This window comes from Mucilaginibacter pankratovii, assembly GCF_014773265.1.
Classification (GTDB): domain Bacteria; phylum Bacteroidota; class Bacteroidia; order Sphingobacteriales; family Sphingobacteriaceae; genus Mucilaginibacter; species Mucilaginibacter pankratovii.
Genome location: NZ_JACWMY010000007.1, coordinates 288,357 through 331,955 on the forward strand (window position 1 = coordinate 288,357; position 43,599 = coordinate 331,955).

41 protein-coding genes (1 of these 41 cut by a window edge) are annotated in these 43,599 nt (G+C 45.8%); 23 read left to right on the top strand and 18 right to left on the bottom strand.

Going from position 1 to position 43,599, the window contains the following annotated elements; translation table 11 throughout:
- The 10 genes from IDJ77_RS15465 to IDJ77_RS15510 all read left to right on the top strand — a co-directional run.
- Nucleotides 1–67, top strand: partial view of a complex I subunit 1/NuoH family protein gene (locus IDJ77_RS15465; RefSeq protein WP_191189869.1) — the final stretch only. Its footprint begins 1,004 nt before the window's first position; 67 of the gene's 1,071 nt are visible here — the last part of the coding sequence; the start codon falls outside the window, past its left edge; it ends in the stop codon at nt 65–67.
- A gap of 126 nt (nt 68–193) precedes the next feature.
- The gene (locus IDJ77_RS15470; protein ID WP_191189870.1) at nt 194–784 is read left to right on the top strand and encodes a 4Fe-4S dicluster domain-containing protein; all 591 of its coding nucleotides are present in this window, start codon (nt 194–196) and stop codon (nt 782–784) included.
- The gene (locus tag IDJ77_RS15475) at nt 781–1,332 is read left to right on the top strand and encodes an NADH-quinone oxidoreductase subunit J family protein (protein ID WP_191189871.1); all 552 of its coding nucleotides are present in this window, start codon (nt 781–783) and stop codon (nt 1,330–1,332) included. The genes IDJ77_RS15470 and IDJ77_RS15475 overlap by 4 nt, the downstream gene beginning before the upstream one ends.
- The gene (nuoK, locus tag IDJ77_RS15480; protein ID WP_191189872.1) at nt 1,329–1,634 is read left to right on the top strand and encodes an NADH-quinone oxidoreductase subunit NuoK; all 306 of its coding nucleotides are present in this window, start codon (nt 1,329–1,331) and stop codon (nt 1,632–1,634) included. The genes IDJ77_RS15475 and nuoK overlap by 4 nt, the downstream gene beginning before the upstream one ends.
- Before the next feature lie 3 nt (nt 1,635–1,637).
- Nucleotides 1,638–2,360 carry a TonB-dependent receptor plug domain-containing protein gene (locus IDJ77_RS15485; protein WP_191189873.1) on the top strand — a complete coding sequence of 241 codons (723 nt, stop codon included), beginning with the start codon at nt 1,638–1,640 and terminating at the stop codon, nt 2,358–2,360.
- On the top strand, nt 2,357–4,420 hold the full coding sequence (gene nuoL / locus IDJ77_RS15490) for an NADH-quinone oxidoreductase subunit L (protein WP_224751115.1): 2,064 nt from the start codon (nt 2,357–2,359) through the stop codon (nt 4,418–4,420). Before IDJ77_RS15485 ends, nuoL begins: the two co-directional genes overlap by 4 nt.
- A complete protein-coding gene (locus IDJ77_RS15495; protein ID WP_191189874.1) occupies nt 4,420–6,024 on the top strand; it encodes a complex I subunit 4 family protein in 1,605 nt (534 codons plus the stop codon). The genes nuoL and IDJ77_RS15495 overlap by 1 nt, the downstream gene beginning before the upstream one ends.
- A gap of 61 nt (nt 6,025–6,085) precedes the next feature.
- Nucleotides 6,086–7,684 carry a DUF4139 domain-containing protein gene (locus IDJ77_RS15500; RefSeq protein ID WP_191189875.1) on the top strand — a complete coding sequence of 533 codons (1,599 nt, stop codon included), beginning with the start codon at nt 6,086–6,088 and terminating at the stop codon, nt 7,682–7,684.
- Between the two features lie 5 nt (nt 7,685–7,689).
- The gene (locus IDJ77_RS15505) at nt 7,690–9,198 is read left to right on the top strand and encodes an NADH-quinone oxidoreductase subunit N (RefSeq protein WP_191189876.1); all 1,509 of its coding nucleotides are present in this window, start codon (nt 7,690–7,692) and stop codon (nt 9,196–9,198) included.
- Nucleotides 9,199–9,282: 84 nt separating this feature from the next.
- Entirely contained in the window at nt 9,283–10,590 is a 1,308-nt protein-coding gene (locus IDJ77_RS15510) for an ammonium transporter (RefSeq protein WP_191189877.1), read from the top strand.
- A 67-nt stretch (nt 10,591–10,657) separates the two neighbouring features.
- Here the strand turns inward: IDJ77_RS15510 and IDJ77_RS15515 are convergent, their stop codons facing one another.
- Nucleotides 10,658–10,843 carry a hypothetical protein gene (locus IDJ77_RS15515; protein WP_191189878.1) on the bottom strand — a complete coding sequence of 62 codons (186 nt, stop codon included), beginning with the start codon at nt 10,841–10,843 and terminating at the stop codon, nt 10,658–10,660.
- Between the two features lie 71 nt (nt 10,844–10,914).
- On the opposite strand from IDJ77_RS15515, the gene IDJ77_RS15520 reads away from it, so the two are divergent.
- The gene (locus IDJ77_RS15520; protein ID WP_191189879.1) at nt 10,915–13,398 is read left to right on the top strand and encodes a glycosyl hydrolase family 95 catalytic domain-containing protein; all 2,484 of its coding nucleotides are present in this window, start codon (nt 10,915–10,917) and stop codon (nt 13,396–13,398) included.
- A 73-nt stretch (nt 13,399–13,471) separates the two neighbouring features.
- Entirely contained in the window at nt 13,472–15,466 is a 1,995-nt protein-coding gene (locus IDJ77_RS15525) for an amidohydrolase family protein (protein ID WP_191189880.1), read from the top strand.
- 257 nt (nt 15,467–15,723) lie between these two features.
- On the opposite strand, the gene IDJ77_RS15530 is transcribed toward IDJ77_RS15525, so the two are convergent.
- From IDJ77_RS15530 to IDJ77_RS15545, 4 genes are all read right to left on the bottom strand, one after another.
- A complete protein-coding gene (locus IDJ77_RS15530) occupies nt 15,724–16,551 on the bottom strand; it encodes an endonuclease V (protein ID WP_191189881.1) in 828 nt (275 codons plus the stop codon).
- Nucleotides 16,552–16,568: 17 nt separating this feature from the next.
- Nucleotides 16,569–16,865, bottom strand: a complete 297-nt coding sequence (locus IDJ77_RS15535) for a toxin-antitoxin system YwqK family antitoxin (RefSeq protein ID WP_191189882.1) — start codon at nt 16,863–16,865, stop codon at nt 16,569–16,571.
- Nucleotides 16,866–16,894: 29 nt separating this feature from the next.
- On the bottom strand, nt 16,895–17,674 hold the full coding sequence (locus IDJ77_RS15540; RefSeq protein WP_191189883.1) for a carbon-nitrogen hydrolase family protein: 780 nt from the start codon (nt 17,672–17,674) through the stop codon (nt 16,895–16,897).
- 119 nt (nt 17,675–17,793) lie between these two features.
- Nucleotides 17,794–18,660: a sugar phosphate isomerase/epimerase family protein gene (locus IDJ77_RS15545; protein WP_191189884.1), complete on the bottom strand. Its 867-nt coding sequence runs from the start codon at nt 18,658–18,660 to the stop codon at nt 17,794–17,796.
- 194 nt (nt 18,661–18,854) lie between these two features.
- Here IDJ77_RS15545 and IDJ77_RS15550 point away from each other — a divergent pair, with 194 nt between their 5' ends.
- Nucleotides 18,855–20,762 carry an amidophosphoribosyltransferase gene (locus IDJ77_RS15550; RefSeq protein ID WP_191189885.1) on the top strand — a complete coding sequence of 636 codons (1,908 nt, stop codon included), beginning with the start codon at nt 18,855–18,857 and terminating at the stop codon, nt 20,760–20,762.
- A 93-nt stretch (nt 20,763–20,855) separates the two neighbouring features.
- Here IDJ77_RS15550 and IDJ77_RS15555 read toward each other — a convergent pair whose 3' ends face one another.
- Together IDJ77_RS15555 and IDJ77_RS15560 are read right to left on the bottom strand one after the other, a co-directional pair.
- On the bottom strand, nt 20,856–21,656 hold the full coding sequence (locus tag IDJ77_RS15555; RefSeq protein ID WP_191189886.1) for a glycoside hydrolase family 16 protein: 801 nt from the start codon (nt 21,654–21,656) through the stop codon (nt 20,856–20,858).
- Between the two features lie 345 nt (nt 21,657–22,001).
- Nucleotides 22,002–22,670, bottom strand: a complete 669-nt coding sequence (locus IDJ77_RS15560; protein ID WP_191189887.1) for a LysE family translocator — start codon at nt 22,668–22,670, stop codon at nt 22,002–22,004.
- A 189-nt stretch (nt 22,671–22,859) separates the two neighbouring features.
- Between IDJ77_RS15560 and IDJ77_RS15565 the strand changes: the two genes are divergently transcribed.
- Nucleotides 22,860–24,476, top strand: a complete 1,617-nt coding sequence (locus tag IDJ77_RS15565; RefSeq protein WP_191189888.1) for an MFS transporter — start codon at nt 22,860–22,862, stop codon at nt 24,474–24,476.
- 171 nt (nt 24,477–24,647) lie between these two features.
- Complete coding sequence (locus IDJ77_RS15570; RefSeq protein ID WP_191189889.1) at nt 24,648–25,097, top strand: deoxycytidylate deaminase; 450 nt, start codon at nt 24,648–24,650, stop codon at nt 25,095–25,097.
- Nucleotides 25,098–25,229: 132 nt separating this feature from the next.
- On the opposite strand, the gene cmk is transcribed toward IDJ77_RS15570, so the two are convergent.
- Nucleotides 25,230–25,901 (bottom strand): (d)CMP kinase, encoded by a 672-nt coding sequence (gene cmk, locus IDJ77_RS15575; protein ID WP_191189890.1) that lies wholly within the window; start codon nt 25,899–25,901, stop codon nt 25,230–25,232.
- Nucleotides 25,902–26,183: 282 nt separating this feature from the next.
- On the opposite strand from cmk, the gene arfB reads away from it, so the two are divergent.
- Entirely contained in the window at nt 26,184–26,597 is a 414-nt protein-coding gene (gene arfB, locus IDJ77_RS15580; protein WP_191189891.1) for an alternative ribosome rescue aminoacyl-tRNA hydrolase ArfB, read from the top strand.
- On the opposite strand, the gene IDJ77_RS15585 is transcribed toward arfB, so the two are convergent.
- The 6 genes from IDJ77_RS15585 to lon all read right to left on the bottom strand — a co-directional run bounded on the left by IDJ77_RS15585 (nt 26,590) and on the right by lon (nt 34,170).
- On the bottom strand, nt 26,590–27,543 hold the full coding sequence (locus IDJ77_RS15585) for a lipid A deacylase LpxR family protein (protein WP_191189892.1): 954 nt from the start codon (nt 27,541–27,543) through the stop codon (nt 26,590–26,592). The two genes, arfB and IDJ77_RS15585, sit on opposite strands and share 8 nt — an antisense overlap.
- Before the next feature lie 36 nt (nt 27,544–27,579).
- Entirely contained in the window at nt 27,580–28,200 is a 621-nt protein-coding gene (locus IDJ77_RS15590; RefSeq protein WP_191189893.1) for a hypothetical protein, read from the bottom strand.
- A 1-nt stretch (nt 28,201) separates the two neighbouring features.
- A complete protein-coding gene (locus tag IDJ77_RS15595) occupies nt 28,202–28,786 on the bottom strand; it encodes a hypothetical protein (RefSeq protein WP_191189894.1) in 585 nt (194 codons plus the stop codon).
- Between the two features lie 875 nt (nt 28,787–29,661).
- On the bottom strand, nt 29,662–30,408 hold the full coding sequence (locus IDJ77_RS15600; protein ID WP_191189895.1) for an ankyrin repeat domain-containing protein: 747 nt from the start codon (nt 30,406–30,408) through the stop codon (nt 29,662–29,664).
- A 75-nt stretch (nt 30,409–30,483) separates the two neighbouring features.
- Nucleotides 30,484–31,605 (bottom strand): carboxypeptidase-like regulatory domain-containing protein, encoded by a 1,122-nt coding sequence (locus IDJ77_RS15605; protein ID WP_191189896.1) that lies wholly within the window; start codon nt 31,603–31,605, stop codon nt 30,484–30,486.
- Nucleotides 31,606–31,692: 87 nt separating this feature from the next.
- The gene (gene lon / locus IDJ77_RS15610; protein WP_191189897.1) at nt 31,693–34,170 is read right to left on the bottom strand and encodes an endopeptidase La; all 2,478 of its coding nucleotides are present in this window, start codon (nt 34,168–34,170) and stop codon (nt 31,693–31,695) included.
- Between the two features lie 347 nt (nt 34,171–34,517).
- Here lon and IDJ77_RS15615 point away from each other — a divergent pair, with 347 nt between their 5' ends.
- A complete protein-coding gene (locus IDJ77_RS15615; protein WP_191189898.1) occupies nt 34,518–35,060 on the top strand; it encodes an ORF6N domain-containing protein in 543 nt (180 codons plus the stop codon).
- Nucleotides 35,061–35,294: 234 nt separating this feature from the next.
- Nucleotides 35,295–35,918 (top strand): tetratricopeptide repeat protein, encoded by a 624-nt coding sequence (locus tag IDJ77_RS15620; RefSeq protein ID WP_191189899.1) that lies wholly within the window; start codon nt 35,295–35,297, stop codon nt 35,916–35,918.
- Here the strand turns inward: IDJ77_RS15620 and IDJ77_RS15625 are convergent, their stop codons facing one another.
- Both IDJ77_RS15625 and gpmI read right to left on the bottom strand, forming a co-directional pair.
- Nucleotides 35,919–36,452 carry a hypothetical protein gene (locus IDJ77_RS15625; RefSeq protein WP_191189900.1) on the bottom strand — a complete coding sequence of 178 codons (534 nt, stop codon included), beginning with the start codon at nt 36,450–36,452 and terminating at the stop codon, nt 35,919–35,921.
- 4 nt (nt 36,453–36,456) lie between these two features.
- Complete coding sequence (gpmI, locus tag IDJ77_RS15630; protein WP_191189901.1) at nt 36,457–38,010, bottom strand: 2,3-bisphosphoglycerate-independent phosphoglycerate mutase; 1,554 nt, start codon at nt 38,008–38,010, stop codon at nt 36,457–36,459.
- A gap of 62 nt (nt 38,011–38,072) precedes the next feature.
- Between gpmI and IDJ77_RS15635 the strand changes: the two genes are divergently transcribed.
- The 5 genes from IDJ77_RS15635 to IDJ77_RS15655 all read left to right on the top strand — a co-directional run bounded on the left by IDJ77_RS15635 (nt 38,073) and on the right by IDJ77_RS15655 (nt 41,741).
- Nucleotides 38,073–38,468, top strand: a complete 396-nt coding sequence (locus IDJ77_RS15635) for a DUF4783 domain-containing protein (protein ID WP_191189902.1) — start codon at nt 38,073–38,075, stop codon at nt 38,466–38,468.
- A gap of 45 nt (nt 38,469–38,513) precedes the next feature.
- A complete protein-coding gene (gene nadC, locus IDJ77_RS15640; RefSeq protein WP_191189903.1) occupies nt 38,514–39,362 on the top strand; it encodes a carboxylating nicotinate-nucleotide diphosphorylase in 849 nt (282 codons plus the stop codon).
- 48 nt (nt 39,363–39,410) lie between these two features.
- Nucleotides 39,411–40,061 (top strand): glycerol-3-phosphate 1-O-acyltransferase PlsY, encoded by a 651-nt coding sequence (plsY, locus tag IDJ77_RS15645; protein WP_191189904.1) that lies wholly within the window; start codon nt 39,411–39,413, stop codon nt 40,059–40,061.
- Between the two features lie 6 nt (nt 40,062–40,067).
- A complete protein-coding gene (locus IDJ77_RS15650; RefSeq protein WP_191189905.1) occupies nt 40,068–40,874 on the top strand; it encodes a M48 family metallopeptidase in 807 nt (268 codons plus the stop codon).
- A 117-nt stretch (nt 40,875–40,991) separates the two neighbouring features.
- Nucleotides 40,992–41,741 (top strand): YqjF family protein, encoded by a 750-nt coding sequence (locus IDJ77_RS15655; protein ID WP_191189906.1) that lies wholly within the window; start codon nt 40,992–40,994, stop codon nt 41,739–41,741.
- Here the strand turns inward: IDJ77_RS15655 and IDJ77_RS15660 are convergent.
- Together IDJ77_RS15660 and IDJ77_RS15665 are read right to left on the bottom strand one after the other, a co-directional pair.
- Entirely contained in the window at nt 41,695–42,978 is a 1,284-nt protein-coding gene (locus IDJ77_RS15660) for an anthranilate synthase component I family protein (protein ID WP_317174347.1), read from the bottom strand. The two genes, IDJ77_RS15655 and IDJ77_RS15660, sit on opposite strands and share 47 nt — an antisense overlap.
- Before the next feature lie 60 nt (nt 42,979–43,038).
- The gene (locus IDJ77_RS15665; protein ID WP_191189907.1) at nt 43,039–43,437 is read right to left on the bottom strand and encodes a hypothetical protein; all 399 of its coding nucleotides are present in this window, start codon (nt 43,435–43,437) and stop codon (nt 43,039–43,041) included.
- Nucleotides 43,438–43,599: the final 162 nt, after the last annotated feature.

Consider the following 43,599-nt stretch of genomic DNA (forward strand, 5'->3'; position numbering starts at 1 on the left):
GATACTAACCCCGCTGGCCTTTGCCTGCATGCTGATATCCGGCGTGTGGCGGCTATGGGTAATGTAAGAGGAAGAGGCAAGAAGTTAGAATCAAGAGACAAGACGATTAGATTTGGGACGAAAAGATAAAAGAATAAAGACGGAAGGAATCGGTGGAATCATCATAAAATCGGTGAAATCCCAAGAAATATAAATGGTAAATAAAGTACTAAATGGATTTGTAACGGCATGGCGGGGGCTTACCCTCACCGTGAGGCATCTGTTTGTGGGTAATTTTAAGCGGCAGGTGATACCCATTACCGATAATAATTACTTTAAGCAGCAAAACGATACCAATACCATACAGTACCCTAAGCAGCAATTACCATCGCCCGAGGTGGGCCGCTACCAGTTGGATGTGGAGATAGACGACTGTATTGTGTGCGACCTTTGCGCCAAGATTTGCCCGGTTAACTGCATCGATATCGAATCGATAAAATCTACCGAAGGCTCCATCGGCGAAACATCCGATGGGTCAAAAAAACTGCTGTACGCCGCCAAATTTGATATTGATATGGCCAAATGCATGTACTGCGGGCTGTGCACCATTGTGTGCCCAACCGAGTGTATTGTAATGACAAACCAGTACGACCGTACCGTATTTAAACTGAAGGACCTGAACTACGAATTCTCGGATATGTCGCCCGAACTGGCCGCCGAAAAACGAATGCTGCTGGAGAAACAGCAGGCCGAAAAACAGGCGGCCAAATTAGCCGCCATGAAAGCGAAGGAGGGCGGCGCATGAGTTTAGTGCAGGTGATGTTTTATGTGATGAGCTTTGTGGTGCTGGGTTCGGCATTGATGGTAGCCATCAGCAAAAATTTGGTGCGCAGCATCTTTATGTTCTTCATCACACTGTTTGGCCTTGCAGGGCTGTACGTATTGGCCCTTGCCGATTTTGTGGCCGTTACCCAGATTGTGATTTACGTGGGCGGTATTTTGGTGCTGATACTGTTTGCCTTTATGCTGTCGGGCAAGGAGGCGCTGGCAGCTGTGGAGCAACAAAAGAACCGTTTTATCAGTCTGCATAATTTACCTGCCTTTATCCTCGCCGCGCTGTTTTTGGTAGTAATGGTGAACGTTATATTTAAAGCCGACATCGCCGGCTTGCCCTGGATAAAAGCTGCAAAAGATGCCGGCAATATTATCCCGGTGAACGAATCGGGCATCAATAATATCGGCATCAATTTAATGACGAGGTATTTGCTGCCCTTCGAGGCCATTAGTGTTTTGCTGATGATAGCCCTGGTAGGTGCGGCGCACCTGTCGCGGAAGGAGGGTAATAACCCATGATCACCCTGCAGCATTTTATGCTGGTGAGCGCATTGCTGTTTTGCATCGGGCTGTTCATCATCGTATCAAAAAAGAACGCGATCCAAATATTGATCGGCATCGAACTGATGCTGAATGCTGCCATCCTCAACCTGGTAGCCTTTGGCAGGTATGACCGCATCAACAACGGCGGACAAATGTTTGCCCTGTTTGCCATTGTGCTTGCCGCGGCCACAACAGCTGTAGCGTTGGCCATCATACTGAATGTTTATCGCCGGTATAAAACGATTGATGCGGATAAAATTAACCAGTTAAAAGATTAAGGGATGAGGAAGCTGGTTTTTATATTCGGATTGATGTGTGTTTGTGTGAGTGGTTTCACGCAAAAACGTTGGCAAGAACCACCTAATCCTCCAATGCCGGTTAAACCACTTATTGTAATTGATAACCGCTACTACGCCGATGATCTGAACCGGGTTAAGCCAAATGATATAAAGAAGGTTGAAATTTTAAAAAGCGCTGCCGCTGCCGCCATATATGGAAGACAAGCCGCTAATGGCGCAATTTTGGTGACAACAAAGCATAACAAGCCCGTAAAAATGGGGGCGCATCCGCTGGTTATCTTGCCGGATACGTTGAGGTATGGCAAGATTATCCTCATGAATTTGGAAACAGGTAAGGAGGGGTTAGACACGCTGAATACGGATGAAATTATTGATTATAAGTTTCTCAAAAAAGGGTCAACTGCCTATGCAGCTAATGGCTCGCCGGTATTACTGCTTTTTACAAGAGATTATGCAATTAAGATTTATCTTAACAAGCTTTGCAGCGTAACGCAAGGTTATCGTAAGTATTTAAATGATAATAATTTTTCTGACTCGAAGGTGCTCTATGATGTAAATGGTGAATACAGAAAACGTGACGATACTTTAATAAAGTATCTGTACGAGCTGCCTGTAGGCGATATAAAAAACACTGTGTTCATCGAAGATTATAAGATGAAGGGGATGAGTAGTACAATTTTTAAGATCACAACTAAGAAACATTGAACCCCATCACCCTCCATACCGACGCGCAAACCGTAACCCTGGCTATTATAGCCGTGGCGCTGCCTTTTGCTGCCTTTGTGGTAAACTTTTTGTTGCTGGGTAAAAGCAAGGCTTCGGGTTGGGTATCTACGCTGGCTATTTTGGGCAGCGCGGTGTTATCGCTCAATGTATTCTTCAGGGTTTGGGATAACCATACCATCCACATGCAACAGTTGTGGTTCACCATTGGCGCAACTAAGGTGCAGGTGGGGGTATTGCTCAACAACCTTTCCGTGCTGATGCTGGTGCTGGTATCGCTTATAGCCTTGCCGGTGCATATTTATTCTACGGCGTACATGAAGGATGATGCGGGGTACAGCCGTTATTTCCGCTACCTCAGTTTCTTCTGTTTTAGTATGCTGGCGCTGGTGGTGGTGGATAGCCTTATTACCTTCTATGCTTTTTGGGAATTAGTGGGTTTCTCCAGCTACCTGCTTATCGGTTTCTGGTACGACAGGGACAGCGCCGTGCAGGCCAATAAAAAAGCCTTTATCATGAACAGGATAGGGGATATCGGTTTGCTGACGGCAATTATTATCCTGTTTACGCAATTCGGTACTTTTGATTTATACGAGTTATTTAAGGATGGCGGCTTGGTCGCCCACTCATTTTTCATCAACGGAGAATGGGCTGCAGGGCTTAATTACATCCCTTCGGTTTGGCATTACATCGCCTTCGGCGGCATTTTCTTAGCGGTCGCTGCTAAATCTGCACAGTTCCCCTTACATACCTGGCTGCCCGATGCGATGGAAGGCCCAACCTCGGTATCGGCACTCATCCACGCGGCTACCATGGTGGCGGCAGGTGTGTTCTTATTGGGAAGGGTGTATCCAATGTTCAACGAAGCCGAGCTAACCACTCTGGCCATCGTAGGCTGCTTTACGGCATTTATGGCGGCAACCATCGCGCTCACACAAAACGATCTGAAACGTATTCTGGCTTACTCCACCATATCGCAACTCGGCTATATGGTGATGGCCATGGGCGTCGGCGCGTATTCATCCTCACTATTCCATTTGGTAACGCATGCCTTTTTTAAATGCCTGCTGTTTTTGGTAGCGGGTGTTGTGATCCATCAAATCAAACACATCAAAGAAGATAATAGCCTGGACATAGATCCACAGGACATAAGGCACATGGGCGGCTTACGCAAAAAACTGCCTCTTACCTTTATTGCCGTGCTGATAGCCGGTTTGGCTTTGGTTGGCTTGCCTTTAACATCCGGTTTTCTCTCCAAAGATGGCATCCTCATCCAGGCTTTCGATTGGGCCGATGGCAGGAGCTTTATGTTGAGCATCATCCCCATAATGGCCTTGCTTACCAGTTGGCTCACTGCTTTTTATGTGGCAAGGCTCATTTTTAAAGTATTCTTTGGCGAACTGAGGTTGCTTAAAGCTTTCCCTTCACTGCAAATCCATATTGGCGATGGGCACTGGGCCTACAAATTGCCTTTGATTTTATTAGCGCTTTGCTGTTTGTTCCCGCTGTTCTCGTTGAATCCATTTTCGTACGAAACGTCGTGGTTGTACGAAGCTTTTGCACCTAAGCATGCAGCAGAGGGGCAAAGCATTTATCATTTGGTTATCCCCGCTTTGGTAAGCGTGGTGAGCCTTGTGATTATCTTTTGTGCCTATGTGCTTTACATTAAGCGCGGCGACGGCATGGTTGTGAAAAATGGCTTGCTTTTCCGTATCTCCTACAACGAATGGTATATCGACCGCTTTTATAAACGTATCATCGTAAAATTTGTAATTTGGCTGAGCGGCGTGCTCTATTGGGTAGACCGCAAAGTTATTGACGGCTTTATACACCTGCTGGAAAAAATTGGCCTCGCAATAGCAAAAGCTACTGCCTGGTGCGATAAATATATTGTGGATGGCGTGCTTTGGCTGGCTGCCGAACTGGTGCAGTACATAGGCAATTTTGCCCGCCGCTTTCAGGGGGGTAAAGTGCAATACTATTTGTACAGCATGCTGCTTGCCGTAATTGCTGTTTTTATTTTAAAATTGATCTGGGCCTGATGAACATATTAACCCTGCTTATATTCACTCCCGTACTGTTCGGATTCATCATCCTGCTGCTGCCGTCGTCTATGCGGGCCAGCTTTAAGTACATCACCCTTTTTGCCACGCTGCTGCAGCTGGGGCTGAGTATCTGGATGTACCTCAACTTTAAAACAGGGGCAACGTTCGCCGGTATCAGTCACGAGGAGCAGTTCCAGTTTGTGCAGAAGGTCCCCTGGATCCACCTCGACCTTGGCTCCGCAGGCAAAATGCAGATAGAATATTTTGTGGGGATAGATGGTGTTTCTATCACCCTAATGGTGATGACCTGCCTGGTAATGGTGGTTGCCGCCGTTGCTTCCTGGGAGATCAAAAGCAACCTAAAAGGTTTTTTTGCTTTGTTTTTACTGCTGGATATGGCCGTAGTAGGCGTGTTCTGCGCATTGGATTTCTTCCTGTTCTACACCTTTTACGAACTGATGCTGCTGCCGTTATACTTCCTGATAGGTATGTGGGGCGGCGCAAGGCGCGAGTATGCAGCTATCAAATTCTTCCTGTACACGCTGTTCGGCTCGGTATTTATGCTGTTGGTGATGGTGGGTTTGTACCTTTCGGTTAAGGATCCTGCAACCGGCAACCATACCTTCAATATTATCCAAATGATGAACCCAGCCAATTACATCAACGGTTCGGTGTTCTCTACCATTACGCACAATACCATTTTAGGCATGCCTGCGCGAAGCGTTGGGTTTGTGGTGCTGTTTATCGCCTTTGCTATTAAAGTGCCGGTGGTGCCCCTGCATACCTGGCTACCCGATGCACACGTAGAAGCGCCAACGCCGGTATCTATTATCCTTGCGGGGATCCTGCTGAAAATTGGTGGTTATGGCATTATCCGCATTTGCATGAGCATCTTCCCGGATATAGCGCTTAGCGGTGCTTTCTGGATCGGCCTGTTAGGGGTTATCTCCATATTATACGGCGCTTTCAACGCTCTTGCACAGCGCGATCTGAAACGGTTGATCGCTTATTCATCCGTATCTCACATGGGTTTTGTGCTGCTGGGCATTGCCTCCAACACTGCCGAAGGTATCAGCGGTGCTATGATGCAGATGGTGAGCCACGGTTTCCTCTCCACCATGCTATTCTTTTTGGTAGGCGTTATTTACAACCGCGTGCACGACCGCGACATCTACCATTTCCGCGGGCTTGGTTCGCTGATGCCCCGCTACACGGTTTATGTAATGGTAGCATTTTTTGCCTCTTTGGGTTTACCCGGTTTCTCTGCCTTTGTTGCGGAGGCATTCTCGCTGGCGGGCGCTTTTAAATCACATTCCGTTAACGGCTTGCTGCCTTACTGGATGGCGGTTTGCGGTTCGGTAGGGATCCTGTTAAGCGCTGCTTATTTCCTGTGGACGCTGCAACGGATGTTCTTTGGCAAACTATCGTTAAAAGGAGGGGAGATCTGGAAGATCGCCCTGCACGATATTAATCTCCGCGAAACACTTACTTTGCTGCCGCTGGCACTCATCGCTTTAGGTTTAGGTTTGATGCCATCGCTGGTGTTTGATAAGGTGAACGATTCGGTACTGGCGCTGGTGCAATTCATCGGTATAAAATAATTTGATGCAGGGTTATGGAAACGGGCAATTGCGTGCATCCTACAGGTAAATAAAACAAAATATGAAGCATTTATTATTTATTGCCTGCCTGTTTATAGCCACCAAAACCCTTCGTGCCGATGATGGCCAGAAAGTGGCATCGAAAGTGGAAAAAGTAACTGTGTTTTTAAATGGTGCGCAGGTTACCCGCACCGCCACAGCCAGCGTAGTGCCCGGCACAACAACACTGGTGTTTGATAACCTCTCGCCTAATCTCGATCCCGCCAGCATGCAGGTACGCGCCACCGGCGATTTTACCATCCTGTCTGTAAAGCACGAACTCAACTACTTAAGCGATCAGCTGAAAACCAAAAAGGTAGAAGAGTTGCAGCTGATCCAAAAATCGCTGCGCGATAAAATCTCCCTGCAAACTACGCTGCTGAGCATAAACAAGGAAGAAGCCAACATGCTGACCAAAAACCAGGTAAGCAACGGGCAAACCGCCGGACTGGATATTGTAAAATTGAAAGCTGCGCTCGATTTTCAAACCGCCCGCTTAACCGAGATCAAGAAAAAAGAACTCGCCATTAACAACGAACTGGAAAGCCTGAACGAGCAGATCCGCAAGTACGATAGCCAGGTGAACGAGCTGATGCAGAGCCAAAGCGCTGCCACCAGCAACGTACTGGTAAATGTATCGTCGGCAGCTGCACTGCAATCTACCTTTACCATTACCTACGTGGTGAACGATGCCCGCTGGTACCCAACTTATGATATCCGCGCCAAAAACGTAAACAGCCCGGTGGTGATCGCCTACAAAGCCAATGTATCGCAGCAATGCGGCGAGGACTGGAAGAACATTAAACTAACGTTATCAACAGGTGACCCATCTATAAGTGGCATCAAACCAGAGCTGAGGCCAAATTACCTGAATATTTACGCGCCTGTACCAGCGGCAAGTTCTGGCTTTATGAATTATAGTTTAAATAATTCAAGTTTATCAGAAGTGGTTGTGACAAAATCACTGCAGGGGAGAGCTTCGGGTGTTGCAGTTAACACTACCGAAAACCAAACCAGCATGGAGTTTAATATCCAAAACCCATTCTCGGTACCGGCAGATGGCAAGCAATATTTGGTAGAGATAGACCAGGTTACCGCCGAAGCAAAATACCAATACTACGCCGCACCAAAACTAAGCACCGATGTGTTCCTCACCGCTCGCATTACCGACTGGACCAAATACAATTTCCTATCCGGCGAGGCAAACCTCTTCTTCGAAGGAACGTTTATCGGCAAATCTAAATTAGATACCCGTGCCGCAAATGATACCTTAAGCCTATCTTTGGGAGTTGATAAGAACATCGTGGTAAAACGCATGATGCAAACCGAACTGAACGAGAAACAAGGCATTTTGGGTTCGAACAAAAAGGAAACCCGCGACTGGAACATCTCCATAAAAAACCGTAAAACGCAGGCCATTAACCTGCTGGTGGAAGACCAGGTGCCTGTATCGCAAAATACCGCGATAGAAGTTGATACCCAGGAAATAAGCGGTGCCGAAATGAATAAGGTAACCGGTAAATTATCATGGAACTTTACCCTGGAGCCACAGGCCGTGAAACAACTGCGTGTAAAATACCAGGTGAAATACCCTAAAAACCAAAGCGTAATAGTACAATAGTAAAAATGCAGCAGCTAACACAAGATATACCCAACCAGTTAAGTAACGTTTTAGGCAGTCTGCAATATTTTACGCCCGAAATTTACTTAACTGCGTTGTTTATTGTGGTGCTGCTTACCGATCTGTTCTTCGGAAAAACCTCTACCTGGCTCTGCCAAACCATCGCACTGATAGGTATGGCGCTGGTACTGGTGATGGATTACGACCAAAAATTCCTGCTGCTGAAGGGCACGGGCTCGCAATACCTGTTTGGTAATATGCTGTGGCTGCATGGCCCGGCCATAAAGTTTAAGATAATAATTGACGGATTGACCTTTATCCTGCTGCTGTATTTTACCTGGGATAACAAGTTAAAGGCGCATAAAAAGGGCCTGTCAGATCTGTATACCATTGTGATAGGCTCGGTATTGGGGCTGCACCTCATGATCATGGCGGTGAGCCTGCTATCCATTTACCTGGCTATCGAGATGGTCTCCCTTGCATCGTATCTGCTGGTAGCCTACAAATCCGAGCGGGTGTTCAGTACGGAGGCGGGCTTAAAATATGTGCTGTTTGGCGCGGCATCATCGGCGGTTATGTTGTATGGTATTTCGCTTATTTATGCATTCACAGGCTCGCTGAATTTAACTGTGGGCAGCCCAATGATAGTGCAACTTGCACAGTTGAACCCGTTAAGCGTATCCTTCGCGGTGGTGTTGGTGCTGGTGGGCATTGGGTTTAAACTCTCCTTTGTACCCATCCATTTTTGGGTGCCCGATGTGTACGAAGGTGCGGCTACGCCGGTTACCGCTTACTTATCTACCCTGCCAAAAATTGCAGCTTTTGCCTTGCTGGTGAACTTTGTAACGCCCTTTGCTTTTTATCAGGATTGGCACGGGTTTGATTTTAGGCTGGTGCTGTCTATCATCGGCATCGTCACCATGATAGCCGGTAACTTTACCGCAGTGCTGCAGAATAACGTAAAGCGGATGCTGGCTTACTCGGGTATCGGGCATACAGGCTTCGCCTTGATGGCGCTGGTTACCTTTACGCCGGAGGGATTATCTGCCCTGTTATTTTACCTGTTCGCTTACGGATTGGGTATTATAGCCGCCCTTGCTTTGGCCAATTACTTTGAAAACGCCGAAGGCATCACCGACATGCGCGAATACAAGGGCCTTGGTTTTAAATATCCCCTGGCATCGGTATGTTTTGTGGTGGTGCTGGTTTCCTTAACAGGCATCCCGGTAAGCGCGGGCTTTATGGGGAAGGTATTTGTGTTTTCGGCAACGTACAGTGTTTACCAGCATACCAAGGATATTTGGCTGCTGGCCATGCTGGCAACAGGCGCGCTCACTACGGTGGTGGCCCTGTTCTACTACATCAAAATTCCACTTAATTTATTCCTGAAACGTACCGAACTCATCATTAGCGAAAATAAATGGTCGATAAAGCTGGTGATACTTTCGGTGATTATCGCAATGGCATTGATCTTATTCGGGATTTTCCCGGATTTACTGATTAAATACATGTAATTTGTAGTAATTTTTTATTTTTCGTAAAAATATTGTAGAAATTATATAAATTCAGCCGTTTATTGTAAAAAGTGCTGATAATATATGAAACGTTACTTCCCCTTCTTCATCATCCTGGTAATTTTAGGCCTTACATTTGCTTTTCCTTCTATCGAATATGATAAAACGATAAAGTCAAATTTCAATACCGGCGATATCGCCTGGATGCTGATGTCTACCGCTCTTGTTTTGATCATGACACCCGGCCTCGCCTTTTTTTACGGCGGTATGGTGAACAAAAAGAACGTGATATCCACCATGTTACAAAGTATTGTTTGTATGGTTATCATCACGGTAATGTGGGGCATTTTTGGTTTTAGCTTAGCCTTTGGCGATAGCATCGGCGGGGTTATTGGTAACCCATCTACCTTTTTTATGATGAAGGGGATGCTGGGCAATACCAGCTGGCCGCTTGCACCAACCATCCCATTGCTGCTTTTTGCCATGTATCAGCTCAAGTTCGCCATTATCACTCCCGCGCTTATTACAGGCGCCTTTGCCGAGCGGATCCGTTTTAATTCGTACATTATCTTTTTAGTGCTGTTCTCCATATTTATTTTTTCGCCATTGGCACATGCCACCTGGCATCCACAGGGAATCTTATTTAAACTTGGCGTGCTCGATTTTGCGGGTGGCACGGTAGTACACATGAGCGCGGGTTGGGCGGCGCTGGCATCGGCCTTGTATTTAAAACGCCGTAATGAGGCCAACCATTCCCCTGCACGGATCACCTATGTAATGATAGGTACGGGCTTATTATGGTTTGGCTGGTTCGGTTTTAACGCGGGTTCAGCATTCGGGGCCAATCATTTGGCGGTAACCGCCCTTGCAACCAGTACTACGGCATCTGCAGCAGCAGGCGTTACCTGGATCTTTTTTGATATGCTGCGCGGCCGCAAGCCATCTGCCATGGGTACCTGTATAGGTGCGGTGGTAGGTTTGGTGGCTATAACCCCGGCGGCGGGCTTTGTGAGCGTGCCGCACTCGCTGGCTATTGGTATCATCTCGGCAGTGGTGAGTAATTTGGTGGTAGAATGGCGCACGCGTACCACTATTGATGATACGCTGGATGTATTCCCCTGCCATGGCGTGGGCGGTATGGTAGGTATGCTGCTTACCGGCGTATTTGCCAACCAAAATGTAAACCCCGCAAATACAACCGGTGACGGACTCTTCTTCGGACATACGCATTTGTTCCTGATACAGTTATTGGCGCTGGTGGCAACCTCTATATTTTCATTTTTCGGGTCGATGCTTTTACTCAAGATCACTGATATGATCTCACCACTGCGTGTATCTAAAGAAGATGAAGTTTTGGGCCTGGATATGAGCCAGCACGGGGAAAAGCTGTAAGATTTTAATACTGACTAATAAATTTTCAACTATTAAACGCCGAAGGGAAACCTTTGGCGTTTAATGTTTAGGGGGTATTTTTGAAAAGTAAAGGCAGTAGCATGTATGCTCCGCCAGCCCCGCTATCCGCTGCAAGTCCTCCTTCGTCCGGGCTTTGCGCTGCTATCGGGTTTAGGTTACGTGGGGCTGGTGAGGCAATTTCTGAAAGAGCTCCTTTGTAGAGCTCCGGGGTGAAGCTCCCTGTATTATCCATCAAAATCCCCGTTTAATTTATTGCACCACTCTTGTCGCCGGGTTAAATTTGAAGTTATACACCATTGTAACATGCCTAAATATTTCTCCTGTATCCTTGCGCTTTGCCTGGGTCTATCAAATGTGATCCCAGGCTATGGGCAGCCAATATCCGGTATGGCTATCGCGAAGAAGCACGCCATCATCTCCAATAAACCTGCCCCCGGTTTTTTTGAAGGGGCATTATTGGGCAACGGGGGCATGGGCGTAAATGTTACCACCCGGCCCGATGCCATTGTGTTGTACTTCGGGCATAATAATGTGTGGGATATCCGGCTTGCCGAAAATCATAAAGAAGAGATCGGTACTTTTGCCCAGGTGTTTGATAAGGTTAAAAATATCCCCGCGACCTACAATAACTTAAGCGACGATGCCTGGTACAACCAGTATAGCAATATGGCCGGCGAAAACTACCGCCAACCGTATCCGCGGCCCTTTCCCTGCGGCTCGGTGCTGCTGGGGCTCGACAGGCGAAAAGTACAGGTGCTGGGCCATGTACTGGATATCTCCAACGGGCTATGTACCGTAAAACTACTCACTGCAAACAAGCAGCATTTATCGCTTTTGATATTTACCGATATGGCTGCCGACCGCCTGTTGATGCAATTGGTTGATGATAAAGGCAAACCTGCAATCGGTGTTTTCGACAGGATAAAAGTAATGCCCGATCCTTCTACACCGTCTAACATCCCGCAGCCGCAAACGCAGGAAGATCTGACCGCCGGGATGCTTTCCTTCAGGCAAATATTGCCTTTTGAGGAGCCTGCTATCCGCAAAGCGGATGCAGATCACCTAAAGGATAAAGCGTTCAGACTAACGGTAAAAGTAAACGGTGCCTTGAGCAAAACCAGCCGTATCAACTGGAATGGCGTCACCGAAAATATGGCTACGCTGGAGGCTGCCTTACCCGCCGCGCCCTTTTACGCGTCGATAAGCCTTCAGGAGGGATTGGCCACTGCGGTAAGTAAAGATCTCCCAGCTATCAGCAAGCCGGGGGCGGCAACCTTTAGCAGTGTGCTTGCTAATAACCATGCCATTTGGAAAGCTTATTGGGCAAAATCAGCCGTGAGCCTGGATGATACTTTTTTGGAGCAAACCTGGTACCGTAACCTGTATTTTTTTAATTGCGCGGCAAAAGAGGGCGTTACCTGCCCGGGCTTGTTTGCTAACTGGAGCTACAATAACATTGGCACCGCCTGGCACGGCGATTACCACATGAACTACAACACCCAGCAGCCGTTTTGGGTAACCTTTAGCAGCAACCACCTGGAGAAGAACCTGCCCTATGTGAGCCTCATTCAAAAGCTGATGCCGGTAAGCCGTAAATGGGCGCAGGAATATTATAACCTGCCGGGTGCTTACTTTCCGCATTCGGCATACCCGGTAGAGATGAGCATGAACCCATACCCATTGCCCGACTGGGGCTGGGAAATAAGCGAAACACCCTGGGCTGTGCAGGGGCTTTGGTGGCATTACCTGTACAGCGGCGATAAGGAGTTTTTGCGGAAGCAGGCCTATGAACCCATGAAGGCTGCTGTGCAATTTCTTACAGCTTACATGAAGCGACCCGATGACCATGGCGGCGAACGCTGGCAAGACGATAAGTACCATATCTTCCCCACGGTGCCACCGGAGTTATATGGCTTAAGGCCGGGCTTTAAGTTTAATAGTGATTGTAATGTAGACTTAACACTCACCAAATTCATCTTCAAAGCATTTGAGCAGTCAACCGAAGTATTAGGCACCAGGACAGAGGAGCAGCAGCTTTTAGCAGACATTACCGATATATTAAAATACTTTCCTGATTACCCTACCGCGTTAACGGCATCCGGCGATAGGGTGCTGGTAGCCGTGCCGGGCGAGAATGCCAATACCGTATATAACGTACCAATCCCGCTTTTTGCAGCTTTTCCGGGCGAAGATTATGGTTTACATTCCGATGAAGCAACGCAGCGGCTGTTAAAAAACACCTACCAAAACCAGCAGAACGAAGGCGGAAACGACCTGGTATTTATTAACCTGCAGGCAGCGCGGATAGGTATGCTAAATTTAGATGATTTTAAACGGCAGATAAATTACTGCCTGCTGCCCAATGGCACCGCTACCGATATGGTGATGCAAACTAAGGGCCGCTACAACGACCAAACCGATTATGCTTACATGGCCGGGATGGGCATCTGGTTTGAGAATTTTGCACTGCCCGCTGTAATCAACGAATGCCTGATGCAAAGCTACAACGGTACTATTCGCCTGTTTCCCAACTGGCCAAAAAACAAGGATGCCCGGTTTAAAAACCTGCGTGCGGCAGGCGCGTTTTTGATAAGTGCGGTGCAGATTAAAGGAAAAGTAAATACTATAGATATATTAAGCGAAAAGGGGCAAACGCTGCGACTTATTTCGCCATGGACGAAAGGGGCAGTTATTACGATAACCGGGGGTAAGAAAAAGGTAGCAAGCGGTGAGATCGTTATCCAAACATTGCCGGGCCAGCGGATAAGGCTTAGTCCGCTTAATTAAGATAAATTATTTGGCTGTCATCGTTCTATACCGGAGGAGACTTATATTTGGAGTATCATCAGCCCAATCTATTATGAAAAACCTACTATCCTTATTCCTGTTGTCCTTTGTCTTTTTATCCGCCAGGTCCCAGGACCTGCCTGCCGATAGTGGTACCTTCCTGCTGCATAAGTTTGAGCAGCACATTGGGAAGGAAACTTATAAGGTTTACAATTATAAAGACTCTAAAAGATACGCGTATAAAGATTCTAAGAAATATGTGGTTGATTTTAAGTTTGTGGACAGGGGCAGCCCGGTACCGCTGAAGGCAATTATCAAAGTAAACCCCGTTGCCGATCCGCTGGAGTTGGTGATCAAGGGCAGCACCTCACGCTTTTCCAATGTTGATGATTCCATCAAAATAAAAGGTAATACGGCCACCATCCGCGTAAACGATTCTACTTATACGCAAAAGGTATTGCCTTTTACCTTCCCGGTTACGGGCTACTCGCCTGCAACCGTGCAAATGCTATTGCTGCAGTACTGGAACAATAAAAAGCAACCTGCCACCATTAACACCCTGCCTTTTGGTGCGTTACAGATAAAAAAGACGGGTACGGATGTGCTTACCTTCAACGGTAAGCCGCTCCCGCTGATCCGCTACACCGTAAGCGGCCTGATTTGGGGTAACGAATTACTTTGGACCGATAAGGCCGGCAAACTGATGTGTATCCTCACCATTGACGCCGAAGGCGATAAAACAGAAATGATGAGCGAGCCATACGAGGCATTACTGCCCGAACTGATCAAACGCGCGGCAGGGTACGGCATGGAGGCGTTTGGCAAATCAACAGCTTTGCCATCATCAGCCAATAAAATTGTAGCCATTACCGGTGGTAGTATTATTGATGTGGAGAAAGGCATCACTATCCCAAATGGTGTGATACTATTACAAAACGGACTCATCACTAAAATAACTAAAGCCGGAACTGCTATACCAAAAGGCGCTCAAATTATCGATGCTAAAGGCAAAAGCATATTACCCGGCCTTTGGGATATGCACGCTCACTTTGAGCAAACCGAGTGGGGCCCGGCCTACCTTGCAGCCGGCGTAACCACCGTGCGCGATTGCGGCAACGAACTTGGCTTTATAGATGCCATCCAAAAAGCTATCGATAGCGGTAAAGGTATCGGCCCTAAAATAATTATGGCAGGTATTATTGATGGAAAAGGCCCCATGGCGCTTGGTATTATCCAGGCGGATACCAAAGAACAGGCGATAAAGGCTGTTGATACTTATAAGGCAAGGGGTTTTGGGCAGATAAAGATATATAGCTCGATGAAACCCGCCATTGTAAAGGCGGTTTGCGATGAAGCGCATAAACTGGGATTAACCGTTACCGGGCACATCCCTAATGGCATGTCGCTGAAAGCAGGCGTGGATTCGGGTATGAACATGGTGAACCACGTGCAATACGTGTACAGCATGATGAAACGGAATAAAGACCGCTCGGTTAACTTCGACGACTCCATCAGCAAAGCGGCTATCAAGTTTTTGGCAGATCGTAAAGTGGTGATAGACCCCACTGTCGGCGTTTATGAAATGGCCTATCGCAACGTAAAGGACGATATCACCAAAGTGGAGCCTGCGTTTTACACCCTTCCATTGCCGCTGCAAACCCAGTTTAAAAATACCGGCGAAGATTCTGCCACTGTTGCCCGGTTGAAACCCATGCTGGAAAGTTTAAGGCAGATCGTAAAACGCCTGTACGACGCAGGCGTACCCATTGTAGCCGGTACCGATATGGGCTTCCCCGGCTTTAGTGTGGACCGAGAACTGGAAATATACGTTGGCGCAGGCTTAACCCCGGCACAGGCACTTAAAACAGCCACCATCACTCCGGCGCAGGTAATGGGTATGGATAAACAAACCGGCAGCATCGCCACCGGCAAAAACGCTGATATCATTATTATTGACGGCAACCCGCTCAGCAACATCAGCGCGGTGCGGAATGTTAAAGTGGTGATAAAAGCGGGTAAGGTTTATAGTCCTACGGTGCTGCATAAGATGGTTGGGTTTAGTAAGTAGTTTGGATTACATAGATTTGGCGTTAGGCCTGATTAGCGCACATAACCACCATGTCATTTCGATGAGCACGCGGGCTGGAGTGAGAGATGGGGCGAAGAGAAAACTTCTGCGATATGCATGGACGTACGCAAATCGAACAACATAGCGGTTATGCTTTAACGTCTAAGATTTCTCCTCGCTATCGCTCGTTCGAAATGACAACGGGTTTAGGTCGTTAGGCTTTCTGCGGAACGATACGGAAGGCTTTGCCTAACTGCTTATGCCTCTTTAGTAAGCGTGTCCACATATTTCAAGATATCCGGCATCCTGTGTTCGCCCTTCATGCTTTTGATTAGTTCGCTTGCTTCAAGTGTATCCATACCTATGGCAGATACATACAAAGGATTTTTGCTTTGCCCGCGTTCTACAGGGATAACTTTCTCTTCCGTGTTTTTAAAGAATGTTTTGGCAACACCAATTACCGGGATTTTTCCACCAAGCGCTTCCCACAGTTTGCCGCCCAAACCATAGGAGCCTTCGTTGTCAATGTAGACATTCCCATCAACAATAATTAGGTCTATTTGCTCGAGATCTGCTTGTTCTATAACTTTTAAGATGCAGGGCAGTTCTCTTTTATAAAATTCTCCGGGTACGTAAGGCTCAATATTATCTACACCCAAGCTGATGGTTTGCGCTGCAATAACGTCGTCCCAATAAAACAATGCGCCAACGGCTTTAGCGGCATCTTCCAGGTAATAAATATCTATTGCTAATATCTTCTTCCTAAGGGTGCCGTTGAAGTTAGGCTTCGGTCCAAAATAGTACTGAGATGTCAAATCGCCACTTTCATTCCATTCCCTAAAAAAGCCATAAGGGCTATTATACTGCTCAAAACCTTCTGTTTTCTTTTTTCCGTCCTCATAGTACTCACGTTGCGCACCATCTTTGTGCCCATCTTTAACTTCTTCTTCGCAACGTATTCCGCCACCATTATAATATTCTACTATAGTTCCTGTAAACGGAATTCCTTCGTAAAAGAAATACGGGCCTCCGCCAATATCGAAACCATTAAGCTGCAAATCATCATATAATATTCTCAATTCCATGGTGTAGAGTTTTAAGTTTAGGCACCTGCAACAGTAGGTGGTTCCGGTCCCCAGTCATATTCATCAATCAGATTACCGTCTTTATCCCATTCACGCATCAGCCCATATGAGTGGTTGTACTTAATAAAAGACTCTTGCATCAATTGCCCGTTATCGAAATATTCCCTTACAAACCCATCAGGGTAGCCGTTCAGGCATTGAGTTTCCAATAGCATATTTCCGCCGGGGAATCTTTCCTCAACTACGCCGGTAAAAGGCATTTCCTTGTAATGATAAATTTCACCTCCGCCAACATCAAAACCCACAATTTTCATGTCCGGGTCGTTTATATTCACCCGTTGCATCACACCAACCCCGGCTTAAACCGTTTTGCCAATAATCCCGTCGCTCTATCTAAATCAATTTCCGCTATAGCTACACCGGCTTCGCCGTAGGGCTGGCAGGCAACGCACTCGCCTTGCGGACTAATAATGCACGATGCTGCTTCCTGGTACTTAGTGGCATAACCTACACTGGCAAAGTAAATGGTGTTTTCCATGGCGCGCATCATCATGGCTTTTTCGTAATAGGGGCTGTGCTTGTCGCCCCATTCGGTGAGTTGTACGCCCTCGGTATCGCTGCCGGTATAATGCGGGTGGAATACAACTTGTGCTCCATTACGCGCCGCCCAGCGTACCGATTCGGGGTAGCGGAAACCCTCGTGGCAAATGGTAATGCCGAATTTTAAGCCCTCCACTTCAAAAAGTTGGCGTTCTGTACCTGCGGTCCAAATGTTATCTTCTGACGGGTCGAGCTGATTTTTGGTTTGATAGCCTAATGGCTCGCCGGTATTTGATACTACGTAAGAAACGTTCAGTAACTCGCCGTCTTTAAACCAATCCATGGGGACGATGATACAGATAGCGTTTTCGGCAGCTATTTCGCAAACTTTATCCAAAGCCGCCTGCATGTTTTCGGGCGTAGACTTTTCCGCGCCAAAGCCTGGATAACCGGGCAGATAAGTTTCGGGGAAGCAAACTATGGAAGCTTGCTGCGCGGCAGCATCCTTAGCCAGTTTATCTATCCAGTACAAACCATCATTTATTGATTTTGGGTATGGGGGAGAGGCTACTGCTATTTTCATGATGATACTAAGATAGCGCAACAGGTTTAAATGTCGAACACCGAATCTCGAATATTGAATGATGAAGTAAAAAAGCACTTCGGCGTTCGATATTCGAAATTCATTATTCGATATTATTTCTACAAGCTCTTCAGGTACTTTATCGTTTCCGGGATCTGCTTGGCATGGTCCGGGCTTTCGTCTTCAATAAAATAATGGCGGATGCCCACTGCTTTGGCTGCTTTTAGCACCTCAGGGATATCTATTTGCCCGGTGCCCAGCGCTACGTCGTTTTTAATATCGGTGCCGCCGGTAAGGTCGTTAGCAACGCCTTTACGGATGTCTTTAAGGTGCATCAATCTCCAGCGGGTGGGGTACTTGTACAACAGCTTAGCTGGGTCCGCGCCGCCGTGGAATGCCCATAGCACATCCATTTCAAACTTCACGTACCGTGGGTCGGTGTTCTTTGCTATATAGTCAAACAGGGTGCCGTCTCCATAAGGTACAAATTCGTAACCATGGATGTGATAGCAAAGCGTAAGGCTGTTGGCTTTAAGCGTGCGTCCGGCCTTGTTCAGATCGGCAACGGCTTTTTTTGCATCGTCTATAGTAAAGGTTTTACCATGGGGCAACCAGGCCACCATCACAAATTGCGAACCCAGTATCCCGGCCATACGTACTGCCTCCAGGGGTTCCTTTACCAGTTCGTTATAATCCACACCGATGGAAGGCATGCTGATGCCCCGTGTACTCAGCATCTGTTTAAATTTATAAATGTCTACACCCTTTGGGTTGGGGCCCTCCATCTGAGTAATACCAAGGGCCTTTACACTATCCAGCACCGCTTCCGGCCGTGCAGAGAAGCTGGCGCGGTAAGTATAAGCCTGTATGCCGATAGGGGCGGTGAACAGGTTTTGGCCTTTTGGGGCAACCTTTGCTGTTTTGGGTACTGAGCAGCCCGCGATAGCTATTGCCGTTATAATATACAGGAATGATGTTCTTTTCATGATGTATTTGATAATCAAAATTAAGGGTTTTTGTTTTAATAGCCCGGGCGTTTACCAGTTTGTGTGCTTTAACTTAACGACTTAAATGGCGTTTTAGCCGCGCAAATGTTAATTAAATATTAATGCATTATAATGACAATAATGTTTAAACACAATAAAGATAAAATCTTACCTTTGCGTCCTCAATACCAAGCATGAGCGATTCGATAAAGCACGAGTGCGGAGTAGCATTTATCCGCCTTTTAAAGCCGTTATCCTTTTACCAGAAAAAGTACGGCACGGCGCTGTACGGCATAAACAAACTTTACCTTTTAATGGAAAAACAGCATAACCGCGGGCAAGACGGCGCGGGCGTTGCCACCATTAAACTGGATATTGAGCCGGGTAAGCGATACATTAGCAGGCACCGGTCTATGGCCTCCAACGCCGTGGCAGACATCTTCGAGTATATTCAGAAGAAGTTTGCCGAAATAGAGAAAGAGCAGCCTGAAAAAATGCAGGATGCCGAGTGGCTCAAAGAACATGTAAGCTTTACAGGCGAAGTTCTCTTGGGCCATTTGCGTTATGGTACGCACGGCAAAAACAGCATCGAAAGCTGCCACCCTTTTCTGCGCCAAAACAACTGGATGACACGTAACCTGGTTATTGCCGGTAACTTCAACATGACTAATGTTGACGAACTGCTGCAGCAACTGTACGACCTGGGCCAACACCCCAAAGAACAAGCCGACACCATCACCGTGCTGGAAAAAATGGGCCACTTCATCGATACCGAGAACCAGGGCCTTTTTGACCAGTACAAACGTGAAGGACTTGATGATAACCGCGAGATAAGCAAGCTGATAGCCAATGATATGGATGTGGCGAAGATCTTACGGAAATCTGCCAAGAACTGGGATGGTGGTTATACCATTGCCGGTATTTTGGGCCACGGCGACGCCTTTGTAATGCGCGACCCGGTAGGCATACGCCCTGCTTATTATTATTATAACGATGAGATAGTGGTGGCCGCTTCCGAGCGCCCTGCTATACAAACTGCCTTTAATATTCCTATTGACGAAGTTAGAGAGATCCGCCCCGGCCATGCACTTATTGTTAAAAAGAACGGTAAGATAACCGAGGAGATGTTTAGCGAGCCGAAGGAACAAAAATCGTGTTCTTTCGAGCGCATTTATTTCTCGCGCGGCAGCGACGCTTCTATTTACCGCGAGCGTAAACAATTAGGCAGGCTGCTTTGCCCGCAAATATTGGGCGCGGTGGATAATGATATGAAGAACACTGTGTTCTCCTACATCCCCAACACTGCCGAAGTTGCCTTTTACGGGATGGTAGAAGGGGTGCACAAATACATTAAACAATACCAGCGCGATAAATTGCTTAACCGCGATGATAAAATAAGCGAAGAAGAACTAACCGAGGTGCTGAGCATGGCGCCGCGCGTAGAAAAGATAGCGATTAAAGATGTGAAGCTGCGTACCTTCATTACACAGGATGCCGACCGCAGTGAGATGGTAGCACACGTGTATGACACTACTTACGGCCTCATTAAAAACGACCTGGACACCCTGGTTGTTTTGGATGATTCGATAGTGCGTGGTACAACCTTAAAGCAAAGCATCCTGAAGATATTAGACCGCCTTGGCCCTAAAAAGGTGGTTGTGGTTTCATCTGCTCCGCAGATCCGTTACCCGGATTGTTATGGTATAGATATGTCGCGCATGGGCGAGTTTGTGGCTTTCGAAGCTGCTATCAGCCTGTTGAAAGATGCCGGCAAGGATGATGTGATACTCGGTGTTTACCAAAAATGTAAAGACAGTTCTAAACTGCCTAAAGAAGAGGTGACCAACTACGTAAAAGCTATTTACGAGCAATTTACCGATCAGGAGATTTCCGACCGTATTGCGCAGATCATCACCCCTAAAGGTGTAAAATGCGAAGTACAGGTATTGTATCAAACATTAGATAACCTGCATATTGCCTGCCCCGGCCACACCGGCGACTGGTACTTCAGCGGAGATTACCCAACCCCGGGCGGTAACAAGGTAGTGAACCGCGCCTTTGTTAACTGGATGGAAGGTAAAAACCAAAGAGCGTATATGTAATTTTAAGGTTAGAGATTTGTGATTAGAGTTTAGTTACAAATAATATAATAAAACGGGCGAAGAGATGATCTTCGCCCGTTTTTGTTTAGGGGACTATAACGCTGTAAATTTGAAATTATGTATCACAACCTCTACGCTTTGGCCGTTTGACGGTGCGAGGCCATTGTAGCACCAAAGGTTAAGCAGTACAGGCATGCTTTTAGTGCTGATAGAGGTTCCGGGGCTGGTAAATGTTTTGGTAAGGAACAGGTTGGTATCGCCGCTTTGGAAGCCATAAAGGCTTTTAAATACCACACTGGTCGATGTCCGTTTAAAGCGGTGGGTGGTGTAAGTACCGCCTGGGGTAGAAAACTCCTGCGAGTAGCTTGCCGGGGCCGGCGCATCGCCTACTTTTGGGAAAATGGTGTAATTTAAGTTTGGCCATGCCGAGTTGCCCCATCTTGCAAACTCAATATCGATCTCATCCCGGCCATCAATACCCGAGTAATCAAATAAACCCAATACAATGTTTTTATCTAAAGTAGCTATCGGCCCGTCAATTTGCCATTGGTAAGTGCCGTATCCAAAGCTTTGCTGGCTTGATATTTCAGCGCATTCCCAATGGTTATTTGAAGGGTTTTTAGATATTTTTAAATGCAGCCAGCCATTGGCGTCAACCCAAACATTATTTCCGGTCCAGTAATTTGGTCCGGGCCCGGCTGTGCCCGCGGGGGCTTTAACATTCCAGGTATAGCCGCTCCAACTAATAATGGCGTTGGTTTTTAAATTTGGTTTTGCTGTAGTAGCGGTTTCACCTTCAGGTACTGCGGATGTTGCAGGTGCAACGGTAGCTTTTTCTTTTTGGCAGGCAGCAAATAATAATGCAGCCAGCAACACTAAGGAAATTCTTTTCATGGTTTACGTGGTTATAATTAATAAATATTCAGAAGTTAATCTGCTGTTGAATGCCGGGTTTATTGGGTCCGTGCATACAGCTTATCCCTGGTGTTTTATTATATAGATGCCGTTAAACCTCCTTTCCTTGCGTTTTAACACAAGTGCAGATGATTTTAAAAATTTACCAATAGTTTTTAAAATATTTTATAAAGATTTCTGATAGGGAAATAAAAATGGAATATTTTTTATCAAAAAGAAATGTCGCGAGCTGTTTGATAGATAAAAGCATGACGGTGAACCGGCTTGCTGGTGGGTATATCCCGCTTTGATTATAAGGTATGGAAGATTTGAAAAGTTGAAATGTTAGCTGCTATGTTTTTCTGCACCGGGCGGTGAAAACACATAATGGGTTACCAACCTGTCTACCAATACCAATGATGCGATGATGAGAGCGATGCCGGCTACCTGGTTGAGGCGGTGAACAAGTTTTACAGATATTTTGTCGCGGAGTTTATCGGCGTAGAATGCTTTGGTGGTGTCGAGCCCGAATTGTACGATAAGGATGGTTAGGAACATAATAGCGATCTTAAGCGTGCGGCCATGTACGCCTTCGTGGTAAACGGTACTGGCGGCACCTATGACGACCGTCCAATGGAAAAGGATGGTTGGGTTGAAAATGCACATCAAAAAGCCTTTGAAGAAGTAGCCCGCGCGGTCTATATTGGAAGGGATAGTGTTGTTATAGTTAACGTCGCTCTTCTTAAACAGGTAATAAACGCCCACCACAAAGAGGATGAGGCTGCCCAGTACACCTACCATAGTTTTTGTATGCGGGCTTACTGTGAAAAGCTGAGAGCCAAAAAGGATAGCCCCTACGAACACTACATCGCTACATACTACGCCAAGGGCCAAAGCTACGCCTGCGTGGAAGCCTTTTTCGATACTGGTTTTAATTAAAGCGAAAAAAACCGGGCCGGTTATAAATGTGAGCACTAATCCAAACCCAATTCCCGAAATAATGGCTTCTATCATTAAGTTAGGCGTATATATTGCTTTCTATCCAGTTAAAAAAATCAGGACACTAATATGCGAACTTTTATCTGTTAAACACAAAACTTAAAGTTGTGATTTATATTTTGAAAAAATTAACGGCCATTTATAAAAAAAATGAATTATGTTTAGTGCTTCAAATACACCAATATTTAACAACCTCTTTTAACAATGGAACAAAACAACTCAAAGAGTAATGGCTCGGCGTTGTATACGCTGGTAACTGTATTCTTTTTCTGGGGCTTCCTGGCGGCCTCTAACGGGATTTTCATACCTTTTTGTAAAGCACATTTTAGTTTAACGCAATTCGAGTCGCAATTGATCGACTTTACCTTTTATGGAGGCTATTTTATAGGCTCGCTTATCCTGTATTTTGCTTCTGCCGCAACAAAGGTTGATATCCTGAATAAAATTGGTTACAAAAACGGTATTATTTACGGGCTGCTGATATCTGCAGTTGGTGCCCTTATCATGATCCCGGCCATCAACTCAGGTTCGTTCGCGTTCATATTGTTTACGTTCTTTGTAATAGCCTTAGGTTTCTCGTTACAACAAACCGCGGCCAACCCCTTTGTGGTTGCCCTGGGTAGCGCCGAAACCGGTACCCACCGCTTAAATTTTGCAGGTGGTGTAAACAACTTTGGCAGTATTATGGGCCCTGTTATCGTAAGTATCGTTTTATTCGGCTCGGCATCGGCAAAAATACCGGCTTCCGAAGTAAAGATCTCATCGGTTAATAACCTCTACTATATCCTGGCGGGCTTATTTATAGCTGTTGCGATATTCTTTTATGTATCAAAATTGCCAAAAGTAACCAGCGACGAAAAAATTGAACCAAGCAACAAGGCAAACCTGCCATTGGGTATCATCTTTATCGCGTTCCTTTTAATATTAGCTGCCAGCCCGCTTGCAGCAGCTACAAGCATTCCTAAGTCGTATTTTGTATATGCATCGTTGGCTATTATCCTGATCTCACTTATTGGTTCCGTGTCGGCATCGGCAAAAACTACAAATAAAGCTGGCTGGGGCGCTATGCAATACCCGCAACTGGTTTACGGTATGTTAGCCATCTTCACCTATGTAGGTGTAGAGGTAACCATCCAAAGTAACATGGGCGCCTTGCTGGAATTACCTGCATTTGGTGGTTATGCCGCATCGGATATTGCTCCGTTTATCTCATTATACTGGGGTAGCTTAATGGTAGGCCGATGGACGGGTGCTATCGCTGCTTTCAGCCTTAGCAAAACCGCAAAGTTTGCTTTAACGGTTATTATTCCTTTTGTTGCTTTTGCCGTAGTGCTTATTGTTAATCGCATTGGCGGTACCGATGTTACCAACCTTTACCCTTATGCGGCATGTGTGGCTATCCTGGTTATCGGCTTTATGATAGGCAACCAGAAACCGGTACGTACACTGGCCATATTTGGTATTTTGGGCGCTTTATTTATGGTGATAGGTTTGATGACCACCGGGATGATCGCTATCTTCTCGTTCATCAGCGGTGGCTTATGCTGCTCTATTATGTGGCCGTCTATCTTCTCTTTATCGGTTACCGGTTTAGGGAAATACACCAGTCAGGGTTCGGCATTCTTAATTATGATGATCCTCGGTGGTTCTATCATTCCACCTGTACAAGGTATATTGGCCGATACCAGCGGTATCCACTTATCATACATCGTACCGGTTATCGGCTTTGCTTACCTGGCGTTTTTCGCCTTTAAAGCAGGTGCCGAGTTGAAGAAACAAGGTATCGACGTAGATAACCTGGAAGCAGGCGGAGGGCACTAGTTTTAGAGATTGGAGGTTAGAGAAATGGAGATTAGTTTGGATTATCCTAACTCCTTACTTCTACCACCAATCAATAAATTATACAGAGGTTAGTTAGCAAAATGCTAACTAACCTCTTTTCGTTAACTTAGTATTTTCCTAATCTCTAAACTCCAACCTCTAATCTCTAACATGAAACCCACTTTCGATCATATCTTCATGAACCTGGCAACCGACCTGGCTAAGCGCTCTCACTGCGTTAAAGCGCAGGTGGGTGCAGTTTTAGCTAAGGATACCAGGATCATCTCCATTGGCTATAACGGCCCCCCCGCAGGCACGCATAACTGCGATGAAGAGTTCCCGGAGCACGGTTGTCCGCGCGACTCTAAGGGCAGCTGCTCGCTTGCCCTGCACGCTGAGGAGAACGCCATTTTGTACGCGGTGAAGAACGGTGCCAATTTAGAAGGCGCAACACTATACACCACGCTATCGCCATGCCTGCCATGCGCCAGGCTCATCTTCTCTGCCGGTATTAAGCAAGTTTACTTTGATAAATCGTACGCACAGTACAAAGGCCTTGCCAGCGACGAAGGCGTTGATTTTTTGAATAAATTTGGAGTGAGTGCGGTGAAGGCTGAATAGGGGGTGAAAGGTAAAAGGCGAAGGGTAAAAGGTTTTGCTTTCGCTATTCGCTTTTATTTTGCAATTGCGGCAAACAAAACAATTAAGGTTGCATTCCCTTTAACCTTTAACCTTTAACCTTTAACCTTTAACCTATAAAAGAGGTTCCACCTTATCCAGCGCGAATTGGAGTTGCTGCTCGGGGGTGAGTTCGGTATTGTCTAATATGATGGCATCATCGGCGCGTACCAGCGGACTTTCCACGCGGGTGGTGTCTGCGTAGTCGCGGTGAGCCAGGTTCTCAAATACTTCTTCTAATGTAACATCCGGCTCTTTGGTGTGGATCTCCTTGTAGCGTCGTTCGGCGCGTACTTTTGGGTCGGCGGTCATAAATAACTTTACAGGCGCGGTAGGGAACACGGCGGTGCCGATATCGCGGCCATCCATTACTATGTTTTTTGATTTGCCCATGCGTTGCTGCTGCTTCACCATCTCTCGCCTAACCTCCTTGAGGGCGGCTACCGCACTCACCTTTTCGGATACGGGCATCTGGCGGATCTCTTCGGATACCTCCTCGTCGTTCAGGGTGATGTGCGATTCGTAATCGCGCGAATGGAAATTGAGGTGGATATTTTTAAGCGCTTCCTCCACCTGGGCATGGTTGGCCATATCCACATCGTTCCGTAAAAAATATAAGGCAACCGCACGATACATTGCGCCGCTGTCTACATAAATAAAATGGAGTTTTTTGGCCAGTGCTTTGGCCAGGGTGCTTTTACCGCATGAGGAGTAGCCGTCGATAGCTACGATAATGTTATTGCTCATCGGGATACGAAGTTAGGGTTTTTGCCCGTCATTTCCAATAACCTGCGGGCCTGTTTGCCCCGGAAGTGTCCCACTTTGCGTGTGGGACACTTGTTTTTTGATAGCGGTTGATTGTCAGTGTTTTATGCAAAATCAGTGAAACACTTTGGGACATCCCTGTTAGTTAAGTGATCCGCCTAACTTATTTTCTGCCAGATGGTTAAACAAAATTTAAAAAATCGGGCCGACGGAGGTGAAATACTTACGTGGGACAGCATTCAACTAATTTATTAAATTCGCGCCATGAATTTTGATAAGGCCAGCCTGCAGAAAGAGATCAGTTACAAAACATCACGCAGCGGGGGTAAAGGCGGGCAAAACGTAAATAAGGTATCCAGCAAGGTAGAACTGCTGTTTAATATAAACGATTCGGCACTGTTTACCGATGAGGAAAAACTATTGCTGAACGAAAAGCTGCAGAGCCGTTTTAATAAAGACGGCTACGTACAGGTAATATGCGATGAAGAACGCAGCCAGTATCTCAACAAAGAAATCGCGGTGGAGCGCCTTATTGTTTTGCTGGGTAACGCGCTTATTAAGCCAAAGATCCGCAAGAAACTAAAGGTGAGTAAGGCAGCCAAACTGGCCCGCCTCGGCAACAAAAAAGCACAATCCGATAAGAAGGAGAACCGCAAAAAGAATTTCGATATTAATTAAAGCGATACAACAGCGTTGCCGAACCCCATTGATGCGCTTTTGCCTGGTATTTAACGTCCTTAGTGTTGAAGATGGCAGCTAAGCCGTATACAAACCTGCCGCTTACGTAGTTTACACCTACCTCGTTACTGAAAACAAAATGGCGGATATCTTTGGTAACCTCCATAGTGCCAGCCTCCGGGTGATCTTTAAACATGCTGCCTTGTATAGTGGCATCGTAACCGATAAGGTTTGCCTGTGGTTTGTAATAAAAGAAAAGCTCATGCTGGTGCAGTAATGTGTTTTTGCTTTTTGAGGCGGTACTTTGCGTGCTCGACGATTGAAACAGCTGGTTGAAATTGCCTAAGCGGATAAGCGGACCAGCGCCTGCGCTAACAAAGCCGGTACCCAAATTGGCGTAGGTAGCCGCAGATACATCTATCCATGAACCTCGTGCAAGCAGTTTGTTATATTCTGCCGAGAGGTTTAACTCCACGTCGTTCCTGATCTGGTATTCCCAGCCCTCGGGCGGGTAAAAACCGAATGTTTTATGAATAAACTCCTGTGCGCCCCGCCCGCCCGAAGCCGGGCCGACCACGCCAACCCTGGCGGTAAGCTTTAAGTTACTTTCGCTTTTATAAAGCAGGTTTAACGATGCACCGGCGTATAAATAGCCTGCGAAGGGCCTGTCGAGATAGTCTACCGATGGTATAGCTGCCGATTGTGGGTTATATAATTTTTGCCCCAATTCAAAGCCCAGTACCTTATTGGCCAATTTTTCGTTTTTGCCGGCATCCAGCGCTTTGCGGTAATAAAGGAAAACGCCGTTGGTGTAATACCTGTCGCTTCCCTGCGCCAGGAAAGAATCGTTATCAGATTGTAAGCCAAATTCGTGCCCGCGGGTTTGCGCAAAGGTGTTTACGCCGGCAAACAGGCAGGCGGCTAAAGCAAAAAGTTTAATTTTCATCAAGGGTTTATAAAAAAGCTTCGCTAAAATAGAAAATCAGGATGATTTAACTTTAATAGGCTTTACTTTATTTTTGAATGTATAGCCAACACCTATGTACGGCCAAAAGGGGAGCCCCTCGTTTTTTACAATAACGCTGTTACCTACGCGAAAGTTTAAGCCACCTTTTAAGGGCTGGTAGCGGTAGCCATATGTTACTGACCATATTACGCCAGACCCGTACTGCTTAAACTTTGTTGAACCAGGGAGTGATGGATCGTTAAGGAATGGGGTGTAGTCGGTTTTAAAGTCGTAGTAAAAGGTTACCCCGACACCGACTTCAAAAAAGCTACTCTTTTTGCCAAAGAGGGAGTTAAGCAAAAGGGGCACGGCCAGTGCTTTTTCATTATCTATAAACACATAAGTTAAGCCAATGCGTGCGCCAATGCCTTTCCGGCTTTTTCTAAACCGGGTATCATAATTAACCGAATACAGAGAGCCGGGGCCGAATGCCTCAAAATAAATGCTTTTGGCACGTTGGTTTAACAGCTTGTTTAGGGAATCTTTTTTAAGGGAGTCCTGAGCAGTTATTTTTACCGGGCTTGCTTGCTGAGCGTGTAAACCCTGAAAGCAGCCCCCAATTATTAATAAAGACGTTACTAATAATAGCTTTTTCATGTTAAAACGAATACCCAAAGCTTAGGTAAGGCCAATAAGGAATAAGCTGGTGCGAGGAAAATATGGGGCTGAAGCCACCACGAAAGGTAAAACCACCATCGATCGGCTGGTAACGGTAACCAAAGTTAAGCGAACCATACACGCCATTTTCGGTATGGCGCTGGCTTTGCGGATAATAATCCGTTGGATATTCGGTATAATCATAATAGCGGTCGCCAAAAAAATCCGAATGGCTGTCCGAATTGTAATGGTAAAATGTGGCACCCGCGCCTACTTCAAAGTATTTACCGTTTTTGCCAAGCAGGTAATTAAAAACTATAGGGATGGTGAGGATGCGGTCGCCGCTTTCGGCGTAATAACTGATACCTGCACGCCCGCCTAAACCGTCTTGCCGGTTTTTAAAGCGGGTATCGTAATTAAATGAATATACAGCGCCGGGACCCAGCACCTCGAAGTATACATTTTGAGCCTTTTTATTGGCGTAAACATTGTTTAACGAATCGGCTTTTGAAAGCTTTTGCGCATTGGCAGACAGGGAAGCGATGGTAATTAAGGCGATAACCGCCGGGCGTAGAAATTTTATCATATATGGTTTAAGCTGCCATGAAGATAAGGGATAAATTTAAAATGCGACGAATATTTTAATTTATTGAAGGGCCTGAGACCACCACCATCGGTGTTCGGAAGAATCAATTTGTTCCCCTCTTGAGGATAACTGCCTATAACTTGACAGACGGGTAATTCATAAGACGTTCCGCTGGAACGTAAAAGGCCTTTTCGGCATTTTCTACCCATAAAACATCCCGAAGGGATGAAGAAAAGCAAAATCGTTCCAGAGGAACGTCTTATGGGTAGATTAAAATGCAACGAATATTTTAATTTATTGAAGGGCCTGAGACCACCACCATCGGTGTTCGGAAGAATCAATTTGTTCCCCTCTTGAGGGTAACTGCCTATAACTTGACAGACGGGTAATTCATAAGACGTTCCGCTGGAACGTAAAAGGTCTTTTCGGCATTTTCTACCCATAAAACATCCCGAAGGGATGAAGAAAAGCAAAATCGTTCCAGAGGAACGTCTTATGGGTAGAAAAAAGGCGACAATTTTTACGTTCCGTAGGAACGTTTTATGGATATGCCTAGTGATGGGCTGCAAATTTCACCAGATGTTCCGATGGAACGTTGCATATTGGATGCTTTTTCTACCAACCAAACATCCCTATGGAATGAGAAAAAATCCCGTTCCTTAGGAACGGTTGTTTGGTAGAAAAATTTAATAGTCGTTTTTTACGTTCCATCGGAACGTTTGGTGTAAGCTGTCTAATGATGGGCTATTACTCTCAAGAGGGGAATCGCTCATTCCCCCGCTTTTCCGAATCTTCCGAACATCTGTGGAGACAATACAGGCTATTGAAAACCGCCATGTTAGTATGTAAGAAGACAAGTGGCGGTAGCTTCTGCTTTAGTGTTGCAAGTAGGCATTCGGCACGTTGTTAGGCTTATAATCAATACCAAATGCGTGCTTTATTAGTAAGGAAACTGTTTCTGCCACGGTTTTCTCCCTACGGTGCATTTGCGGGAGCGAACCCATCATGGCGTAGCTGATAGGGTTTACCGCCGGTATAAAGGTTTCCCATTCGTAGCCTTTGCCCCATATCAATCCTTTAACCGCAACAAGTGTATCAGCTTTATTTTGAAGCAAAAACTGAAGCATTTCTTTTGAAGAATTTCCGTTTTGGTTTACCGTATGAAAAATAGGGGTATGCCCGCCAAAACCATGCTCATCAAGGGCCGCTTTGGCATTTACATCCGCCCCATATTTTAAAAGTACTTCCGCGCAAGGCAGGCTGTTGTATTCGGCACAAAAATGCATTAGGGTACCGCCGGTGAGCGGCGTGTAGGTGTTGTTAAAAAGCGAATAAGTTTTGAATGCGATATCGGGCTGATGTTTTAATTCGAGTTCGAGCGTTTCGGCATCGTGCGCTAAAACGGCAAGCAGGGGCTTGTCCTCAAATACCAGCCCGGCATTTATAAAAGCCTTGATGCAGTGCTTAAACTTTTCGCCGCGCGAATACATTTCCACCATGCTGGTAAAAAGCGGCACGCCGTTGTGTATTTCATTCGGGCTGCCGCCCTGCGCAAAATAAGCCGCTATCCCTTCAATAGAATGTACCTCAATGGCGTAAATGATCTGATCAAAACCTGGCATAAAACAAAAGTAGAAATATAGGTTTGATATTTCTACTTGATAGTTAGGGGCTTATGAAAAAAAATAGGCGTTACTTTAATTTCCGTATTCCATCGGATTAAGGTCGGCAATTTGTTCCCAGGCCATGCGGCCTTCTACCGCCAGGGAGCCGGGCGGGCTGTAATAGCCGTGCTTATCCACCACTATTTCGGGTACTAAAAAGCTCAGCACAGAATATTGCCCCTTTGGGAAGGTGTTCCATTTGGTGGTCATTTTTACATCATACCCGCCGCCGGTATTGGAGTATGCTTCAGGCTCGTATATAGTGTATACTACAAATAAGCTTTGCTTATGGTTAAAATATTTAACGTCGGCGTCTATCACTTTCATTAACGAATCGGCTTTAAGCGGCTTTCGGTCGGGTCGCATTTGTGCGCCATCGTCTGTACTGCCCGGGACTGTTTTGTTTAGGATAGTGTAAACTGCGTAGCCATCCTTTTGCAGCGTGCCCTTGTAAACCGATCTGAGGAAATGATAGATCGAACCCTGGTAGGCAATTTCGCGGTTTTGCTTCCAGGTTTTTGCTTCTTTTGGTGTTTCGGCCTTCAGGTCCTCAAATACCGACTGCCCCTGGTAGGCCAGTAGTTTCTCCTCTTCGTTAAGCCGGAAGGATTGCAGCAGGTATTTTATTTTGTAACCGAGTGCTTTATTCTCTATTTCTAAAAAATCGTCGGCAGTAACGGTGAGCGTATTGCTTGCTTTGTCAAAATGAAAATGAAGGGCTTCCTTATTCAGGATGGTGCATTTTTCGGCATTGAGTGTAGTGCCCAAAAAATATTGCCTGAATTTTTGATAATACTCTTCGGAATAAGCGGTGATCTTCACCTCAGACAGTGAGCTAACGGAGGGCTGCAGCTTTATATTAACCGTTACATCCTTTGCAATAGTAATTGCCAAAGTAAAGGTTTGGAAGCCCACGAACCTTGCCGTAAGCGTATAAGATCCCGGAGCAACATTTTTTAAGCTGAATTTCCCGTTATTATCGGCCGCGGTAATGGCTTTTGTGCCCGATAAGAAAACCGTTACACCCGGCAGAGTTTCGCCTTTATCATCTCTTACGGTGCCGCTAATGCTATTTTGCCCCCGGACAGTAAAAACCAGGCAAATAAAAATAACCGAAAGCAGTATTGGAAGGTGTTTTGCAGATAGGATATGCATGTAGCGGCAATTTAAGCATTGCAAATAAATTATCAGCCATAAAAAAAGCAGCACAAATGCGCTGCTTTCAATTTATTTTCCGGGAGATTAGTTCAACACCGGCTTAGTAGGGTCTTTTTCCTTCACTGTCAGATCGAGCGCGTTGCTTACTTTTTCATTTAGTAAAGCCAGCTCAACTACCTCCTTCATATCGGTTACATAGTGGAATTTCAGGTCCTTGATGTAATCTTCCTTAATTTCGAGGATATCCTTCTGGTTAGATTTGCAAAGGATGATCTCCTTGATATTGGCGCGTTTTGCAGCCAGAATCTTCTCCTTAATACCACCAACAGGCAATACACGCCCACGCAGGGTGATCTCCCCCGTCATGGCTAAATGTGGTTTTAGTCTACGTTGGGTAAATGCCGAAACCAAAGCAGTAAGCATGGTAACACCTGCCGATGGGCCATCCTTAGGGGTAGCGCCGGCCGGTACGTGTACATGCACGTCCCATTGTTCAAACAGTTTTGGGTTGATATCGAAAGCACCCGCGTGTGCCCTTAAATAAGCAAGTGCTATGGTTACCGATTCCTTCATTACATCGCCGAGGCTGCCGGTTAAGGTAAGCTTGCCGTTGCCCGGGCTCAGGCTCGATTCGATGAACAGGATATCGCCGCCAACGGATGTCCAGGCCAAGCCCGTTACAACACCAGCTATATCGTTATTTTCGTAAAGGTCTTTATCGTAAAAAGGGGCGCCTAATATTTTCACCACGTCCTTTTTGGTCACCGCCGGGTTGTACTCCTCTTCCATGGCGATGTTTTTGGCCACGCCGCGTACTACCGAGCCAATGCGTTTTTCCAGCGCACGCACGCCAGATTCGCGGGTGTAGTCTTCTATCAGCCTTTCAACTATCTCGTTTTTTATTACCACCTGCTTTACGTTTAAGCCATGCGCTTCGCGCTGCTTAGGAACCAGGTGGCGTTTGGCTATCTCTATCTTTTCTTCGATAGTGTAACCGTTCACCTCGATGATCTCCATACGATCCAGCAAGGCCGGTTGGATAGAACTTAAAGAGTTGGCGGTAGCAATGAACATGATGTTCGACAAGTCGAAATCCATCTCCACGTAGTTATCGTAAAAGGTGCTGTTCTGCTCCGGGTCTAAAACCTCCAGCAGGGCAGAAGACGGGTCGCCACGGAAATCGTTGCTCACCTTATCTATCTCATCCAAAATAAACACCGGGTTGGCCGCGCCGGCCTTTTTTACCGACTGGATGATCCTGCCCGGCATTGCACCGATATAGGTTTTGCGGTGACCCCGGATCTCCGCTTCATCACGTACGCCGCCAAGAGCCATACGCACATATTTGCGCCCCAAGGCCTTGGCTATTGATTTACCCAGCGATGTTTTACCAACACCCGGAGGGCCCACCAAACAAAGGATAGGCGCCTTCATGTCGTGCTTTAACTTGAGCACGGCAAGGTATTCAATGATGCGTTGTTTTACCTTATCCAGGCCAAAGTGGTCCTTATCCAGTACCTTTTGAGCGCGTTTAAGGTCGAAATTGTCTTTAGTAAATTCGTTCCATGGCAGATCGAGCAGCAGTTCCAGGTAGTTTATCTGCACTGAATAATCTGCCGCGGCAGGGTTGGTGCGGGTAAGTTTTTCCAGTTCTTTAGCGAATTGGGTCTTCACTTCCTTGCTCCATTTTTTCTTTAAAGCACGCTGGCGCAGGTTCTCAATCTCCAGGTCGGGCGAGGTGCCGCCCAGTTCTTCCTGGATGGTTTTTAGCTGCTGGTTCAGGAAATAGTCGCGCTGTTGCTTGTCCAGGTCAACCCGTACTTTGGTTTGGATCTGGTTCTTCAGCTCCAGCATCTGCAAGTCCAGGGTTAGGTGTTCCAGCACCATGTTCACCCTATCGCGCAGGCTGGCGGTTTCCAGCAGGCTTTGCTTGGCCGCCATATCGGCATTCATATTGGATGATATGAAATTGATAAGGAAGTTGGTGCTCTCGATATTGCGGATAGCAATGCCGGCCTCGCTCGGGATGTTTGGCGAAAGCTGGATGATATTCATGGCCATGTCCTTCACAGACGATACCATGGCTTTAAACTCTTTATCTTCTTTGGGTTTTATCTCTTTAAAAGGCTCAATGGTAGCTTTGATGTACGGTTCGCTTTGTACCTCGTCCTTTAAATTAAAACGCTTTTTCCCCTGCAGTATCACGGTGGTGTTACCATCGGGCATTTGCAGCATTTTTATGATGAGGGCAATAGTACCCACGCGGTTTAACTGACTAAAGTTTGGATCCTCTATACTTACATCCTGCTGGGCAACCACGCCGATAAGGCGTTTGCCTTTGTTGGCATCGCGGATCAGCTTGATAGATTTATCGCGGCCCACGGTAATGGGGATCACCACGCCGGGGAAAAGCACGGTATTGCGCAACGGAAGTATGGGTAAAATATCGGGAACCTGCTCGTTATTCATCTCCTCCTCATCCTCTGACGACATCAGCGGAAAAAATTCGGAATCTTCGTTTATAGCGGCGGTATTTTTAAAATCAAACGGATCGAAAGTCATTAATCACCTTAGTTTAATGATAACGCAACGCCAAATTGTCAGCCACAAGCGTAGGCCAGGGCATTAAATAGGGGTAAGCTATCAATTTAATATATACAAATATACTGTTTCAAGCGCTATGCCAATATAAGTTTATTTGGGCAGGTATTTTGGCAATGCGGTTAAGTGTTTGATTTATTAGACGTTGCGGCGGGTAAAATGTTTCAGATGGGATTTGTGGTGGGATGAGAATAGTGGAAAAAAAGTCATGCTTGGGGATGTAGATTAAATTTAAGCGCCTTTGCAGGTTAACGAAATACTTAACAACTTTAGATCGCAATTTGCGACCCTTAAAAAAGAATAAATCAATGGCTAACGAAATACATCAGTACACTATCCCTGATGAAATAATACTAAATCAAATTTACTATTTGCGCGGGCACAAAATCATGCTTGATACGGACTTAGCTGAACTTTACGAGGTGGAAACTAAACAACTTAAAAGACAGGTAAGAAGAAATATAGAGCGATTTCCTGAAGACTTTATGTTTGAGTTGACAGATATCGAATACGGTTCTTTAAGGAGCCAAATTGGCACCTTAAAGCGAGGGGAACATTCTAAATACCTTCCTATGGCTTTTACTGAACAGGGTGTGGCTATGCTGTCGAGTGTTTTAAATAGTCGCCGTGCAATAAGCGTGAATATTCAAATCATCCGGATATTTACTAAACTACGCCAGATGTTTATCGACAATACAGATTTGCGCCTCGAAATAGAAAAGATAAAAACCAAGTTAGATAATCACGACAAGAATATGGAAATCGTTTTTCAATACCTGGATGAATTGGTTCAGAAAAAAGAGGAACCTAAAATTCGGAAACGCATAGGTTATAAATCAGATGATATTTAGCCAAAGGCGCGTTTGTTGTATTTTTGATTGCGTAAAAATATTTTTTATTTAATATAATAAATCGCAATATTCTACGTTAACTCAATTAAATAGCGAAGTCCTTCCGCTAAATTAGAATTGGAGGATACGAACTTCACTCCCCATTATTTCCAACAAAAAATATGCGTTTAGTATAATATTTTATACTATTGCAAGTTACTATACTACAAATTTGTTACACACGTTTAGGATTTAATGAGGCTCTCAGCAATAATTTCTTTACTGGTTCTCACTTCGCTGGAATCGTCGGCACAAAATGCCTATGTAAAATTGGGCCAGCAAGCCTTTATGGATGGCAACTTTAAAACCGCTGTTGCCCAGTTAGAGAAAGCCTGCATGATAGATTCTACCAACGCCAATGCCTATTGGATGCTGGGCTATTCCTACTATCACAGCACAAACTACCGCAAATCTATCGTAGCATATACTAAAGCAATTTTTATAAACCCGGTGGATGCAACGGCTTATTATTACCGTGCGCGTGCCAAAGGCTATTTGGGTAAGGATACATTCCTCTCGCCCGACGAACGGGAGAAATATCTGCTGGGCGCTATTTTCGATCTCACCAAGGCCATCGCCATTGATCCGTCTGAGCAAACCAAGAGTTACCAAACCCGTGGCATAGCTTACCGCGAATACGGGATGTTTAAGCTTCAGGCCAACCAGAAAAATTACGATAAGGTGCGCGGCATCAATTCCTTACGCGCCTCGGTTGCCGATCTGGAAAAGGTACTGGCTGAAAACCCGGGCCGCTCTGATATTTCTACGCTGCTGGATGTGTCTAAAGAAAAGCTGGCTAGCGCTACGGGCAAGCACTAATTAAAATTCACCTTTCACCAGGTAATTATTGCCGCCCATCACTTTCACCTTCTGGTTCTTCTCTATTAAATAATATTTGCCGGGCTGGTAAAAAAGCTTTTCGGTGCTGTTATAAAGCAGGTTGTGTACGTTGTTGAGGATATATACCGATGTAACCTTGCCGTTGCTTTTATGGATAATAATTTCGCGGGTTTTCAACTCGGGGAATTTGGCTTTATACAACAAGCTGTCGGCATTCTCCTGTACGGCGTAACTATCCTTCCAGGCGGGTTTGTTGATATCTGATGAGGTGAACAAGCCAAACTCCTGTCCCCAATTCAATGTCTTAAGCGTTTTGGTTTCGCTTTGGCCGTTGTGGGTAACGGTTTTTTTGACGAAAGGGTTTAGTTTAACCAGCCGTGCAGAATCTGTTTTAAAAAACTCCTTCAGGTCGAAGTATTTCAGCGTGGCACCGGTTTCCTTTATTTCCGGTTTACAGGCGTACCCGCTGCCTAAAAGCAGCAGGCCGCATGTAAAAAGGATATATCTTTGCAATGGTTTATACCAATACATTACCGGTCATTTCTGCGGGGATGGGCACGCCTATCATGCTTAAAATGGTTGGCGCAATATCGCCCAGCTTGCCATCTTTCACGGCTTTTACATCGCTGTCGATAACGATACAAGGCACCAGATTGGTAGTGTGCGCAGTATTTGGCGAACCATCGTCGTTGATCATGTAATCGGCGTTGCCATGGTCGGCAATGATGATGAACGAGTAGCCGTGTGCTAAGCCGGTTTCTACCACAGCTTTGGTACAGGCATCGGCCGTTTCGGCAGCTTTAACCACCGCGCTAAAAACGCCGGTATGGCCCACCATATCGGTATTGGCAAAGTTAAGGCAAACAAAATCGGGCCATTCGGCTATCAGCTCGGGAATGATGGCATCGCGGATACCTTCGGCACTCATTTCAGGCTGAAGATCGTACGTGGCAACCTTTGGCGATGGCACTAAAAGGCGTTTCTCATTGATGAATTCTTTTTCGCGGCCGCCCGAGAAAAAGAAGGTTACGTGCGGGTATTTCTCCGTCTCTGCAATACGGATCTGGTTTTTGTTAGCGCTTTCTAAAACCTCGCCAAGCGTTTTGCTGAGGTCATCCTTGCGAAAAACAACTTTTACGTTTTTAAAGGTCTCATCGTAAGAGGTCATGGTGACGTACTGGATATCCAGCGGTTTCATGTCATACTCCGGGAATTCGCGCTGAGTAAGTGCCTGCGAAATTTCGCGGCCCCTGTCTGTACGAAAATTAAAGCAGATCACCACATCGCCGTCTTTAATAACGGCAACAGGTTGCCCGTCTTCATCTGTTTTTACTATCGGCTTAATAAATTCGTCGGTAACGCCCTGCTCGTACGATTGCTTAATGCAGGCCAAAATATCGTCGGTCTTTTCGCCTTCACCTTTCACCATCACATCGTAAGCCAGTTTTACGCGTTCCCAGCGATTATCGCGGTCCATGGCGTAATAGCGGCCAATGGCAGATGCCAGCCTAACAGGGCTATCGGCAATATGGTGCTCCAGGTCGGTTATAAATTTTAACCCCGAATTTGGGTCGGTATCGCGGCCGTCTAAAAAGGCATGTATAAATACTTTCTCCAGCCCAACTGCTTTGGTAGCATCGCAAAGGCCCTTAAGGTGGTTAATGTGGGCATGTACGCCGCCATCGCTCACCAGACCAATCAGGTGCAGGTCTTTATCGTTGTCGCGGGCGTAGTTAAACGCCTCCAGCATAGTTTCATTCTGTACAAATTCGTTATCAATAACGGCTTTGTTAATGCGGCCCAGTTCCTGGTAAACCACCCGGCCGGCGCCCAGGTTCATGTGCCCCACTTCCGAGTTGCCCATTTGTCCTTCGGGAAGGCCCACCGCAAGCCCGGAGGCTTCCAGTTTGGAATTTGGATAACTGGCTATCATCGAATCGAAAAATGGCGTGTTGGCGGCCAGTATAGCGTTCGATTCGTCCTGACGGCCGTAACCCCAGCCGTCGAGTATTATTAATGCAACTTTTTTTCTGTTTTCCACAATGCAAATATAAAAGCAACGTTTAAACATTATAATTTAAAAACTGGTTTATTTTTTTGTGCAACCTTTTTTTAGTTTATTGGTCATATATTATGATGAAACTAAAATATTTGCCCATTTTGGTACTCCTTTACCTGGTACCCACTGTTTGTTTAGCCGGCCCCATCGAAAAAATAGCCGAGCTGATAAAGCAGGGGAACGCGCACGAATTAGCCAAATATTTTGCAGCCAGTATTGATATCACCGTTTTAGATAACACCAACGTTTACTCCAAAACGCAGGCGGAGCTGATCCTCGAAAAATTCTTTAAAGAAAACAAACCCCAAACCATTACGGTACTGCACCGCGTAAACTCCAGCGCCACTTATAATTACAGTGTGCTTTTGCTTGCTACCGATAAAGGGAAGTATCGCGTTAGCTATACCATGAAAGAGGTTGAAAAGGAAATGGTGGTGATAGAACTTCGCATCGAAACTGAAAAAACCTAATTACTCATCAATTGTTCTTACTTTTGAAACTCAAAATTTAAAGGTTTGGACAAACAACTTATACACCAATTTATAGTAAATGCTTTAAGTGAGGATGTTGGCGATGGAGACCATACATCCTTAGCTACTATTGAAGCCGGCACACAGGGAAAAGCAAAACTTTTAGTAAAAGATACCGGGATACTGGCGGGCGTAGAACTTGCCAAAGAGATATTTGAAGTGGTTGACCCAAACCTGCAGCTGGAAGTATTTTTAAACGATGGTGCCGAGGTAAAACCCAAAGATATCGCCTTCATCGTATCCGGCGATGCCCAAAATATCCTGAAAGCCGAACGCCTGGTGCTTAACTGCATGCAGCGCATGAGCGGCATAGCCACCAAAACCAACGAAATTGTAGATTTGCTGCAAGGCACCAATACCAAAGTATTAGATACCCGCAAAACCACCCCAGGGCTGCGCTACCTGGAGAAATGGGCCGTGCGCATTGGCGGCGGCGTAAACCACCGCATAGGGTTGTATGATATGATCCTGATCAAGGATAACCATGTAGACTATTCGGGCGGTATAAGGCAGGCGATAGAGAATGCTAACCATTATTTAGAGCAAACCGGCAAAAAACTGGCTATAGAAATTGAGGTGCGAAACCTGGATGAATTGGAGCAGGTATTGCAAACGGGCAAGGTAAATCGTATTTTGCTGGATAATTTTGATTTTGACAGTTTGCGACAGGCTGTTAGCATGATAGAGGGCAGGTATATTACCGAAGCTTCGGGCGGGATAACTATCGATAACATACGCGATTATGCCGATTGCGGCGTAGATTACGTATCTGTTGGGGCCCTTACACACTCGGTGAAAAGTTTAGACCTGAGTTTAAAAGCTGTTAAATTATAAATGAATATATTGCGGTATATAACATCAATTTAATATTATTGCAGGCAGATGCTATCAATCTACTCCATTTTAGCGCTTATTCTTGCTTATTGTTTCGGATCTATCCCTACAGCCGTGTGGATAGGGCAGGCCTTTTACAACATTGATGTTAGGGAATATGGCAGCGGAAACGCAGGCGCAACCAACACGTTCAGGGTTTTAGGCAAAAAAGCGGGCATCCCGGTGATGTTGCTGGATATCCTTAAGGGATGGACGGCTACCAACCTTGCCTATATCATAGGCGTATCTACCACAGGCGCTTATCATTCTGTAGCTTTTACCAACTATTCGCTTGCATTGGGTATAGCCGCCGTTATGGGCCACCTGTTCCCCATTTTTGCGGGCTTTAGGGGTGGTAAAGGTGTTGCCACACTTTTTGGAATGATATTGGCTATTAACCTACAGGCATCTTTACTTTGCGTGCTGGTATTTTTAGTTGTGTTGCTGCTAACGCAATATGTATCATTAGCATCAATTTCGGCAGGTTTTATATATCCCATCGGTGTAACATTCATATTCCCGGTGACTATTAAATCGGTCGTTATTTATGGGATGTGTATATTTTTGCTGATTTTGGTAACCCATCAAAAAAATATCGAACGCTTACTAAGAGGTAAAGAGTCGAAAGTTAATTTATTCAAGAAAAAATCAACCGCCTAAGTTACCATGAAGACACTAAGACCTTTACTATTTGCCGCTATTGCTGCAGTTACTTTGTATGCATGTTCCACAGTGCCGCTTACCGGCCGCTCTCAATTATCATTGGTTAGCGATGACCAGATAAACCCTGCGGCAGCAGCCAGCTACAAAGAATTATTATCAAGCCCATCTACAAAAGTTGTTACCAGCGGCACCGATGCCCAGCGTGTTAAACGCATTGGCGGCCAGTTAGCTGTCGCTATTGAGAAATATTTAAATGCCAATGGCTATGCCAACCAGTACAGCTTTGCGTGGGAGTTTAACCTGATACAAAGCCCCGAAATTAATGCGTGGTGTATGCCTGGCGGTAAAGTTGCTGTTTATAGCGGCTTATTACCGGTAGCACAATCAGATGCGGGTTTAGCCGTTGTTATGGGCCACGAAATTGGCCACGCCATTGCGCGCCACTCTGCAGAGCGGATGTCTCAGCAACTGGCATTGCAAGCTGGTGGTACAGCCGTTGGTGCCGCAACAGGCAGTAAATCTGCCGCTACCCAGGCAATTGTAGGCCAGCTTTACGGTGTAGGCGGGCAATTGGCACTATTAAAATATTCCCGTGCACAGGAAACTGAAGCAGACCGTTTAGGTTTAACCTTTATGGCTATGGCTGGTTACGATCCACGCCAGGCAGTTGCTTTTTGGCAGCGCATGGCGGCACAAAACAAAGGCGGCAGCCCGCCCGAGTTTTTAAGTACTCACCCTTCGGATGCTACCCGTATTGCCAACCTGCAGAGTTTAGTACCTGAGGCATTGAAATATTACAAAGGGAAATAATCCTTTTCATTAAAAAATTACGTAAAGGTCATAAAGGAGCACAACTTCTTTGTGACCTTTGTGCTTTTAACCGGTACCTGTTTAATTCATCGTTGAAATCCTTTATTTGCTGCTTTAATGGCTACATCAAAATCCCGCTTTCTTACCGCTCAATGGAAAAACCTGGTAATGCTGAACTACGAGGTAGACCCGGAGATCTTAAAACCATACCTGCCGGCCGCTACCGAAATTGACCTTTGGGAAGGTAAAGCATTGGTAAGCATGGTTGGCTTTTTGTTTAAAGAAACAAGTGTGCTGGGCGTTAAATGGCCCTTTCATGTGAATTTTGAGGAAGTGAACCTGCGTTTTTACGTGCGGCATTATGATGGTAAGGAATGGAAACGGGGAGCCGTGTTTGTGAGCGAAATAGTGCCGAAACTGCTAATTACAGTAATTGCCAATACGCTTTACAAAGAGCATTACAGCTGTTTCCCCATGCGGCATTCCATTACTAAGGAGGGGGCCAGCCATACCCAATTTCTGTACGAATGGAAAGTAAAAGGCCGTTGGAACAAGCTTGGCGCGACAGTTCGCAACGCCCTTGTTAAAATAGAGCCCGGCAGCGCCGAAGAGTTTATTTTTGAGCATTACTGGGGCTATAACCGCCTAACAGATACCAAAACCATGCAGTACCAGGTAGAGCACATCTCCTGGCAAATTGCCGAAGTGAAAGACTCTGTGTTTGATGCCGATATAGCCGCTTTGTATGGCGAGGCTTTTGTGCCCTATCTTTCGGTAAAACCATTTTCGGCCTTTTGGGCAAATGGTTCGGATATAGCGGTTAGGATGGGGGATAAGCTGGTGGTTGATCCAGTACTTCCAAAATAGCTTTTGCTTTCAGCAGGCATTCTTCGTATTCCCGTTCCGGGTCGGCGTGATAGGTGATGGCGCCGCCTGCGTGGAAGGATAAGTATTTTTCTTCGGAATTGTATAGCAGCGTGCGGATCACCACGTTAAAATCAAAATCATCATCGGGACTGAAATAACCGATGGCGCCCGAATATACGCCGCGTTTACTGCGTTCGTACTGCTCCATCAACTGCATGGCGCTTATTTTTGGGGCACCTGTCATGCTGCCCATGGGGAAGGTGTTTTTAACGGCCTCTACAGCGCTTACATCGTCGCGCAGCTCACACACTACTGTCGATACCATTTGATGTACCTGCGTAAAGCTTTGTATGCCAAACAGCTCCTCCGTTTTTACCGTACCGGGTTTGGCAGAATGGGTAAGATCGTTGCGCACCAGGTCTACTATCATTACATTTTCCTGCAGCTCTTTTGGGGTGCTGCGAAGCTCCTGCTTAATGTTTTGATCTATAGCCACGTCCTCATCCCGCCTTGCGGTACCTTTTATGGGTTGAGAGATGAGTTTGCTGCCACGCTTGGCCAAGAACCTTTCGGGTGAGGCACAGATGATGTAATTTCCTTTCCATTTAAAAAAGCTGGAGAAGGGCGTAGGCGATAGGTTGTTTAGTTTATTGAAGATGTAAAGTGGTTCGATATCTGCATTCTCCGCGTAAAACTCCTGGCAAAAATTGGTTACATAAATATCACCGCGAACGATGTGCGCTTTGATCTTCTCAACGACCGCTATGTATTCTGCTTTGCTGAAACGGGATTGAATATTTATTGATGGGATGTTATCTTGCAGCGAGGGTTCGAAACTCTCCAGCTGTTTAAAAATTCCGGTTTCGTCTTCAGCAATTATCTCCACCGTGTTCTTATTGATGGTGATAACAATTTGTGGAGCGAAGAAATAGAGGTCGGGAAAATGGAGCCCGTCCGCATTATCCGACGATAAATTTTCCACCTCGTTCTTTAGATCGTATCCCAGGAAACCGGCGATAAAACCCGGATTTTGCCTGCGAAAATTTGCGAGTTTTTCGAAATTAGTACCACTTTTTGGGTTAATTTCCTCCTTCGTTCCAACCGAGATCAGCGTATCAAATTTACCGTAAGGGTCGGTGTAGTTGTTGCTGTCGAGGTAGCACACCGTATCAAATGTAGCAGCCCATGCGAGTGCTTTTTGTTTGAATAGCTGTACATCGGTTAGCTCAAATATCACAGCACAAAGATAAATAACGGAAAAAGAAAAAGGCCCGTTTATAGGAGCCTTTAAAATTTATTAAATATTTCCGGTGTCTTCACTGGAAATCGGGGACGGAACCTCTTCTTTTTCTTTCATCCAACTGTCAAATCCTGTTTTTTGGTTATGTAGTTTCACAGCCAGGAAAATAGCGGGTAAAATACCCAGTGATAAGTTAACAACAAGATATAGCACAAATAAAATAAGTATACCGTAAACGTAGTAGCCGAGGCTTTTTAGATCTTCTTCGTATAATTCGTAACCGGAAAGTTTTGTGGCTAACCAACTGGAATATACCAACAATGACCAGGAAAGAATACTTATGTAAGAGCGAAAGGCCGGTTCTATAACAGCAATTAAAATAGCGAATAGCACACCAAGCGAACAGCATACTAAAGCGATGTAGGAAACGGTTTTGAGGGTGGATGGTTTAAACATCAGTATAAGTTTAGGGTTTGAATTATAAATATAGCAACATTTAAGTGAGTCGTCCTGAAATAGGTTGACAGATTTTAATGAACTAAATATAATGCTTGTCAGGTAAAACTGGCAAGCATTTTTTGTTGATGAACTGTTTGTGGTGTTTGATAATTTAAGGCC

Coding starts and splice junctions, on each gene's coding strand:
- IDJ77_RS15550 (WP_191189885.1), top strand. CDS start 18,855: ATGAGCGATTCGATAAAGCACGAGTGCGGAGTAGCATTTATCCGCCTT.
- IDJ77_RS15475 (WP_191189871.1), top strand. CDS start 781: ATGAGTTTAGTGCAGGTGATGTTTTATGTGATGAGCTTTGTGGTGCTG.
- nuoK (WP_191189872.1), top strand. CDS start 1,329: ATGATCACCCTGCAGCATTTTATGCTGGTGAGCGCATTGCTGTTTTGC.
- IDJ77_RS15595 (WP_191189894.1), bottom strand. CDS start 28,786: ATGATAAAATTTCTACGCCCGGCGGTTATCGCCTTAATTACCATCGCT.
- IDJ77_RS15510 (WP_191189877.1), top strand. CDS start 9,283: ATGAAACGTTACTTCCCCTTCTTCATCATCCTGGTAATTTTAGGCCTT.
- IDJ77_RS15505 (WP_191189876.1), top strand. CDS start 7,690: ATGCAGCAGCTAACACAAGATATACCCAACCAGTTAAGTAACGTTTTA.
- IDJ77_RS15585 (WP_191189892.1), bottom strand. CDS start 27,543: ATGAAAATTAAACTTTTTGCTTTAGCCGCCTGCCTGTTTGCCGGCGTA.
- IDJ77_RS15605 (WP_191189896.1), bottom strand. CDS start 31,605: ATGCATATCCTATCTGCAAAACACCTTCCAATACTGCTTTCGGTTATT.
- IDJ77_RS15500 (WP_191189875.1), top strand. CDS start 6,086: ATGAAGCATTTATTATTTATTGCCTGCCTGTTTATAGCCACCAAAACC.
- IDJ77_RS15560 (WP_191189887.1), bottom strand. CDS start 22,670: ATGATAGAAGCCATTATTTCGGGAATTGGGTTTGGATTAGTGCTCACA.
- IDJ77_RS15525 (WP_191189880.1), top strand. CDS start 13,472: ATGAAAAACCTACTATCCTTATTCCTGTTGTCCTTTGTCTTTTTATCC.
- IDJ77_RS15545 (WP_191189884.1), bottom strand. CDS start 18,660: ATGAAAAGAACATCATTCCTGTATATTATAACGGCAATAGCTATCGCG.
- IDJ77_RS15535 (WP_191189882.1), bottom strand. CDS start 16,865: ATGAAAATTGTGGGTTTTGATGTTGGCGGAGGTGAAATTTATCATTAC.
- plsY (WP_191189904.1), top strand. CDS start 39,411: ATGCTATCAATCTACTCCATTTTAGCGCTTATTCTTGCTTATTGTTTC.
- IDJ77_RS15665 (WP_191189907.1), bottom strand. CDS start 43,437: ATGTTTAAACCATCCACCCTCAAAACCGTTTCCTACATCGCTTTAGTA.
- IDJ77_RS15655 (WP_191189906.1), top strand. CDS start 40,992: ATGGCTACATCAAAATCCCGCTTTCTTACCGCTCAATGGAAAAACCTG.
- lon (WP_191189897.1), bottom strand. CDS start 34,170: ATGACTTTCGATCCGTTTGATTTTAAAAATACCGCCGCTATAAACGAA.
- IDJ77_RS15470 (WP_191189870.1), top strand. CDS start 194: ATGGTAAATAAAGTACTAAATGGATTTGTAACGGCATGGCGGGGGCTT.
- IDJ77_RS15530 (WP_191189881.1), bottom strand. CDS start 16,551: ATGGAATTGAGAATATTATATGATGATTTGCAGCTTAATGGTTTCGAT.
- IDJ77_RS15495 (WP_191189874.1), top strand. CDS start 4,420: ATGAACATATTAACCCTGCTTATATTCACTCCCGTACTGTTCGGATTC.
- IDJ77_RS15620 (WP_191189899.1), top strand. CDS start 35,295: ATGAGGCTCTCAGCAATAATTTCTTTACTGGTTCTCACTTCGCTGGAA.
- IDJ77_RS15635 (WP_191189902.1), top strand. CDS start 38,073: ATGATGAAACTAAAATATTTGCCCATTTTGGTACTCCTTTACCTGGTA.
- IDJ77_RS15520 (WP_191189879.1), top strand. CDS start 10,915: ATGCCTAAATATTTCTCCTGTATCCTTGCGCTTTGCCTGGGTCTATCA.
- cmk (WP_191189890.1), bottom strand. CDS start 25,901: ATGAGCAATAACATTATCGTAGCTATCGACGGCTACTCCTCATGCGGT.
- IDJ77_RS15615 (WP_191189898.1), top strand. CDS start 34,518: ATGGCTAACGAAATACATCAGTACACTATCCCTGATGAAATAATACTA.
- IDJ77_RS15650 (WP_191189905.1), top strand. CDS start 40,068: ATGAAGACACTAAGACCTTTACTATTTGCCGCTATTGCTGCAGTTACT.
- IDJ77_RS15565 (WP_191189888.1), top strand. CDS start 22,860: ATGGAACAAAACAACTCAAAGAGTAATGGCTCGGCGTTGTATACGCTG.
- IDJ77_RS15590 (WP_191189893.1), bottom strand. CDS start 28,200: ATGAAAAAGCTATTATTAGTAACGTCTTTATTAATAATTGGGGGCTGC.
- IDJ77_RS15515 (WP_191189878.1), bottom strand. CDS start 10,843: ATGGATAATACAGGGAGCTTCACCCCGGAGCTCTACAAAGGAGCTCTT.
- IDJ77_RS15600 (WP_191189895.1), bottom strand. CDS start 30,408: ATGCCAGGTTTTGATCAGATCATTTACGCCATTGAGGTACATTCTATT.
- IDJ77_RS15540 (WP_191189883.1), bottom strand. CDS start 17,674: ATGAAAATAGCAGTAGCCTCTCCCCCATACCCAAAATCAATAAATGAT.
- IDJ77_RS15570 (WP_191189889.1), top strand. CDS start 24,648: ATGAAACCCACTTTCGATCATATCTTCATGAACCTGGCAACCGACCTG.
- IDJ77_RS15485 (WP_191189873.1), top strand. CDS start 1,638: ATGAGGAAGCTGGTTTTTATATTCGGATTGATGTGTGTTTGTGTGAGT.
- IDJ77_RS15555 (WP_191189886.1), bottom strand. CDS start 21,656: ATGAAAAGAATTTCCTTAGTGTTGCTGGCTGCATTATTATTTGCTGCC.
- arfB (WP_191189891.1), top strand. CDS start 26,184: ATGAATTTTGATAAGGCCAGCCTGCAGAAAGAGATCAGTTACAAAACA.
- gpmI (WP_191189901.1), bottom strand. CDS start 38,010: ATGTTTAAACGTTGCTTTTATATTTGCATTGTGGAAAACAGAAAAAAA.